The sequence below is a fragment of the Jeotgalibacillus proteolyticus genome, from assembly GCF_050107735.1.
GTDB lineage: Bacteria > Bacillota > Bacilli > Bacillales > Jeotgalibacillaceae > Jeotgalibacillus > Jeotgalibacillus proteolyticus_A.
Genome location: NZ_JBNILO010000007.1, coordinates 1 through 57,289, shown reverse-complemented (window position 1 = coordinate 57,289; position 57,289 = coordinate 1). Strand labels below are relative to the sequence as shown.

General features: G+C 41.0%; 50 protein-coding genes, 15 tRNA genes, 1 rRNA gene and 1 pseudogene. 23 read left to right on the top strand and 44 right to left on the bottom strand.

Going from position 1 to position 57,289, the window contains the following annotated elements; genetic code table 11:
- Window positions 1–174 precede the first annotated feature (174 nt).
- Together ACQCT8_RS11825 and ACQCT8_RS11820 are read right to left on the bottom strand one after the other, a co-directional pair.
- On the bottom strand, window positions 175–1,440 hold the full coding sequence (locus ACQCT8_RS11825; RefSeq protein ID WP_426871341.1) for an ABC transporter permease: 1,266 nt from the start codon (window positions 1,438–1,440) through the stop codon (window positions 175–177).
- A complete protein-coding gene (locus tag ACQCT8_RS11820) occupies window positions 1,433–2,332 on the bottom strand; it encodes an ABC transporter ATP-binding protein (protein ID WP_426871339.1) in 900 nt (299 codons plus the stop codon). Before ACQCT8_RS11820 ends, ACQCT8_RS11825 begins: the two co-directional genes overlap by 8 nt.
- 140 nt (window positions 2,333–2,472) lie before the next feature.
- On the opposite strand from ACQCT8_RS11820, the gene ACQCT8_RS11815 reads away from it, so the two are divergent.
- Window positions 2,473–2,658, top strand: coding sequence for a YhzD family protein (locus ACQCT8_RS11815; protein WP_426871337.1), 186 nt, complete (start codon window positions 2,473–2,475; stop codon window positions 2,656–2,658).
- Window positions 2,659–2,891: 233 nt separating this feature from the next.
- Here ACQCT8_RS11815 and ACQCT8_RS11810 read toward each other — a convergent pair whose 3' ends face one another.
- From ACQCT8_RS11810 to ACQCT8_RS11795, 4 genes are all read right to left on the bottom strand, one after another.
- A complete protein-coding gene (locus ACQCT8_RS11810) occupies window positions 2,892–3,686 on the bottom strand; it encodes an enoyl-CoA hydratase (RefSeq protein WP_426871335.1) in 795 nt (264 codons plus the stop codon).
- A 103-nt stretch (window positions 3,687–3,789) separates the two neighbouring features.
- Window positions 3,790–5,307, bottom strand: a complete 1,518-nt coding sequence (locus ACQCT8_RS11805; RefSeq protein ID WP_426871333.1) for a coproporphyrinogen III oxidase — start codon at window positions 5,305–5,307, stop codon at window positions 3,790–3,792.
- 417 nt (window positions 5,308–5,724) lie between these two features.
- Window positions 5,725–6,093: a YlbF family regulator gene (locus tag ACQCT8_RS11800; RefSeq protein WP_426871331.1), complete on the bottom strand. Its 369-nt coding sequence runs from the start codon at window positions 6,091–6,093 to the stop codon at window positions 5,725–5,727.
- Window positions 6,094–6,172: 79 nt separating this feature from the next.
- Entirely contained in the window at window positions 6,173–7,396 is a 1,224-nt protein-coding gene (locus ACQCT8_RS11795; protein WP_426871329.1) for a DUF445 domain-containing protein, read from the bottom strand.
- Between the two features lie 101 nt (window positions 7,397–7,497).
- Here ACQCT8_RS11795 and ACQCT8_RS11790 point away from each other — a divergent pair, with 101 nt between their 5' ends.
- The 4 genes from ACQCT8_RS11790 (at window position 7,498) to ACQCT8_RS11775 (ending at window position 10,236) form a co-directional block, all read left to right on the top strand.
- The gene (locus tag ACQCT8_RS11790) at window positions 7,498–7,713 is read left to right on the top strand and encodes a YheE family protein (protein ID WP_426871327.1); all 216 of its coding nucleotides are present in this window, start codon (window positions 7,498–7,500) and stop codon (window positions 7,711–7,713) included.
- Between the two features lie 98 nt (window positions 7,714–7,811).
- Window positions 7,812–7,991: a hypothetical protein gene (locus tag ACQCT8_RS11785; RefSeq protein WP_426871325.1), complete on the top strand. Its 180-nt coding sequence runs from the start codon at window positions 7,812–7,814 to the stop codon at window positions 7,989–7,991.
- A gap of 106 nt (window positions 7,992–8,097) precedes the next feature.
- Window positions 8,098–9,009: a helix-turn-helix domain-containing protein gene (locus tag ACQCT8_RS11780; RefSeq protein WP_426871323.1), complete on the top strand. Its 912-nt coding sequence runs from the start codon at window positions 8,098–8,100 to the stop codon at window positions 9,007–9,009.
- Between the two features lie 129 nt (window positions 9,010–9,138).
- Window positions 9,139–10,236: an ABC transporter ATP-binding protein gene (locus ACQCT8_RS11775; RefSeq protein WP_426871321.1), complete on the top strand. Its 1,098-nt coding sequence runs from the start codon at window positions 9,139–9,141 to the stop codon at window positions 10,234–10,236.
- Window positions 10,237–10,551: 315 nt separating this feature from the next.
- On the opposite strand, the gene fumC is transcribed toward ACQCT8_RS11775, so the two are convergent.
- Window positions 10,552–11,943 (bottom strand): class II fumarate hydratase, encoded by a 1,392-nt coding sequence (gene fumC, locus ACQCT8_RS11770; RefSeq protein ID WP_426871319.1) that lies wholly within the window; start codon window positions 11,941–11,943, stop codon window positions 10,552–10,554.
- A 153-nt stretch (window positions 11,944–12,096) separates the two neighbouring features.
- On the opposite strand from fumC, the gene ACQCT8_RS11765 reads away from it, so the two are divergent.
- Window positions 12,097–12,717, top strand: a complete 621-nt coding sequence (locus ACQCT8_RS11765) for an NAD(P)-dependent oxidoreductase (protein ID WP_426871317.1) — start codon at window positions 12,097–12,099, stop codon at window positions 12,715–12,717.
- A 161-nt stretch (window positions 12,718–12,878) separates the two neighbouring features.
- On the opposite strand, the gene ACQCT8_RS11760 is transcribed toward ACQCT8_RS11765, so the two are convergent.
- Both ACQCT8_RS11760 and ACQCT8_RS11755 read right to left on the bottom strand, forming a co-directional pair.
- Entirely contained in the window at window positions 12,879–14,891 is a 2,013-nt protein-coding gene (locus ACQCT8_RS11760; RefSeq protein ID WP_426871315.1) for an ABC transporter ATP-binding protein, read from the bottom strand.
- The gene (locus tag ACQCT8_RS11755; RefSeq protein ID WP_426871313.1) at window positions 14,888–16,645 is read right to left on the bottom strand and encodes an ABC transporter ATP-binding protein; all 1,758 of its coding nucleotides are present in this window, start codon (window positions 16,643–16,645) and stop codon (window positions 14,888–14,890) included. Before ACQCT8_RS11755 ends, ACQCT8_RS11760 begins: the two co-directional genes overlap by 4 nt.
- A 1,015-nt stretch (window positions 16,646–17,660) precedes the next feature.
- Here ACQCT8_RS11755 and ACQCT8_RS11750 point away from each other — a divergent pair.
- Together ACQCT8_RS11750 and ACQCT8_RS11745 are read left to right on the top strand one after the other, a co-directional pair.
- Window positions 17,661–18,170 (top strand): universal stress protein, encoded by a 510-nt coding sequence (locus ACQCT8_RS11750; protein WP_426871311.1) that lies wholly within the window; start codon window positions 17,661–17,663, stop codon window positions 18,168–18,170.
- A gap of 214 nt (window positions 18,171–18,384) precedes the next feature.
- Window positions 18,385–18,957 carry a TetR/AcrR family transcriptional regulator gene (locus ACQCT8_RS11745; protein ID WP_426871309.1) on the top strand — a complete coding sequence of 191 codons (573 nt, stop codon included), beginning with the start codon at window positions 18,385–18,387 and terminating at the stop codon, window positions 18,955–18,957.
- 20 nt (window positions 18,958–18,977) lie between these two features.
- On the opposite strand, the gene ACQCT8_RS11740 is transcribed toward ACQCT8_RS11745, so the two are convergent.
- From ACQCT8_RS11740 to ACQCT8_RS11730, 3 genes are all read right to left on the bottom strand, one after another.
- Entirely contained in the window at window positions 18,978–19,451 is a 474-nt protein-coding gene (locus ACQCT8_RS11740; RefSeq protein WP_426871307.1) for a helix-turn-helix transcriptional regulator, read from the bottom strand.
- 324 nt (window positions 19,452–19,775) lie between these two features.
- Window positions 19,776–19,946, bottom strand: a complete 171-nt coding sequence (locus tag ACQCT8_RS11735) for a twin-arginine translocase TatA/TatE family subunit (RefSeq protein ID WP_426871305.1) — start codon at window positions 19,944–19,946, stop codon at window positions 19,776–19,778.
- An 88-nt stretch (window positions 19,947–20,034) separates the two neighbouring features.
- Window positions 20,035–21,285: a dicarboxylate/amino acid:cation symporter gene (locus tag ACQCT8_RS11730; RefSeq protein ID WP_426871303.1), complete on the bottom strand. Its 1,251-nt coding sequence runs from the start codon at window positions 21,283–21,285 to the stop codon at window positions 20,035–20,037.
- 176 nt (window positions 21,286–21,461) lie between these two features.
- Between ACQCT8_RS11730 and ACQCT8_RS11725 the strand changes: the two genes are divergently transcribed.
- Entirely contained in the window at window positions 21,462–21,893 is a 432-nt protein-coding gene (locus tag ACQCT8_RS11725) for a low molecular weight phosphatase family protein (RefSeq protein WP_426871301.1), read from the top strand.
- 37 nt (window positions 21,894–21,930) lie between these two features.
- Here the strand turns inward: ACQCT8_RS11725 and kynB are convergent, their stop codons facing one another.
- Window positions 21,931–22,557 carry an arylformamidase gene (kynB, locus tag ACQCT8_RS11720; RefSeq protein ID WP_426871299.1) on the bottom strand — a complete coding sequence of 209 codons (627 nt, stop codon included), beginning with the start codon at window positions 22,555–22,557 and terminating at the stop codon, window positions 21,931–21,933.
- 11 nt (window positions 22,558–22,568) lie between these two features.
- On the bottom strand, window positions 22,569–23,843 hold the full coding sequence (gene kynU, locus ACQCT8_RS11715; protein ID WP_426871297.1) for a kynureninase: 1,275 nt from the start codon (window positions 23,841–23,843) through the stop codon (window positions 22,569–22,571).
- A 124-nt stretch (window positions 23,844–23,967) separates the two neighbouring features.
- Between kynU and ACQCT8_RS11710 the strand changes: the two genes are divergently transcribed.
- The 5 genes from ACQCT8_RS11710 to ACQCT8_RS11690 all read left to right on the top strand — a co-directional run bounded on the left by ACQCT8_RS11710 (window position 23,968) and on the right by ACQCT8_RS11690 (window position 30,076).
- The gene (locus ACQCT8_RS11710; protein ID WP_426871295.1) at window positions 23,968–24,261 is read left to right on the top strand and encodes a hypothetical protein; all 294 of its coding nucleotides are present in this window, start codon (window positions 23,968–23,970) and stop codon (window positions 24,259–24,261) included.
- Between the two features lie 14 nt (window positions 24,262–24,275).
- Window positions 24,276–25,178 carry an aldo/keto reductase gene (locus ACQCT8_RS11705; RefSeq protein WP_426871293.1) on the top strand — a complete coding sequence of 301 codons (903 nt, stop codon included), beginning with the start codon at window positions 24,276–24,278 and terminating at the stop codon, window positions 25,176–25,178.
- A 370-nt stretch (window positions 25,179–25,548) separates the two neighbouring features.
- Window positions 25,549–26,913, top strand: a complete 1,365-nt coding sequence (locus ACQCT8_RS11700) for a hemolysin family protein (RefSeq protein ID WP_426871291.1) — start codon at window positions 25,549–25,551, stop codon at window positions 26,911–26,913.
- Between the two features lie 200 nt (window positions 26,914–27,113).
- On the top strand, window positions 27,114–28,802 hold the full coding sequence (locus ACQCT8_RS11695; RefSeq protein WP_426871289.1) for a glycoside hydrolase family 13 protein: 1,689 nt from the start codon (window positions 27,114–27,116) through the stop codon (window positions 28,800–28,802).
- Between the two features lie 404 nt (window positions 28,803–29,206).
- Complete coding sequence (locus ACQCT8_RS11690; protein WP_426871287.1) at window positions 29,207–30,076, top strand: cation diffusion facilitator family transporter; 870 nt, start codon at window positions 29,207–29,209, stop codon at window positions 30,074–30,076.
- Between the two features lie 24 nt (window positions 30,077–30,100).
- Here the strand turns inward: ACQCT8_RS11690 and ACQCT8_RS11685 are convergent, their stop codons facing one another.
- Window positions 30,101–30,589 carry an NUDIX hydrolase gene (locus tag ACQCT8_RS11685; RefSeq protein ID WP_426871285.1) on the bottom strand — a complete coding sequence of 163 codons (489 nt, stop codon included), beginning with the start codon at window positions 30,587–30,589 and terminating at the stop codon, window positions 30,101–30,103.
- 159 nt (window positions 30,590–30,748) lie between these two features.
- Between ACQCT8_RS11685 and ACQCT8_RS11680 the strand changes: the two genes are divergently transcribed.
- Complete coding sequence (locus ACQCT8_RS11680; RefSeq protein ID WP_426871283.1) at window positions 30,749–31,363, top strand: DedA family protein; 615 nt, start codon at window positions 30,749–30,751, stop codon at window positions 31,361–31,363.
- A gap of 260 nt (window positions 31,364–31,623) precedes the next feature.
- On the opposite strand, the gene ACQCT8_RS11675 is transcribed toward ACQCT8_RS11680, so the two are convergent.
- Entirely contained in the window at window positions 31,624–32,451 is an 828-nt protein-coding gene (locus ACQCT8_RS11675) for an undecaprenyl-diphosphate phosphatase (RefSeq protein WP_426871281.1), read from the bottom strand.
- 188 nt (window positions 32,452–32,639) lie between these two features.
- A complete protein-coding gene (locus ACQCT8_RS11670; protein WP_426871279.1) occupies window positions 32,640–34,055 on the bottom strand; it encodes a SpoVR family protein in 1,416 nt (471 codons plus the stop codon).
- A 257-nt stretch (window positions 34,056–34,312) separates the two neighbouring features.
- Between ACQCT8_RS11670 and ACQCT8_RS11665 the strand changes: the two genes are divergently transcribed.
- On the top strand, window positions 34,313–34,549 hold the full coding sequence (locus tag ACQCT8_RS11665) for a YhdB family protein (RefSeq protein WP_278242062.1): 237 nt from the start codon (window positions 34,313–34,315) through the stop codon (window positions 34,547–34,549).
- Between the two features lie 212 nt (window positions 34,550–34,761).
- Here the strand turns inward: ACQCT8_RS11665 and ACQCT8_RS11660 are convergent, their stop codons facing one another.
- Complete coding sequence (locus ACQCT8_RS11660) at window positions 34,762–36,492, bottom strand: phospho-sugar mutase (RefSeq protein ID WP_426871276.1); 1,731 nt, start codon at window positions 36,490–36,492, stop codon at window positions 34,762–34,764.
- Window positions 36,493–36,824: 332 nt separating this feature from the next.
- Entirely contained in the window at window positions 36,825–38,366 is a 1,542-nt protein-coding gene (locus tag ACQCT8_RS11655; RefSeq protein ID WP_426871274.1) for a GNAT family N-acetyltransferase, read from the bottom strand.
- 322 nt (window positions 38,367–38,688) lie between these two features.
- Here ACQCT8_RS11655 and ACQCT8_RS11650 point away from each other — a divergent pair, with 322 nt between their 5' ends.
- The 3 genes from ACQCT8_RS11650 to ACQCT8_RS11640 all read left to right on the top strand — a co-directional run bounded on the left by ACQCT8_RS11650 (window position 38,689) and on the right by ACQCT8_RS11640 (window position 40,581).
- A complete protein-coding gene (locus tag ACQCT8_RS11650) occupies window positions 38,689–39,117 on the top strand; it encodes a disulfide oxidoreductase (protein WP_426871272.1) in 429 nt (142 codons plus the stop codon).
- Window positions 39,117–39,590 carry a thioredoxin family protein gene (locus ACQCT8_RS11645; RefSeq protein ID WP_426871270.1) on the top strand — a complete coding sequence of 158 codons (474 nt, stop codon included), beginning with the start codon at window positions 39,117–39,119 and terminating at the stop codon, window positions 39,588–39,590. Before ACQCT8_RS11650 ends, ACQCT8_RS11645 begins: the two co-directional genes overlap by 1 nt.
- 103 nt (window positions 39,591–39,693) lie before the next feature.
- Entirely contained in the window at window positions 39,694–40,581 is an 888-nt protein-coding gene (locus ACQCT8_RS11640) for an RluA family pseudouridine synthase (RefSeq protein ID WP_426871268.1), read from the top strand.
- 124 nt (window positions 40,582–40,705) lie between these two features.
- Here the strand turns inward: ACQCT8_RS11640 and wrbA are convergent, their stop codons facing one another.
- Window positions 40,706–41,314 carry an NAD(P)H:quinone oxidoreductase gene (gene wrbA / locus ACQCT8_RS11635; RefSeq protein WP_426871266.1) on the bottom strand — a complete coding sequence of 203 codons (609 nt, stop codon included), beginning with the start codon at window positions 41,312–41,314 and terminating at the stop codon, window positions 40,706–40,708.
- A gap of 221 nt (window positions 41,315–41,535) precedes the next feature.
- Here wrbA and ACQCT8_RS11630 point away from each other — a divergent pair, with 221 nt between their 5' ends.
- Window positions 41,536–42,069: a flavodoxin family protein gene (locus ACQCT8_RS11630; RefSeq protein ID WP_426871264.1), complete on the top strand. Its 534-nt coding sequence runs from the start codon at window positions 41,536–41,538 to the stop codon at window positions 42,067–42,069.
- A gap of 184 nt (window positions 42,070–42,253) precedes the next feature.
- Window positions 42,254–42,880: a nitroreductase family protein gene (locus tag ACQCT8_RS11625; RefSeq protein ID WP_426871263.1), complete on the top strand. Its 627-nt coding sequence runs from the start codon at window positions 42,254–42,256 to the stop codon at window positions 42,878–42,880.
- A 221-nt stretch (window positions 42,881–43,101) separates the two neighbouring features.
- Here ACQCT8_RS11625 and ACQCT8_RS11620 read toward each other — a convergent pair whose 3' ends face one another.
- Window positions 43,102–44,781, bottom strand: coding sequence for a M20/M25/M40 family metallo-hydrolase (locus tag ACQCT8_RS11620; protein ID WP_426871261.1), 1,680 nt, complete (start codon window positions 44,779–44,781; stop codon window positions 43,102–43,104).
- Window positions 44,782–44,984: 203 nt separating this feature from the next.
- On the opposite strand from ACQCT8_RS11620, the gene ACQCT8_RS11615 reads away from it, so the two are divergent.
- A complete protein-coding gene (locus ACQCT8_RS11615; RefSeq protein WP_426871259.1) occupies window positions 44,985–46,289 on the top strand; it encodes an NCS2 family permease in 1,305 nt (434 codons plus the stop codon).
- A 57-nt stretch (window positions 46,290–46,346) separates the two neighbouring features.
- On the opposite strand, the gene yhbH is transcribed toward ACQCT8_RS11615, so the two are convergent.
- From yhbH to queG, 7 genes and pseudogenes are all read right to left on the bottom strand, one after another.
- Window positions 46,347–47,495, bottom strand: a complete 1,149-nt coding sequence (yhbH, locus tag ACQCT8_RS11610; RefSeq protein ID WP_278242051.1) for a sporulation protein YhbH — start codon at window positions 47,493–47,495, stop codon at window positions 46,347–46,349.
- A gap of 426 nt (window positions 47,496–47,921) precedes the next feature.
- Window positions 47,922–48,230 carry a hypothetical protein gene (locus ACQCT8_RS11605; RefSeq protein WP_426871256.1) on the bottom strand — a complete coding sequence of 103 codons (309 nt, stop codon included), beginning with the start codon at window positions 48,228–48,230 and terminating at the stop codon, window positions 47,922–47,924.
- A gap of 300 nt (window positions 48,231–48,530) precedes the next feature.
- Complete coding sequence (locus ACQCT8_RS11600) at window positions 48,531–50,408, bottom strand: PrkA family serine protein kinase (protein WP_426871629.1); 1,878 nt, start codon at window positions 50,406–50,408, stop codon at window positions 48,531–48,533.
- 510 nt (window positions 50,409–50,918) lie between these two features.
- Window positions 50,919–51,668 carry an oxygen-insensitive NADPH nitroreductase gene (gene nfsA / locus ACQCT8_RS11595; RefSeq protein ID WP_426871254.1) on the bottom strand — a complete coding sequence of 250 codons (750 nt, stop codon included), beginning with the start codon at window positions 51,666–51,668 and terminating at the stop codon, window positions 50,919–50,921.
- 114 nt (window positions 51,669–51,782) lie between these two features.
- Window positions 51,783–52,256 carry a tRNA (uridine(34)/cytosine(34)/5-carboxymethylaminomethyluridine(34)-2'-O)-methyltransferase TrmL gene (gene trmL / locus ACQCT8_RS11590; RefSeq protein ID WP_426871252.1) on the bottom strand — a complete coding sequence of 158 codons (474 nt, stop codon included), beginning with the start codon at window positions 52,254–52,256 and terminating at the stop codon, window positions 51,783–51,785.
- 51 nt (window positions 52,257–52,307) lie between these two features.
- Window positions 52,308–52,769, bottom strand: a pseudogene (locus tag ACQCT8_RS11585) (amidase domain-containing protein); the annotation flags it as partial.
- A gap of 56 nt (window positions 52,770–52,825) precedes the next feature.
- The gene (gene queG / locus ACQCT8_RS11580; protein WP_426871250.1) at window positions 52,826–53,959 is read right to left on the bottom strand and encodes a tRNA epoxyqueuosine(34) reductase QueG; all 1,134 of its coding nucleotides are present in this window, start codon (window positions 53,957–53,959) and stop codon (window positions 52,826–52,828) included.
- Window positions 53,960–54,052: 93 nt separating this feature from the next.
- Here queG and ACQCT8_RS11575 point away from each other — a divergent pair, with 93 nt between their 5' ends.
- A complete protein-coding gene (locus ACQCT8_RS11575) occupies window positions 54,053–54,727 on the top strand; it encodes a B3/B4 domain-containing protein (RefSeq protein WP_426871248.1) in 675 nt (224 codons plus the stop codon).
- A 343-nt stretch (window positions 54,728–55,070) separates the two neighbouring features.
- On the opposite strand, the gene ACQCT8_RS11570 is transcribed toward ACQCT8_RS11575, so the two are convergent.
- From ACQCT8_RS11570 to rrf, 16 genes are all read right to left on the bottom strand, one after another.
- Window positions 55,071–55,144: transfer RNA gene (locus tag ACQCT8_RS11570), tRNA-Gly, on the bottom strand.
- Between the two features lie 374 nt (window positions 55,145–55,518).
- Window positions 55,519–55,599, bottom strand: a tRNA-Leu gene (locus ACQCT8_RS11565).
- A 7-nt stretch (window positions 55,600–55,606) separates the two neighbouring features.
- Window positions 55,607–55,680: transfer RNA gene (locus tag ACQCT8_RS11560), tRNA-Cys, on the bottom strand.
- 9 nt (window positions 55,681–55,689) lie between these two features.
- A tRNA-Gly gene (locus tag ACQCT8_RS11555) sits at window positions 55,690–55,764 on the bottom strand.
- A 5-nt stretch (window positions 55,765–55,769) separates the two neighbouring features.
- A tRNA-Gln gene (locus tag ACQCT8_RS11550) sits at window positions 55,770–55,841 on the bottom strand.
- An 18-nt stretch (window positions 55,842–55,859) separates the two neighbouring features.
- Window positions 55,860–55,935, bottom strand: a tRNA-His gene (locus ACQCT8_RS11545).
- 21 nt (window positions 55,936–55,956) lie between these two features.
- A tRNA-Trp gene (locus tag ACQCT8_RS11540) sits at window positions 55,957–56,030 on the bottom strand.
- A gap of 3 nt (window positions 56,031–56,033) precedes the next feature.
- A tRNA-Tyr gene (locus ACQCT8_RS11535) sits at window positions 56,034–56,117 on the bottom strand.
- A gap of 26 nt (window positions 56,118–56,143) precedes the next feature.
- Window positions 56,144–56,219 (bottom strand) — tRNA-Phe (locus ACQCT8_RS11530).
- 53 nt (window positions 56,220–56,272) lie between these two features.
- A tRNA-Asp gene (locus ACQCT8_RS11525) sits at window positions 56,273–56,348 on the bottom strand.
- A gap of 7 nt (window positions 56,349–56,355) precedes the next feature.
- Window positions 56,356–56,429: transfer RNA gene (locus tag ACQCT8_RS11520), tRNA-Met, on the bottom strand.
- An 81-nt stretch (window positions 56,430–56,510) separates the two neighbouring features.
- A tRNA-Val gene (locus ACQCT8_RS11515) sits at window positions 56,511–56,583 on the bottom strand.
- Between the two features lie 8 nt (window positions 56,584–56,591).
- Window positions 56,592–56,666, bottom strand: a tRNA-Glu gene (locus ACQCT8_RS11510).
- A gap of 19 nt (window positions 56,667–56,685) precedes the next feature.
- A tRNA-Ser gene (locus ACQCT8_RS11505) sits at window positions 56,686–56,777 on the bottom strand.
- A gap of 3 nt (window positions 56,778–56,780) precedes the next feature.
- Window positions 56,781–56,855: transfer RNA gene (locus ACQCT8_RS11500), tRNA-Asn, on the bottom strand.
- 6 nt (window positions 56,856–56,861) lie between these two features.
- Window positions 56,862–56,977 (bottom strand): 5S ribosomal RNA (gene rrf, locus ACQCT8_RS11495).
- Between the last annotated feature and the right edge of the window lie 312 nt (window positions 56,978–57,289).

Here is a 57,289-nt window from a genome sequence, read left to right as displayed (position 1 = left end):
AGCAGAACGATGTTTAATGTTCTGCTATTTTCATAGATGCGTATTCAGCATCCTGCCCTTTTATATGTAGACTATTAGACTACTCTCATTGTAAAGGAATATTCCCCTCGCATCAAAGTAAAAGACCATCCGCATTAGGTGCTTCCCGGCACTTACATTTTGCTTGCGCTGATTTTACTTTTCTTTTTTAGAGAGGATCAGCGCTTTTTTCATATCTTTGAATGATGAACTATTGCCGTACATGAGAACGCCGCCACGGTAAACCTTTGCTCCAAACCATCCGATAATAAAAATTGTCAGGAGTGTCAGACCGATTGCAAGCAACGGCTCCCACATCGGCAGGTTAAGCATTCCAACACGCGTGAACATAACGAGCGGACTGAAAAATGGGATGTACGATGTAATCGTAATAAGTGTGCCTTCAGGATTCGCCAAGCCGAAAAATGCCAGCATGGCCCCTGCTACAATTAAAAGATTCACCGGCATGAGCATCTGCTGAAGATCTTCCGTTCGGCTCACAAGAGACCCGAGGAATGCAGCAAGTGCCGCAAATAAAAAATACCCCAGCAGGAAAAAAATAATGCCATACACAAGCGTTCCAACACTATTACCTGAAAAGTCAAATAGGGAATAAATCCCGCCTTCAAATGAATCACTGCTTAACTGAATAGAAATAAATCCTACTGCCGCCCACAACGCAAGCTGTGTGAGTCCAAGCAAACCCACACCCAGTATTTTCGCAAAAATCTGCTGAATAGGCGGGACACTTGAAACGAGTATTTCCATGACGCGTGATGATTTTTCCGTCGCTACTTCTGTCGCAATCATCATGGAGTATATAAGAACAGACATATAGATGACAAAAATAAGTATATACACAAGCCCTCTTGCTTCATCCAATTCTTCTGCAGATTTAGCTCCATCTGTAAAAGACTCGTGATTAAATGCAACAGGCATATTTAATGTCGCTAGTTCATCTGCGCTCAAGTTAAGCTCAGATGCAGCCAGATTGGACTGAATTGTTTGCATTGCAATTTGCAGATCAGAAGAATATTGGTCAGAAGTCAGAGAATCTGAAAAGTATGTTGCTTCGAGTTTACCGCTCTCCTGAAGCATGACCGTCAATAAAGCGTCATATTCCCCTTCTTCCACCTGCTCTTCAAGGTCAGATGGTGCATCTTCACTTGGTATAATGGAAATTTGCTCATTCACAAAAACGATTTGCTGTTCAAGTGCAGATGCGACAGCTCCGTTTTCATCGTGAACTACAACCTCCCACTTCTCTTCATCCCCTTCATCTGAATTAAACAAACCCGTAATACTCTGGAAATTCGTTCCCACTACGATTGCTAAAGCAAATAGGATCGTTGTAATCAGAAAAGATTTTGACTTTAATTTCTGCATATACGTTTTGGATAATATAAGTCCAAATCTATTCAAATGAAGCACCTGCCTTCTCTATAAATATATCGTTTAAAGAAGGCTCTTCGAGGGAAAATCGCCTGATAAATCCTTTGCCCTGAATATCGGCAAGAATCGCCTGCGATATTTCCTCGTTTTCAATTTGAAGAGTCACTCCCTCTACTCTCTCCTTTATCTTTACAACACCTTTAAATGAAGATAAATAGCGAAGGTCCATCTCGGAATCAATCAACAGATTTTTTTTACCGAAGGATCGCTTTATTTCTTTTAATTTTCCATGTAACACAGGAGATCCTTTATGTATAATACAAAGACTCTCGCAAAGCTCCTCTACATGCTCCATCCGGTGACTTGAGAAAATAATCGTCGCTCCCTGTTTTTGAATATCCCGCACCGCATCTTTCAAAAGTTCCACGTTAACAGGATCAAGTCCGCTGAATGGCTCATCTAAAATGATTAACGCAGGCTTATGCAGAATGGCAGCAATAAATTGAATCTTTTGCTGATTTCCTTTTGATAATTCCTCCACGCGCTTGTTTTCATACTCAGGAACATTGAAGCGTTTTAGCCAATACGCAAGCTCAGTTTCCGCTTTTTTTCTTTCCATTCCTCTTAGCCGGGCCAGGTACACGACTTGCTCCTTTACTTTCATTTTAGGATAAAGTCCTCTTTCCTCTGGAAGATAGCCTACCTGCGAGCTGTTGTGATAGCCGATCTTCTCACCATTCCACGTGATCGATCCAGCAGAAGCATCAATCAGCCCCAGCATCATTCTGAATGTCGTCGTCTTTCCCGCTCCGTTTGCTCCTAAAAAACCGAACATCGTCTTTTCAGGAATGGTAAGGGATAATTCATTCACTGCGGTGTGTTCACCAAATTTTTTTGTTACTTGATCAATAGTCAAGGTCATTTTACAGCCTCCTGTTCTCTCTTCTAGTTTATACGATTGATTCAGAAAAAAGGTTCACTTATTTCTTTTTGTCTTCAACTTTACGAAGATATCTTACTTATGCAAAAATAAAAGAGAACAAAGAGATGGGAGTGGGAAAAATGGATGTATATAAACTGACAGCTTTTGATGAAAAGGGGACCCTGCTGTTCGAAGATTCGTTCCAGGCAGAAAAAGATGAAGATGCAAAAGAAATTGGCAAGCAGAAGTTTGAAGAAAAAGGCTTATCTGACCGCACACACCGATTAGTATCACCAAGAGGAAAACTTTTGCTGTTTCACACATGATCTGGATGGCCTTTTAAACAAAAAGAGAAGTGGGACACAACTCGATAAAAAGTTTAAAAAGCGGTAAAGATGAATGGTAAGAGGTGAGCGGAGCCGTAAGTGGCTACCCCTGCAGAAGATGACGGTTGCTTGAACTTTTACAGAGCAAGCGCCCAAGCCCCGCCCCTGCGGAAAGTTCTCCTGGAGCGCAATGAACCGGTTAAAAAGCCTGAGACACTTGTCCCAGGCTCATTTTATTCACCTTTAAATTGAGGCGGTCTTTTTTCCGTAAATGCTTTTATTCCTTCTTTATGATCTTCTGTTTGACGCATTCTCCATTGAGAATCACGTTCTAGGTCCAAAATTGTCTTAAATTCTTTTACCTGAGCAGAGCGCAAAATAAATTTAGTCTCTTTCATGGCTTTTATAGGACTGGAAATTAATTGGGCAACGAGTTTCTCTACTTCCTGCAGACCTTTATTTTGGGCTGTGACTTTGTCAATTAAACCAAGTGAATACGCCTCCTGGCCGTTCATCACTTCGCCTTTCCAGATTACCTGCATGGCTTTTTGAGAACCAAGGCGTTCTTTTAACAGATAATGGCCTCCCCCGTCCGGAACTAAGCCAATACCGATAAAATTCATCGCAATTTTACTTCCCTCTTCAGCAATTACATAATCGCATGCTAAAGCCAGGCTGAGACCTAGACCTGCAGCAGCACCATGTATGGCACAAATTGTAATTTTATCCATTGCATATAAAGTAAGAGAGAGCTCTGAAATCATGTCCATGAATCGTTGAAACTCTTCTTCTCCCTCCATAGACAACATGGCTTTTATGTCCCCGCCGGAAGAAAAGCCGCGCCCTTCCCCCTTCAGAACGACAACATGAATGCCTGCGTCACGGTTTAGTTCCTTAAATGTCTGAAGCAGCTCTGTCATCATTTCTTCCTGAAGCGCATTGAGGCTCTGTGGACGATTAAGAGAAATCCAGGCAACTGAACCCTCAATTGCAACGTTGATTGATTGATAATCTGTTTTTACAGTCATGCTTCCATCCCCTTTTCAAAATGAATGTTCATTCATAATTTCTAGGTGACCTGCTTATTATCCTGCATATCTATAAAACATTTTATTTCTTCCATAGCACAAGTTACATGTGAGTTGATTCAGGCTTTTTCTGCGGAAAGATTGTTTCAAGATGTTCGATTTTTTTCCTCGTATAATCGATAAAGCCCTCATTGTAGGATTTAGGGTCTTTAGGATTGGCGAAATGCGTAATTTTTCCTGTTTCAGGATCAATAAATTTGCTTGCTGCACCACAGCCGAGACCAATAATCGTTTGAACTTCTTCCATGATCAGAATATTATACAGACTCTCTTCCCCTGGTTTTGCATAGCCCACATTCTCCAGGTTCCCCAATATATTTTTCTGACGGTATAGATAATACGGTACATAGCCATGGTCTTTATTCCATTTTTGCGCCAAATCCATCATTTTTTCTACTTCATCCCGTTCCGCTACTTTATATTTCTCCCGGTTTAATGTCATTTGTGACGCCCGTTTAAAAGATAAAGTATGAACGGTAACGGATTCCGGCATTAATTTTTCAGTTTCATTTAACGAGTGCTGCAGTTCAGCTAATCCTTCGTTGGGCAGTCCGATGATTAAATCCATATTGATATTGTTCATACCGTGTTTTCTTGAAAGATGAAATTTATCAATCGTTTCCTGCACAGTATGATGACGGCCGATTGCTTTTAATGTTTCGTCCGTATAGGATTGCGGATTGATCGAAATACGGTCAATATTCCATTTCTTCAGCACTTCGAGCTTGTCAGGAAAAATCGTGTCAGGGCGGCCAGCTTCAACAGTTACTTCCCGAACTTGTTCCACATCCGGGAACGATCGGTACATTTCCTCATAAAGAGCATCCATTTCTTCAGCTGTTATAGCCGTCGGGGTTCCGCCTCCGAAATAAATCGTAGTTATCTTGACTCCCCGTTCCTTCAGCCATCTCCCAGTTTCCTGAATCTCGTAATGCAGCCCCGCAAGAAATGAGGATACCTTTCCAAGCTTTCCTTGAATCGCAAAGGCAGGGAATGTGCAATACGCACATTTAGTCGGGCAAAACGGAATGCCGATATAGATGCTGACCTCGTCTTGAATCTTATATAAATCCGGAATCATGGTGAGCTGGCGATCCACAATTTCTTCCATTAAATTAATTTTTTCATCTGTAATTAAATACTGTTCTTTTAAGTGAGTGCGTGTCTCTTGAGCAGGAGCCCCATTCATTCTTTGCTTGTGCATAAGCTTGGTTGGTCTGATTCCGGTCAATACGCCCCATTTTTGAATCATCCCTGTATACTGCTGAAGGATTGAAAGAAAAACATGGGAAACTACATTCTTATTTTGTCTAAAGCTTTCTTTTTCGGTGCTTTTACTTATATAATTCGCTGTTCTGCTTGCTGAAAGCTTAGGCTCCTCAGTGGAAGCATTCGCATAGATCGTTCCCTGCCCGATTTCGACCTTAATTATTATATTGAATGCATCAGTGTCTTTTTCTTCGGTAACAGCAAGTGTTGAGTCCTCAAAAAACAAATCTGCGATAAGCTGTAAATTCCGTTCATAACGCTTATCCTGTATACCTCTAACAATAATATTCATTTCTCTCACCTTTCTGATGTCATTCACTTGCTTAAGTGTACAAACCTTTTATCTTCAGGTCAACAAAGGCAGAAATAATCTGAAGGTCAAAAGAAAGAATCCTGTCTGCTTCTCCTTTTTTGCAGGATCAGAAGAAGCTGACAGAATTCAAAAAGATTGGCTCTAAAAGTTTGAGATAAAAAAAAGAGCCTGGGACAAAATGTGTCTCAGACTCTCTGATCGGTTCACTTCGCTTCAGGCGGACGCTTTCCGCAGGGAGGGCGCTGAGCCTTTTCAGGGCTTTGCCCTGTAAAGTCTCACCTTGACGTCATATCCTGCTGTAGTCGCCGCCTTCAGCTCCGCTCACCTCATACTGTTAATATATACTACCCTGTTATTTAACTTTTTTGGTTGTGTTCCAACCTCTTGTAAAAGGAATTATTGAGTTGGTCCTTCTTTTTCCATAGAGCCGTATAATTCTTCAAGCGGCTTCATAATTACCTTATTCAGCTCCTGAATAAGCATGCTCATACGCTGTTCAGATTCCATAAGTTTTGAGATCACTTCATGCTGCTGAACAAGTTGAGCTGTTTTTTGAGCTTGTTCAATTTCAGCTTCAGTAATTTCTTCACCATTCATTTGCTTCTGTTGAAGACCTAATTGAATGTCTCTAAAATTTTCAAAGATACCTCTGGCTGATTCATCATTGTTTACTGCGTCATACATAGACTGCAGCTGAGTAAATTCTTCGCTTTGACGAATCGCACGTTCTAGTTCGTTTGCATGATCGTACAGATTAACTGACAATCGGAAAACCTCCTTTTTTATCACACTTACCCTCTTCCCCGCAGGCAGAATGGTCAAACATGATTTTAGTAATTGTTGCTCAGCCGATTAAAAGAACCAATACCCCTTGGAATAATCCTATAATTCCTCCAAGCAGCGCGCCAAGATACGTAATCATTTTAAATTCGCGCCGGGAAATCCCGAGCACTAAATCTTCCAGACGTGAAACTTCAAACGAGTCCACTTGCTCCCGTACAATTTCCTGAAGATTCATTTTGGACAACAGCTGCTCCAGCTTTTGTGAAAGGATGTCTCTGGCCATTTCCACCCCACGAGGAATAAGACGGTTGACTGCGCCTTCCTGCATCGGTGCAGCAGCCTCCGCCAGCGGACGTTTGAGCCACTCTGACATATTGATTCTTTCTTTCATCAACCCCTGCAGCCGAACGAGCAAATCCTGATCTGTAACGATGGAAAACGCCCGGTCCCACTGCCAGTCCTTAACGCTTTCCCACTCTTTTCGCAAAACCTGTTCGAGTATAGCATGAGTTCCTTTATGATTCAAAAACTTTATAATTTCAGGCTGAACTTTATCACCCAAAGAAGAATTCCCCATTACCATCTGAATCATGCTTCCTAAAGTCCCTCTTGTCTTAAAGAAATCCTCAATCATGATATTAATCCGTTCCTTGCCTTCTTCTGAAGCAAAGTAATCTGTACCTTTAGCCAAGATATAATCAGACACCGTTTCCACTTTTCCATCTAAACGTACAAGCCATCTTTCAGGCAGTGTTTCACGAAGTGTCCGGGTTTTGTACTTTTCTTTTACTTCTTCATACTGTGATTCTATCCAGCTATTCATGGACCGCTCAATGTAGGGAGCAGGAGACTGAATTTTAAATTTTGCAAGCCAGTCCTCTACAGATTCTTCTGACTTGAAAATACGATCACTTTCTTTTTGAAGCCATCCTGTCAGCGCTTTTTCCTGCTTTTCATTTAAAAAGCGATCTTTTAAACTCTGGGCAGTTAATAAATGATTCACAACCATTAACCCAAGCTGCCTGGCAAGTTCTTCCCGTCTTTTTGGAATTAAGCCTGGTGTAAAGGGAATACGCCACTTCCCAATATATAGAGCTTTATAAGGCCTGAAGAGCATCTTAATTGCAAGGGAATTCGTAAATCCACCAATTGCAGCCCCCACGACCATCATGATTATTAATAAAACGAATGTATCCATCAAACCTTCACCCTTCATTGACATCATCATTTCAAATTTCAGTATAGCAGAAAGGACAGCAAATGCATGCACAAAACCTTTTTTCATTCCGTATTTTACCTTCATTGACAGGTATGATAATGTACGCGCCATAGGGCTGTTCCATGCTATAATAATCATGAAAAGAATCGAAAATGGGAGGTTTTTAAATGATCCAGCACTTTCGTTACAAGCCTATGTTTAAAAACACACAGCTTCCTGGTTGGACATTTACTTTTTTATACCAGGGTCAGCCCATTAATGGCGTATATCACAAAACAGGAGACATCGAATGGACAAACCCGATTGTCTTTCATAATACAGAGGAAGAAGAAAAAATTAAGAAACAGCTTCATGAATTGATGTTGTATCATGTCTACGACTAAATAACCGGCACGCCATCCTAAAGAAACAAATGAGTTATGTACAGCCTCAAGTATAGCTTATCCTCAGCTTACATATAGTAAGGGCAGGGGGTGTGATGATGAAAAATTTATCATTTTTGCCTGACTCATCGTATGAGGGCAGGGATAAAGTCTGTATGGATATTGACCGTTTTATTAATGAGGGAATGAGCGGAGGCACCGTCCACCGCTACCATCATCTTCCTAACATTGAAGAAGCGCGAGATCTGGAACAGGAAACACCGCCAAACGGGTCATAACCCGATGCAAAGCGGCTGCTTAGGCAGCCGCTTTGCTGTTTCTGCCCCCTTTTCAACCTTTTCAATCTTCTATACAATAAAGGCATTACCAATAAGGATGATGCAAATGTCTAGTATTCAAAAGCTTCTAAAAACATTTCCTTCCTCCCGTCAGATTGACGACGTGACAGAAGATAAATACGGCTATTACAAATGGTATCAGGACCGATTAACCAATGAAATGATTGCATTTCCGATGCAGACCCTTTCCCAGAATGAAACTGAACTGATTCAACTTATTCTTGACCCTGTTGAACCGCCTCATAGTCAATATACAAATGTATGGAACCAGTATTTATTTGGAAACCTTTCTGCATGTCCTCTTCCTGCAGGGTCCATTTTTCGAATCATCCTATTTTCTTTTGATGGAATACCAGATTTCAATCAAGAAGAGCATCCATTGGAGTTTGTTTTCTCAGATGATGCGGCCATTGTAAAAAGGGACGAATCAAATGGGTATGTCGTTGAGCTTCAATCTTCCAATACCCTCTCTCTTGAAGAAATCGACTCAGCTGCCCAAGCTCTTGAAACGGACCTTGGCATAACCGTCCGATTTTTTGCAGGCTCTTTCCATCTTGTCCAGGACGATCCTAAAGAAGCCATCTTAATGGAATTTGACTGGCATACACAAGCAAAACCGTTCATTAAACGTAAAAAAGTCGCCTCTGTTCAATCCATATTGCCTGTAATTGTCCTTAACCGGTTCACAGAATTTGAATGGAGGTCTCAATTTGATCTCATTTACACACTTTTTGATGCAGACCCCGAGCTTGCTTCTGTTATACGGACGCTGGCGGAGAATCTTTCGAACGTAAGCAGTACGGCTAAACGCTTATATTTACACCGAAACAGTCTACAATACCGTCTCTACAAGTTTTCTGAAGGGTCGGGCCTGGATTTAAAATCCTTTCACGGCATTTTTACCGCGTATCTTGCTTCAGTAAAATGGGAATCGATGAGAACCATTAATACAATTTAGAAGCAGCATGCATTCCGTCAACATGACGAAATGCATGCTGTTTTTTTGTGCAAGTTTACCATTGGAAAGGCTTACATGATCTTATACAATGAGTATAGAATTTACCACTACATATTGGAGGAATTACTCATGGCAGAACTAAAGCTCGACAATATTTACAAAGTATATGATAAAGATGTAACAGCGGTATCAGATTTTAACCTTCATATTAAAGATAAAGAATTTATCGTTTTTGTTGGACCATCAGGCTGTGGGAAGTCAACGACTCTTCGCATGATCGCAGGACTTGAAGAAATCTCTAAAGGTGACTTCTACATTGGTGAAGAACGCGTAAATGATAAAGCACCTAAAGACCGTGACATTGCAATGGTTTTCCAGAACTACGCTTTATATCCGCATATGAGCGTATATGACAATATGGCGTTTGGTCTTAAACTTCGTAAGTTTGATAAAGCAGAAATCGAAAAACGTGTGAAAAATGCAGCAAAGATCCTTGGTCTTGAAGCACTTTTAGATCGTAAACCAAAAGCACTTTCCGGTGGTCAGCGTCAGCGTGTGGCACTTGGACGCGCAATAGTCCGGGATGCAAAAGTATTCCTTATGGATGAGCCGTTATCGAATTTGGATGCAAAGCTTCGTGTGCAAATGCGTGCTGAAATCGCCAAGCTTCACCAGCGTCTTCAAACGACAACGATCTACGTTACACATGATCAGACAGAAGCTATGACAATGGCAACACGTATTGTTGTTATGAAAGATGGTGTAATTCAGCAGGTTGGATCACCAAAAGAAGTATATGACAATCCGGAAAATGTGTTCGTTGGCGGATTTATCGGTTCTCCTGCGATGAACTTTTTCAGCGGTAAACTAACGGATAAAGGCTTTGAAGTAAAAGGCCAGGTACTTTCCGTTCCTGAAGGAAAAATGAAGAAGCTGCGCTCACAAAACTATGTGGGTAAAGACATCATTCTAGGTGTGCGCCCGGAAGATATTCACGATGAGCCAGTATTCATTGAAACTGCTGCAGGTGCAAACTTTATGGCTGACATTGAGGTTTCTGAGCTGACTGGTGCTGAGCTGATGCTTTATTCTAAAGTGGCTGATCAGGATTTCGTCGCTCGTGTAGATGCAAGATCAGATATAAAAGCAGGTCAAAAAATTGAGCTTGCTTTTGATATGAACAAATGTCATTTCTTCGATGCGGAGTCAGAAAGCCGCATCCGATAATCTGGTGGTTACCCCCTTTAACCATAAAAACAAGACTAACTCTCATGAGTTAGTCTTGTTTCATTTTAAAAAGAGCTTGGGACAAAAGTGTCTCAAGCTCTTTGACCGGTTCACTGCACTTTTAGGCGGACGCTTTCCGCAGGGACGGCGCTGAGCCCTACTCAGACTTTGCTTGCGGGGTCTCAATCAACCGTCATATCCTGCAGGGAGCCGCCCCATTCAACTCCGCTCTCCTCATACTATTAATAACTATATCCTCATTTTTTTAGTCTTGTCCCAGCCTCTTGTTTCATTAAAAAATATGCTGAGAGTCGTTTAGACTCGGTCAAGATTCACCATTTCAATTGGCTGAATCCATTCTTCATATTGCTCTTCTGTTACATATCCTGTTTCTACAGCTGCTTCTTTTAACGTTAATTCTTTTTCAAATGCAAGCTTTGCGATCTTCGCGGCTTTTTCATAGCCAATATGAGGGTTAAGAGCCGTCACAAGCATTAAGGAACGATTTACATGTCCTTCAATCACATCATAGTTCGGTTCAATGCCGACTGCACATTTCTCATTAAATGTCTTCATTCCATCCCCGAGGAGACGGACAGATTGGAGAAAATTATAAATAATAACAGGTTTATATACATTTAACTCAAAGTTGCCCTGACTCGCCGCAAAGCCTATTGTCGCATCATTGCCCATAACTTGAGCCGTGACCATCGTTAAAGCTTCACTTTGTGTAGGATTCACTTTTCCCGGCATGATGGAGCTGCCCGGTTCATTAGCTGGAATTGTAATCTCACCGATTCCGCTTCTCGGTCCGCTTGACAGCCATCTGATATCGTTGGCAATTTTCATCAGATCAGCCGCTAATGCCTTTAATGCACCATGTACATGGACCATGTCATCATGGCTGGTCAGTGCATGAAATTTATTGTCCGACGAATAAAATGGAAAACCGGTTTGAAGAACCAGCTGCTTGGCAACACGTTCGCCAAATTCAGGATGTGCATTGATTCCCGTCCCAACCGCAGTGCCTCCAATTGCCAGACTTAATATATGCTTGCTGGCTTCCTGAATCATATACCGGGATTTTTGCAGCATAGCACGCCAGCCGCTGATTTCCTGGCCCAATGTCAGAGGCGTTGCATCCTGCAAGTGGGTGCGTCCAATTTTAATAATTTCTTTAAATGATTCTTCTTTATCCAGAAATGTTTCCGTTAATTCCTTTAAGCTTGGCATTAAATTTTTGCAAAGTGCCTTGTACGCTGCGATATGCATAGCTGTCGGAAAGGTATCATTTGAGCTTTGAGACATATTAACGTCATCATTAGGATGTACAGTCTCTTCTACAGATTGTTCCTTCAAAAAAACATTTGCACGGTAGGCCACCACTTCATTTACATTCATGTTTGACTGGGTTCCACTTCCGGTCTGCCACACAACCAGCGGAAAATGTTCATCCAGGTTTCCATCAATAATCTCATTGCAGGCACGGCAGATGGCATCTCTTTTATCAAGAGAAAGCTTGCCTAGATCATAATTAACCATGGCTGCAGCTTTTTTAAGCTCTGCAAATGCATATGTAATTTCCAGAGGCATTTGTTCGACTCCAATTGGAAAATTCTCTTTGCTTCGCTGTGTCTGCGCTCCCCAGTACTTGCTTGCAGGAACTTGAATTTCACCTAAAGTATCTTTTTCTGTACGAAAACTCATGATTGCTTCTCCTCCTTACAAACGTTTTCATTTATTATTGTACCACTACTTTCTTCCAAGCTCACGTCTGGGATGTATGGATCCTGTTTCTTTTCTATCCCTTTAAAATAGGCTACACTTACATTATAAAATTTACTAACAGGAGGAATTCGAATGATGAAAATTGCGTTATTTGGTGCAACCGGCCGTGTGGGCAGAGTAATTATGCAAAATGCTCTGAAAGACGGCCACGAGATCCAGGCACTCATTCGGGATCCTGATGGGATAGACGCACACCCTAAAATAACGATTATAAAAGGAGATGCCTCCAATAAAAAAGATGTCTTTGATACCATAACAGGCTGTGATGCCGTCATCAGTGCTCTGGGCACCGATAAAAATGATGCACTTACGAAATCAATGATTCATATCCTTCCTGCGATGCGGGCGAACTCAATTTCTAAAATCATAACCATCGGAACTGCCGGCATCCTGGATTCCAAAAAAGAACCTGGCAAGTTCCGGTTTCATTCCAAAGAGTCAAACCGACGCTTGAGCACAGCTGCTGAAGATCATTGCCGAGCCTTTTTGATGCTTGACCAATCAAGCATGAACTGGACGATCGTATGTCCGACCTACCTGCCTGATGGAGAGAGAATCGGAAAATACCGAATAGAAATGAATACACTGCCCGATAGTCCTTCAAGCATCTCCATGTACGATACAGGCGATTTTGCTTATTCACTTCTCCAGAAAGATGAATATTCAAAAACACGTGTTGGATTGACTTATTGATAGTGAATGTATAAACATTCTAATGATTCGTTCTATCATGGCTTACATTTTTAAACTTCTATTTTGACCCTGAAAAAAAGCTGTAAAAAGTCAGGTTTTCTTGACTTTTTACAGCTCTTCTTTTTTAAATATATCAATTAACTTTTAATCAATTTTAGTGATTATCCTGCCTGCTTATTTCCTTGCTGCAATTTATACATTTGATAATATTTTCCTCTAAGAGCCATTAATTCATCGTGAGAGCCTTTTTCAGCAATCTCCCCTTTATCCAGCACAAGAATTTGATCTGCATTTTTAATCGTTGACAATCTGTGTGCAATGATAAAAGTGGTGCGGCCTGACTTTAACGTTTCCATCGCTTCTTGAATAATGGATTCCGTTTCTGTATCCACACTCGATGTTGCTTCATCTAAAATTAAAATGGAAGGGTCATAGGCAAGTGCCCGGGCAAAAGAAATTAATTGGCGCTGACCTGACGACAAGGTGCTTCCTTTTTCAATTACCGGCTCATCAATTCCTTGCTCAAGATGCTTTAGTACACGATCAGCACCTACTGCTTTCAATGCTTGTTCTATTCTCTCCCGTGAAATTCGAGGATCATTGAGAGAGACATTAGATGCAATTGTGCCTGTAAATAGATATGGATCCTGGAGCACTATTCCCATGTGATCGCGAATGGTCTGTCTTGGCAGTTCCTTGATGTTTTTTCCATCAATTCGAATCTCCCCTTTTTGACAGTCATAGAAGCGGAATAACAGATTCATGATGGAACTTTTCCCTGAACCTGTATGGCCTACCAAACCAATTGTTTCCCCCGGCTTCGCTTCAAATGAAAGGTTTTTTAACACATAGTCTTCTTCCTTGTAGGCAAACGAAACGTTTTTGAATTCTACATGCCCTTTGTATCTTTTAATTCTGCTGTCCTTTACCTCTTCCCCATTTTCGTCAAGCAGTTCAAATACTCTTTCACCTGCCACCAGCGCAATTTCGAGATTGGCAAGCTGGTTAACAATTCCGGTTACCGGCTGGAACAATCGGGTAATGTAATCAACGAACGCATACAGCACACCGACTGAAACGACCGACTCTGCTCCTATGGCATCACTCCCAAAATACCATATAAAGGCAACAAAAGTCAGATTTCGAAGAATTGTAACGAGATTATGAGACATGAGTGAATTTAGGCTTAACAGCTTATTTTGATAATTAAAATGAGTTTGATTCATTTCTTCAAATTCTTCTTTTGTTCGTTTTTCTCTTCTGAATGCCTGAATGATGGTCATGCCCTGAATCGATTCATTAATAGAAGCATTGATTTCACTTACTTTCGAACGTACAACATGATTGTACGTGGAGGCATACTTCCGATACACAGACATCCAAATCCACAGAATCGGCAGCAAAATCAGGCAGATTGCTGCAAGCTGAGGATCAAGGATAAAAAGTGCAACAAAAATTCCAGCAATATAAATGCCGCTATAGAAAAACTGTGAGAGCACCTGGACATACAGCTCCCGGATGGCTTCTGTATCATTGGTAATTCTCGCGACCACTTTTCCTGCCGGCAGATTATCAAAATATTGAATAGGCAGTCTTTGAATATGTCCAAAAATATCCGTACGCATTTTCTGAATAATTCTGTTTGCTGACCTCTGAAGCTGATAATCCTGTCCAAAATGAAATAGAGCCGCCACCACTGTCAGAGCAAAATAGAGCAGCACCAACTGAATGATACGGGGAATTTCCGGCTGGTAAAACGCCATAATTTGAGACCTCGACAATTCTTCTGCAGGATAAGAGAATTGAGTTTCTTCATTCATGAAAATCAAATTTCCGTCTTCAAAGGAGCGTTCGCCTTCAGCTGTGACCGGTTCATCCACAAAGAAAAACCGAAGGCCAATTTGATAAATATGCGCCTCTTCCCCTTTTGTCTCACTTTCGGTAAAGTAATCTCCCCGCTTATAAAATGTGTTGTTATACGCTACTGCATCTTTTGTATCTCCGGATTCATACCATGGCTGCTCGATGCCAAGAATATGGTCATCAATCATTTTTTTGGCAATAAAGGGACCGACAAGCTCTGCTGAAACAGACACAGTCAGCATGAGCAGGGCGATTATAATAGTTTTTTTTAATAAGAGTGCATACTTGTAAAGTCTTTTTCCTACACTCATGAGCGCACCTCCTCAAGAAGGGATTCTTCTACCTGCTGACGCTCATACTGTTCTAAATACCAGCCTTTAGCTGAAAGCAGATCTTCATGTCTGCCTTCTTCGATCACACGTCCGTTTTCAAGCACAATAATCCAATCGGCATGTTCTACAGCTGACAATCGATGCGTCGTGATAATCGTCGTCTTTCCCTGTCTTTCATTTCGGATATTAGTTAAAATACTCGATTCTGTTTTCGCATCAACTGCAGACAATGAGTCGTCTAATATAAGGACATCAGGGTTTTTAATTAATGCACGTGCGATAGAAATCCGCTGTTTCTGCCCTCCTGACAGAGCCACTCCTTTTTCTCCTACCAGCGTTTCAAGGCCAGCAGGCAGCATTTCCAGGTCCCTCTCAAAATGAGCCATTTTTATTGCATGAAAAACAGCTTTTTCATCCGAATCTTCTGCTCCAAATAAAATGTTTTCACGAATGCTTCTTGAAAATAAAACATGATCCTGTGGAACATAGCCTAACCAGGATCTTACGTGATCCTTAGTCTGCTGATCTATCGGGACTTCTCCGATTTTTACAGCTCCATCTCCCATTGGGTATTCTCTGAGAAGCTGCTTTACAAAAGTCGTTTTTCCGCTTCCGGTTTTCCCAACAACCCCCAGTGTCTGACCCTGACTAATTGTCACATTTAAATTGGTCAGGTTTTTTACAGATGAAGAAGGATATTGAAAGCCGGTATTAGAAAAGGTTATAGAGCTTGCTGCTGCGGCATTTACAGGGTGCTCCATGTCCGGTACGTCTTCAGCATAGCTCAGTGTTTCATTCACCCGGTCCATTGAAGCATTTCCCCGCTGCATAATATTAATGAGTTCACCTATAGCAAACATTGGCCAGATCAGCATGCCGAGATATACATTAAAAGCGACCAGTTCGCCTAACGTAATGGTCTGATTAAATACAAGAAATGCGCCATATCCCAATCCAATCATGTAGCTTATGCCTGTCAGGATTTTAGTAAGGGGGTTAAACAGCGTGTCAATAAAAGCGACCTTCATATTCTTTTTGTAGACATCCTCTGTTTCCTGCTGAAATTGAGCTTCATCAGCTCTTTCCTGAACGTATGCACGAATCACTCTTACACCTGCCACTGACTCAAGCACTCTGTCATTCAGATCGCCAAAAGCATCCTGCGCACGGGTGTATCGTTCGTGAATTCTTTTACCTAAAAGCTGCATGACGATGGCCAGCACCGGCAGCGGAAGAACGGCAGCAAGGGTTAACTCCCATGAGACCACTACACCCATTGTAAGCAGAATGGTCAGCATATAAGCAGTAGAATCAATCAATGTCAATACACCAAAGCCTGCTGTTACTGACAATGCTTTTAAATCATTTGTTGATCTTGCCATAAGATCTCCAGTCCGGTTCCGTTCATAAAATGTTGGTGTCATTTTTAACAAATGCCCCATAAACATGGAACGTAGTCTTCGTTCGATTTCATTTGCACCGCCAAACAATAAATATTGCCATACATAATTAAATAAATATGAAATGACTGCTATACCGAGCAGGATCAGCAAGTAGCGGGTTAAAACTGCCTGCGTCAATTCCCCTCTAAAAATATCATCGATCGCCAACCCTACAAGCAAAGGGGGAATGACTTCAAATACATTGGCAATTAAAAGCAGAACAATTGCTAAGGTGTACCGCTTCCAGTGTTCTTTAAAAAACCAGCTTAACTTATAAAAAATACTAAACATTAAATCCCGCCTCCTTCTCCTTCAATCCGACCAGGCTACCCACTTTCCAGCTCCACTGTTTTCATGTACATGTTTGTTCCTTTGTTCATTTTTTTTCCTCCTCTTTTTTAATGGATAGATCATACACTTTCTTTTATGAAAACAGATCCCTCTGTTGACAACACCATACAATTTTTGGAAACAAAAAAAGCACACCGCCCATTAAAGCACGGTATGCTTTCATTTAAACAGGCACAGACTACGATACGCAGACTGCACCACTATCATGACAGAATTAATTGTTCTTAAAAAGATCATCTGTTACAAAAGAGTTTGTCGCTGCGTGTTATTCAATTGAAAGAAAATGTTAAAAGCATCGATACGATTTTTCATGACACGCAACTCCCTTCTTAAGTAATTTTGTCCATTCAGGACACCCTTAGATTAGCCCAATGCACAATGAGATGTCAATTGTTTTTTCATTTTTTTGAAAAATGAAAAGATGTGACAAACCAGCTTTGACATCTAATTTCTATTAATACGGTTTAAAGTTACCATTCAAGGGTACTATACAATTAACCAAAACGGGATTTTTATGGCCGATTTTGGAACCTTACAAAGGGGTGACCTTCATGCTAAGAACGATATTAATGATCATTGGTGCAATCGTTGTAATTTTTTTCCTTATTAATTTAATCGGATAATTAAAACAAGAAAATCCACATGGGAATAAACCGCAGTAGATCGCACTGTACTTATACTATATGCACTATATTTTATCTTATTCTGTCTTCTTATTCTATCTGCGGTGTTTATCGTTTCCCTTGTAAGCAGGCAGGGACAAATCTCAATAAAGTTTAATTAATGATTAAGTATTTATTAATAGAAAGCCGAGTCCGCCTGAAGCGCAGCAAACCGGTTAAAGAGCTTGAGACACTTTTGTCCCAAGCTCTTTATTTATTTTTTATTTATTCAGACTATTCGATAATATAAAGGGTAAAGGCATAGTAATCAATCTTTTAAGGAGCTGAATGCTATGTATACTCATATTCTTTTAGCGTTTGACCAGTCTGGCAGCAGTCAAAAAGCGCTGGATTCTGCTGTTAGTCTTCTCCATTTAAACAATAAAGCTGACCTGACTATTACACATGTTTCCACTGAAAAACATTCACTTGACACAACAATTTACGACAAACCAAGAGATGCAGCAGCGATTATGTCTCCTGGAGTGGATAAACAAAATCCACCATACATGCCTCCCCTGCCACAGCAGGACAGCGGAAAGTCTGTTCATCAGCTGACAGATGAGCTTGATGACGCTTTGCAATCAGCAAAGCATCATTTGGATAACAAAAACATTGAGGCGCAGTTTTATCCGTTAACAGGTTCACCTGCTGAAGCCATTGTGGATTACGCTGAAAACAATGAAGTAGATTTAATTATTGTAGGACGTACAGAAAAAAGCACCTTTCAGAAATGGTTTTTAGGCAGCGTCAGTGAAAAAATTATGCAATCCTCTCCATGCAGTGTACTGGTAATTAAATAAACTTACCCGTTGGTGCTTGCTAAAAAATGCCCGTAGTTTTCTTAATTACCATTAAGAAAACCGGGCAGCCTATTCAACTGTTTCATCTTTCTTGACAGCCCCTCCTGCTAAAGAATTTATTACGACGGGTACATATTCAATTGAAAAGTATACGGTCAGCTTCAATTTCCGTTATACTGTATATAAGTATGGCTGAATAAAGGATGATGGGTGTATGGCTAGGCAAAGAAAGATGGTAATAGAAGACCTTTTAAAGGCAACGGAAGAACTTCTGCTTGAAAAGGGTTATGAAGGATTTCACTTTAAGGCATTGGCAGACAAATTAGATGTAGCGAGAAGTACAATATATGAATATTACAGTAACAAAGATGAGCTGATAACTGATTATATGCGCCTCCTTATGATTGAGGTTATGGAACGGATTGACGCAATTTCTCCGCAGACCTCCTCTTTTAATATGCTGAAAGAACTGCTAACGCTTTTTATGGAGTATTCTCAAGTGTATGACATGATAAAAATGCGTTCTTCACTAAATCAAAGTACCTCTCCCACTGTCGCTGGTCATTTAGATGAACTTGACAAATATTCACGTGAATTGTTTCAATTGCTGACTATTCATATTGAAAAATCCAAAGAGGAAGGGTCGATTCGAAAAGATGTGCCATCTTCTTTAGTAGCCGGCATTTTCTTTAACACCGTTTTGATTCCCAATTATGAAAAAATCCCTTCTGAACAGTGGTCTGAAGCGATTTTCAGCATTCTTGAAAATGGAATTGCCGTAAAATGATGAAAAGATTCTCACCCAGATTACATGGTGTGAGATCTTTTTTTTTGTTTTACCAGTTCCATAAACCTCTCCTTTGCCTCCTGTTCATTGAATGAACTAAACAATCTGAAATGATCCTCGTCTACAATCCTAAAATGCTTGCTGACAATATTTTTTTGTAAGATCAAGTTTTCATTTTTCCTGACTATTTTCCACAATATTTTTACACCCAGCGTTTTTTCCTTGCTGGCACTCAGCTCTTCTCTGGCAAGATGGTCTGCCAGTTCAAGTGCATCTCCCCCGATTGCGTTTATTAAGCTGTCCTGTTCCCTGAACAGTGCACAAATTATGATGACAGTAGACCAACTAGGAAGCAGACGCCCCTGCTCAATCTGAACAAGTGTTTTTTTGGAAACACCGATGACCTGAGCCATTCGATCGTGAGTAAAATCAGCTTCAATACGTATCAGTTTTAGTTTGGAGGCGATTAATTCAATTAATTCCTGTTTCGTCAAACCTCTCACCTCTTTCTCTCACCTAAAAAGCTAACTAAAAGCAGTCATAATTGATTCTATTAGCAAAGCATGTTATTCATGTGAACGGTATGCATGTTTAAACCTTAATTTTTTTGTGGGTATTTATATTTAGCAGGATGAGGGATCGGGGTTTGCCGACTACTGCAGGATGTGATGGATGTGATGGGTGCTTGAGACTTTACAGGTCAACATTGTGAGATTCTCAGCAGCGTACCTGCGAAAAGCTGTTAACCCATCAAAGAGCCTGAGACACGCTTTGTCTCAGGCTCATTTAAGTTAGCAGCTGAATTTTCAGCGCGGCTTTTATTTAAAATCGCTGTCTTGTTTCTTTTCGGAACCGGTTGAATGGAGTGCTTTTTTAAATTCGTGCATCGTAACTCCTGCCGCTTTTCCGAGTTCCGGCAGCTTTGAGGGGCCAAACACGATTAATGCAACAAATAGAATAATGATGATTTCACCTATTCCAAGATTCATATCCGCTGCTCCTTTTTGATTTTATATACTAAGTATACCTGTTCGAAGCAGAATTCTTTTAAAGCAGTCGTGTTATTTTTATGAACACTTACTCCCCTCTTTGCTCTTTAATTTTCTTTTTCTTTTCAGATTCAGAAACGTATAGAGCGACAGCAGCATCTCCAGAAATATTTATTGCTGTTCTGCACATGTCAAGCAGGCGGTCTATTCCAAGTATCAGTCCTATACCTGCTACAGGGAGATTTACTGAATTCAACACCATAGCGAGTAAGATTAGACCCACACCCGGCACTCCAGCAGTTCCAATACTCGCAAGAACAGCCGTCATTACAACCGTTAAAAGTTGAACAAATGTCAGATCAACCGCATAAATCTGAGCAATAAATATTGTTGCGACACCCTGCATAATCGCTGTTCCATCCATATTAATGGTGGCACCAAGCGGCTGGACAAATGAACTGGAGGATTTGGATATGTTCAGATCTCTTTGCGCTACTTCCATTGAGATAGGCAGCGTTGCATTACTGCTTGAAGTACTGAATCCTACTGTCATTGCCGGGAAAAAGTTTTTGTAAAACCAGATTGGGCTTTTCTTTGCCATGAAGAAAATAATACTGCCATAGGTCACAATGGCATGAACAACTAATGCCAGCAGCACAACGAGTACATACATCAATATACTTTGAAGTGAATCAAACCCAGCTTCTCCAAGTGCCGAAGCAATTAATCCAAACGTTCCATACGGAGCAAATTTCATAACAATGCCAACCAGAAACATCATAATCTCATTGCCTTGTTCGAATAAATTCAGAACCCCTTTTGTTTTTTCTTTTAACACCGTTAATGCAAAACCAATGAAGATCGAAAAAGCAATAATTTGCAGCATATTGCCTTCTGCTAAAGCAGATACAGGATTCTCAGGAATAATCGTTAATAAGGTTTCTGCCACTGAAGGCGTATCCTCTTCTTCAAATGAAGCTGCGTCACGATCTTCTGCTGTCAGAGGCGAATTTTCCCCAGGCTGAATGATCGCACCAAGGCTCAATCCAATCGTAATTGCAATCGCAGTTGTAACCATAAAAGTTACAACCGTTTTAAAACCCATCCTGCCAAGTTTCTTTGTATCTCCCAGACCGGCTATTCCTAGTACGAGAGAAAAGAATACAATCGGCACGACCAGCATATTAATTAAACTTAAGAAGATTTGACCCAGGGGTGAAAATAAATATGTATCCAGTGTAGAAAACAAATCCGGCGCAAAAGCATTTAATGCCAGACCCGTTATGATGCCCAAAATGAGAGCAATTAAAATCTTTGCAGTTAAATTAAGTTTCTTCACACATTTTCCTCCGATCTAACAAAAATCATTCATTTAGAAAACCTTACCCTATCAATCAATTTAATAGACATTCAAAAAAAGATCAATGCAAGAACCCGTAAAATCATTATACATGCATACATTCAGGATAAAATGGGTATAGTGAACTATAACATCTTCAGAAAGGAACTGCGATTATGACAAATCAAACAATCTACTTTATTTCGTCAAACCACGAACGCAGTTTAATCGCTGAAGGCTGGGCTTCAAGATTAAATACACAAAACATTACCTTTCGAAGCGCAGGCTGGTTCAGCGCTAAAACAAGTCCATTTTCAATTAAGGCAATGAAAGAGATTTGTATTGACTTATCTGCTATCAAACCATACCACTTAAAAAAAGAAGAACTCGATGAAGCAGATATAATCGTTTTAATACAGGATTTTGATAAAGATGAAAAAATTTCTTTGTCTCCAACTACTGCAAAAAAAATTCTGACATGGAATATCATGAACCCTGATAAGCACTCGGCTGATCCAAATGAAAAATGGGTTCTCTTTCAGGAAATTTGTGACGACATTGCTCTTCGAATAAAAGACCTGGGAAAAACTCTTTCTTCAACCGTGTAGCTTATTCTGGCAGAAGATTGCCGATTAAGCTATTTTTTTATACTTCACGTAAAACAGCTCTGACAGGACTACCATCCGCTCCCGCAATTTTCAATGGCAGGGCAATCAATTCATAGACCCCCTCTGATACCTCTTTCAGGTCGATTCCTTCAAGTATCCAAATATCATGTCGATGCAGTTCAAGATGATTTTTCAGCTCTTTGCTGTCAATAGTATCAACAGACGGCAGGTCCACTCCTATTAGATTGATATTTTTTTCTGCAAGTTTCCCTGGAACGTCTTCTTGCATAACAGGTATCGTTTCCGGGAAGTGATTTCGGTCTTTCCAATAGTTTGTTTTGATCAGTACACTTCTGATCGAAGAGTCCGTGATAAACGGCAGAATATCATCAGCTGAAATTCTTTCTTTCCCCCGGCAGTCTACTACTAAAGCTTTGGAAATGTAACGCTCCAGTGAGAGCTCATCTACTTTTTTACCGTTTTGATCGTAGTGAAACGGCGCATCAATATGCGTTCCCATATGCGTGCTGCTCTCGATTTTTCCGACATTCACAGAACCGCTTTCTTCGATATCCCACACTACTTCATACTGAAACAACGTGTCACCCGGCCATACTGCACTTTCTTGGGATAATTCCATAGAAATATCAATGATTTTTTTCATTTTAACGCCTCCTATGCAATGATGTTGCGGGTATTGCCATGCTGTTCATATTCTCTACTTTCCATAATATCTCTAAGCAGTAAAACTGATTCGTATAGTTCTCTGTAAGTCGTATACAATGGAGCTGGGGCAAGCCTGATTAAATTGGGCGATCTAAAATCAGGAATCACATTTCTGCTTTTTAAAGCCTTGCAAATACTTGCTGCAGCGCTATGTTCCACTGCAATATGGCCTCCTCTTTCTGAATGATTCAGCGGCGTAACCACTTTTAAATCATAATTACCCAGGAGAGAATCAATTAACTCAAGAAGAAAATCGGTCTGCTGCAGAGACTTCTCACGAATGCGGTGAATCCCAGCTTCTTCAAATATACTTAAACTTCCGGCTAATGGCGCACTTGATAAAACATGAGGCGTTCCGATTTGATAGGCTCCGGCATCACCCGCTGGAGAAAATGTGTGCTCCATGTCAAATTGTTTTTCTTTAGCAGAGCCAAACCATCCCTTTAAACCAGGCATTTTCCCATGATGCTTTTGGTGAACATATAATCCACCGGTTCCGCCTGGACCGCTATTAACATATTTATAATTACACCATACTGCAAAATCGACATTCCACTCATGCAGCTTGTGAGGAACTGCCCCAATTGAATGTGCCAGGTCAAATCCAACGATCGCTGAAAACCTGTGAGCGTATTCGACAATCTCTTTTATTGGCAGCAATTGCCCGCTTCGATAAAGTACAGACGGCAGCAGGACTAAGGCGGTTTTTTCAGTAATGGATGATTTAATGCTGTCCAACAGAATGGTCTGCCCGTCTTTTGATGGTGCTTTTTTTAAATAGATCCCTGGATCAAACCCTTTTAGTTCCAGCTGACTTTGAATGGCATACAAATCTGAAGGAAAATTAAGTTCATCACTAAGGATTTCATTTTTTTCTTCCTGCGGGTGATAAAAACTCGCGATCATTTGATGAAGGTTTGCAGTGATAGACCCAGTAACAACGACTTCATTCTTCTCAGCTCCTATTAAAGGCGCAGACATCCCCCCAAGCGTTTCAGAAAGTGTAAACCATGGATGAGGTCCTTCTGTCCATCCGTCAATCCCGTATTCCTTCCAGCTGTCTAGCGCTTTTAGAGTTTCATTTTCTGCTCTTTTAGATAAAAGTCCGAGAGAATTCCCATCTAGATAAATCTGCCCTTCTTTTATGTAAAATTCATCCCTGAATGCTTTTAAATCATCCTGCCTGTCCAACTCTTTTGCTTTTTCTAAAAGCTCTTTAACCATCGCTGCTCCATCCTCCTTATGAATCTGCTGAAATCTCAATTCATCACTATTGTTTTATATATGGTATCATCTAATCGTAAATGTTTACAGATTGAGATACAGATCATAAAGAGGTGTTCAGGACATGCAGACGATTAGAAGCAGTTTTATTCGCAGAATATTCGGGTTCTTTCTTCTGCCTTTATTGATTATTGAGCCTTTTTTCTCGAAAATCATCCTGTACTCACTGCCTCTTTTCATTCTGCTGGCATTTATATCTCAAGTAGAAAGCAAGTCAGAGTTCGCAAAATACAATGCTTATATTTTAATTACATCGCTGTACTTAATTGGCGTCTGGTGTGATGAAAGCCTTGTCCGATCCATTTTGGTCACCGGTTTGATTTTTTCACTCTACATCCTGTCACTTGATACTACATAATAGGAGGAATACATATGGAAAGAGTTATATTAGCAGAGGATCTTCAATTATCAAGAATTATTCATGGAATGATGCGTTTGAATGAATGGAACCTATCTAAAGAAGAACGGCTTTCGTTTATTAAAGAAGTGATGGAAAAAGAAATCACCACGTTTGACCATGCAGATATTTACGGAGGCTATCAATGTGAAGAGCTTTTTGGAGAAGCTCTGGGGCTGGATCCCTCACTTCGAAAGAACATGGAGATTATTACAAAATGCGGCATCGTTCTTCCGTCATCTAACCGCCCTGAGCACAAAAGTCATCACTATAATACGAGTAAAAAGCATATTATACAGTCAGTAGAACAATCTTTAACCAATCTTAAAACAGACTATATTGATTTACTTTTGATTCATCGTCCTGATCCATTTATGAACCCGGAGGATACGGCAGAGGCGTTTGACCAGCTTCACAATGAGGGGAAGGTTCTTCATTTTGGAGTATCAAACTTTAAAAGAAGCCAAATGAAAATGCTTGAATCCTACACAGCTCAGCCTCTTGTGACGAATCAGATTGAGCTGAATCCATACAATCTGGAAAATTTCGAAGATGGTACACTCGACCTATCACTTGAAATGCAAGCTCCTCCAATGGCATGGTCTCCTCTTGCAGGCGGTCAGCTTTTTGAAAAAGAAGAATCTAAAGCCGAGCGGCTAAGAAAAGCACTAAAGCAAATTGGCAGTGAAATTGGCACGGATAAAATGGATGAAGTTATTTATTCATGGCTTCTTTCTCATCCGGCTTCTATCATGCCAATCGTCGGTTCAGGAAAAATAGAACGAGTTGATGCTGCGGTCGCTGCTTTGAAAATGAAATTAACACCACACCAATGGTACGTAATCTATGAGGCTTCACTTGGGCATGAAGTTCCTTGATTTACTGAATAAAAACAGCCAGTGACTGGAAATAATGATGGTCAAAGATTTTTCATTTGTGGTAGAATAGAAGCATTATTATTTGATTGGAGGAATGTTCGATGGGGTTATGACGCTCAATTCTAAAAGAGACAATCGTTGTGTTTATCACGAGGTAATCAAAAATGGCTTTAGATGTCAGGCTGTGCGGTCATCCTTTCCATTTACATTCCTTCAATAAACGACTTATAGGAAAATTGGTTTGATGCCGTCCGTTGAATCTTGCCGTTGTTGATTCAGGCAATACATTTCAACAAAACAGGAGGTGTGAGAGACATCCCCACGCCGAAAACCAGCTGTGGCTGTTTTTTAATGGGATTGTCTCAAATCATTGGAAATAGTTCAATTAATTATGGTCGCTGTTCTAATTGCACTAACAGCATTTTTTGTTGCTTCTGAGTTCGCCATTGTAAAAATCAGAAGTTCACGATTGGATCAGCTTGCTGCTGAGGGAAATTCCAAAGCGCTGGCTGCCAAAAAAATAACATTAAATCGAGATGAATACTTGTCAGCATGTCAGCTTGGCATTACAGTATCAGCTCTAGGTTTAGGGTGGCTCGGTGCATCTGCAGTAGAAAATCTCTTTGGCCCTCTTTTAGCCGGCCTTGAAATCTCTGCATCTCTTACTCATCTGATTTCATTTGCCATCGCTTTTTCCATCATCACCTTTTTACATGTGGTGATTGGTGAGTCGGCGCCTAAAATCTTAGCTGTACAAAAAGCTGAAGCTGTTATTCTGCTTCTTGCAAAACCGCTTATCCTGTTTTACAGCTTAATGTATCCGTTTATCTGGGTTTTAAATGGTTCAGCACGAATTTTCGCTTCAATGCTGGGCCTAAAGCCTTCTTCTGAAAATGACCTTGCTCATTCGGAAGAAGACCTGAGGATTCTATTATCTGAAAGCTTAAAAAGCGGTGAGATTAATCAATCAGAATACAGCTATGTGAACAAGATATTTGAATTTGATGAGCGTGTTGCAAAAGAAATAATGGTACCACGCACCGAAATTATTAGTGTGAACAGCGGCCTTACCCTGAGAGAAGTGTTCAGCGTTATGAAAGAGGAGCAATACACCCGTTATCCCGTTGTTGAGGATGGAGATAAAGACAATGTGATCGGGATGATCAATATGAAAGAACTGATGACAGCATTCATTGAGGATCAGGCCAACGGTGACCGCCTTGTCTCGGAGTATACCCATTCCATTATCCAGGTCATTGACAGCATTCCTATCAATGAACTGCTGCTGAAGTTTCAAAAAGAACGGATGCACATGGGAATTCTTCTAGATGAATATGGAGGGACCTCCGGACTCGTTACAATGGAGGACATTATTGAAGAAATCGTTGGAGAAATTCAGGATGAATTTGATGTAGATGAAATACCAGACGTTCAAAAGATCAATGAACATCATTATATTCTCGACTCAAAAGTACTGGTGCAAAATGTCAATGATCTTCTTGGCATCAATATTGATGAAGAAGATGTGGATACAATTGGCGGATTTTTCATGACAAGAAATTTTGATGTTGAAATCGGTGATGAGATTTATGAACAGGGATTTGTCTTTAAAGTGAACGATGTAGACGGGTACCATATCCTCTATCTTGAAGTTTGGAAAATGTCAGAAGAAGAGCAAACCACTGAAGAAAGAACATCTGTAATGAAAACTTCTGTTCAAACGACAGAAGCCTGATGATAAGAAGCTGAATCGAGAAAACATCGGTTCAGCTTTTTTCTCTGCAGAGATTTCCCATCAAAAAGACATTGCGCTCACAGACATTAAAGGGTAAAATAAATACGTGAAAAATAGGAATAGATATACACACGGATGTAAGATCCGTTTTTTTAGTTAAAGAAGTGCAAACGATTGCATAATTATGGGGGTGCATCAATATGAAAAAAATCTGGTGGAAAGAAGCCGTTGGCTATCAAATTTATCCAAGAAGTTTTCAGGATTCAAACGGTGACGGTATAGGTGATTTACAGGGAATTATCCAGCGCCTTGATTATGTGAAAGATCTTGGTATAGACGTAATCTGGATTTGTCCAATGTATAAATCACCTAATGATGATAATGGATATGATATTTCTGATTATAAAGCTATTATGGACGACTTTGGCACTATGGCTGACTTCGATCAGCTTCTTGAAGAAGTTCACAAACGCGGCATGAAATTAATTATTGATTTTGTTCCTAATCACACAAGTGACGAGCATCAATGGTTTATTGAATCCCGTTCAAGTGTGGACGATCCGAAAAGGGACTGGTACATCTGGCGTGAAGGTAAACGCAATAACCAGGGAAAAACCGTTGCAGAGCCAAACAACTGGGAAAGTATTTTCGGCGGCTCAGCATGGCAGTATGATGAAAAAACGGACCAATATTATCTTCATGTATTTTCTACAAAGCAGCCAGATATAAATTGGGAAAATCCAGAGGCAAGACAAGCCGTCTATGATGCGGTTAACTGGTGGCTTGATAAAGGTATTGACGGCTTCAGAATTGACGCGGTTAGTCATATCAAAAAGCGTCCCGGCTTCCCGGATATGCCTAATCCGCTAAAGAAAAAGTATGTGTCTTCATTTGATATGCATATGAATCAGGAGGGCATCCAGCCATTTCTTGAAGAGTTTAAAAATGAAACTTACGGCTCCGGGTCCCGTGACGTCATGACGGTTGGAGAAGCCAACGGTGTTTCAATTGACGAAGCAGATTTATGGGTTGGTGAGGAAAACGGCAAGATGGACATGATCTTTCAATTCGAGCATCTTGGTCTTTGGGATGCAGAAACCAATTTAGAGCTGGATATTGTGGAACTGAAAAAAGTTCTTTCGCGCTGGCAGGAAGGATTGGAGAACAATGGCTGGAATGCCTTGTTTATTGAAAACCATGATAAACCGCGTGTTGTTTCCACATGGGGTGATGACCATGATTACTGGTATGAAAGTGCAACTTCCATGGCTGCTATGTATTTTTTAATGCAGGGTACACCATTTATCTATCAGGGACAGGAAATCGGCATGACGAATGTTCAGTTTGAATCCATTGAGGATTATGATGATGTTTCAGCAAAGAATCTGTATCGGATTCGCTCTGAGGAAGGACTTCCGCACGGCGATATTATGAGAATTCTCTGGGCGTCCTCCCGTGACAACAGCCGGACACCTATGCAGTGGTCGCAGGAAGCGAATGCCGGATTCACTACTGCTTCACCCTGGATGAAGATCAACCCAAACTTTAAAGAAATTAATGTTGAAGATCAATTGCAGGACGAGAATTCTGTTCTTTCTTTCTACAAACGAATGATCAAATTAAAGAAAGATCATGAAATCTTTACTTATGGAACATATGAATTAATCCTTCCTGACCACCATCAAATTTTCGGTTATACCCGTACTCTTAATAAAGAACAAGTCGTTGTTTTAACGAACTTGTCAAAAAAAGATGCGATCATGGATCACAGCGATCTCAGCTTATCAAGCGAAAATATTATCCTTAACAATCTGCCTATTGAAGAGCATCACGAAATCTCAACGGTCGTTTTAAAACCCTATGAAGCCAGAGTCTATAAAATTAAGTGATAAAAGTCAACTCTGCACACGGAAATAGAGCCTGGGACAAAAATGTTCCAGGCTTTTTACCGGTTTACTGCGATTTTAAGTGGACGCTTTCCGCAGGGGCCACGCTGAGCCTTGCCAGAATGATGCCCTGTAAAGTCTCAAGCAACCGGCACCTCCTGCTTGGAATCGCCCCCTTCTTCACTGCTTAGGCTGGCTGAAACAGGCGTCAGGTGATTTCTCAATCTATCCTGGAACCTTTTACTGATTATTCTGATTTTCTTTGCCTTTCTCCAACTTATTTCCCTCCTCACAATAAGCATGGGGACTACCTACAACGTTGCTCTAGACCCAAATTGGTCACGTCTGATAATCTATTCTAAGGGAAATAATATAAGCATGTGAGAAAAGTACGTGGAGGCACACATATGGATTTATACGAAAATTTAAAACGCGGTGAGCGAGGCGCAATGATCAGCATTGCTGCTTACCTTATTCTTGCAGTCATAAAATTAGTTATTGGTATTCAAACAGGCTCAGAAGCGTTAAAAGCAGATGGGCTGAATAACACCACTGATGTCATTGCATCAGTAGCTGTATTGGTTGGCCTCCGTGTCTCAAGAAAACCGCCTGATCAGGACCACCATTATGGACATATGCGTGCTGAGTCCATCGCTTCATTTGCTGCAGCATTTATTATGACAGCCGTTGCATTTCAAGTCCTTACTCAGGCAGGCTCGATCATCCTTAAGGGAGGGCAGGATCATCCTCCAAGTCTGCTTGCAGCATGGGTGGCGATTGGCAGTGCTGTATTTATGTACGGTATCTACCGCTATAACCTCAAATTATCAAAAAGCATCAAAAGCTCATCCCTTTTTGCTGCAGCCCAGGATAACCGGTCGGATGCACTTGTCAGTCTGGGAGCAGCCATTGGGATTATCGGCAGCTTTGCAGGACTGACCTGGCTTGATCCATTAGCCGCTTTTCTGGTGGGCATCATCATCCTTAAAACCGCATTGGGCATTTTCAAAGATGCTATTCACACCCTTACAGACGGGTTTGATACGGATGAAGTGAAAGAAATCAAATCCAGTGTCAGAGAGATCCCAGGGGTGCGGAAAATTGAGGATTTTAAAGCACGCTCACACGGCAATGTGACGTTTATTGACCTGACAATTAAAGTAGACCCTGAATTAAACGTCGTCGAAAGTCACGATATTTCAGAAGAGATTGAACATGCTCTTCAAAATAACCGTCCGCACACTCAGGTTCACGTCCATATTGAACCGGACGTCTAATGCACATAAAAGGAAGAAGAATGATCATTCTTTTTCCTTTTTTTCATGTTCAGACTGCATGGCTTTTAATTCTTCAGCAGAAGATTGCAGCATGGCTTTTACACGGGGGCTTATGCCTTCAGGTAATTCATTTGGCGGAAAGAATTCCACCTCTTCGCCTTCCACTCCATCTGCTTTCAGCTCTCCGCTAAGAATCTCTCTTGAATAGTACACAACGGTGACCGCGTAAAACTCATCCTCATTTGGTAATTTCACATAATACTCTTTACCCGATAAAACTCCAATTAAATGAACCCTGCCGATTGCAATGCCGGTTTCTTCTTTTACTTCTCTTCTTGCTGCATCCTCTGTTGATTCACCAAGTTCAATAAATCCTCCCGGGAGCCCCCATATCCCGCCTGTTCTTTTCTGTAATAAGATATTCCCTGTATCATTAAAAACAAGAACGGCCACTCCCACTAAATTTACCGCGTCATGTCCTATTTTTTTTCTTAAATGCTGTATGTAAGACATACAACCCCGCCTCTCTTACGTATTTGTCTTTGTTCTAACCAATTACATTCTATAATAAATATAAACGGTGAAACCATAAAATTAAAATGATACAATATTTAAGATTACACAAATTGGGTACAAACGGTCGTTAACAAGTGAGAGTTGGAGAGTGAATATATGCAGGAATGGATTATGTCGTTTATGGAGCAGTACGGATATTTTGGTATTTTTCTCATGATTGCACTTGAAAATCTTTTTCCTCCAATTCCTTCAGAAGTGATCCTCCCTTTTGGCGGATTTATGACTACCACTACTGATCTAACCGTTACGGGGGTTATCATAGCCTCCACAGCAGGATCGGTCGCGGGAGCTGTCATACTTTATGGGATAGGACTTCTGGTTGATGTGGAACGGCTGGAAAAAATCATTGAACGCTATGGAAACATCTTAAGAGTAAAAAAAGAAGATTTGCACAGAGCAGATGCATGGTTTGACCGTTATGGCGTATGGACTGTTTTCTTTTGCAGAATGGTTCCTCTTATCAGGAGTCTGATTTCAATTCCAGCAGGTATGTCCAATATGCCGTTTGTTTTATTTTTAATCTTCACAACACTCGGCACCATCATTTGGAATACCATTTTAGTCGTGGTCGGAGCTCAATTGGGCGACTCGTGGGAAGAAATTTTGGGTTTCATGGACGTCTACTCAACGATTGCGTACACAGTCCTAGGGGTGTCAGCAGTTCTTTTCATCTTGTGGTACAGTAAAAAAAGAAAAAAGCATAAACTATAACGACTGGTGTTTTGGAGTTTATAATGAACAAGGGGCTTGGACTAAATTGTCCAAGCCCCTTTGAACGGTTCTCTGAGCTTCAGACGGATCCTTTCCGCAGTCGCGGGCGTTAAGCCTTTAAGGACAAGTCCCAGGAAAGGCTCAATCCCCTTTATCTACTGCTCGATTCGCCGCTTTACGCTCCGCTCACTTCAAATTTTCAATGTTTTAACACCCATAATTATTACAGTCATGGATCACAATACATACTTAAAGACACCTTAAAAATACACAATATAAATTAATATCCCACTTAACACCAGCCTGTAAATCGCAAAGGGGATTAGTTTAATCCGGCTGATCATCGCAAGGAAAAAGCGTATAGATAAAAGAGCAAATAAAAAGGCGCTTATAAAGCCTGCTATAAAAAATGGCAGCGCATCGACTGAAAGATACGACCAGTTTTTAACTAAAGACAAGCCGCTTGCTCCGAGCATAATAGGAACAGCCATAATAAAAGTAAAATCTGCCGAAGCGCGGTGACTGAGGCCGAGAATGACCCCGCCTGAAATAGTGGAACCTGACCTTGAAAAACCGGGCCACAGCGCAATACATTGAAACAGACCCATTAATAATGCCTGTCTGTACGTGATCTGATCAACTGTATGAGTCACTCGGCTTCCCTTTTTATGAAGAATGTCCGCAGCAATCATTAAAAATGAACCGCCAATTAATCCGATCAAGACCGTTTCAATTGAAAATAGATGCTCATCAATAAAATCTTCAAATAAAAAGCCCAGTATCACTGCAGGAATCAATCCTGCTGCTACCAACTGCCATTTCAGCACAGGGGCACCAGCTTTTGGCTGTTTATTGACGTTTACAAGATTAATCAGTCTTTCTTTAAAAACCACTACCACAGCTAAGATGGAGCCTAGCTGAACAACAATTTTAAATGTATTTGCCACATCCGGATTAAATAATTCTTTTGATTTTAACCATAAATCATCCACAATAATCATGTGGCCTGTAGAAGAAACAGGTGCAAATTCTGTCAGTCCTTCTACAATTCCTAATATAACTGCGACGACAATCGCCCACCAGTCCATTAAATCACCCTGCCGTATTCAATTTTTTGCTTCACCTCAGCTATGTACTCCTTTCTTTATGCTTTGGCCAGTATCATTTATTAAGACGGCATTGAATCAGGAAAAGTTACATTTTATAAACAACAGAGAACCCAAAAGAAAGAATTTTTTCTTTCAGGTCCTTATCGGTTTTCAAGCTTAGACTCGAGTTAGGACAAATGTTTGCGCTGCATCGTTCTTCCGTTGTGCACAAAACAAATGCTTTTGCCGTCTACCAGCGTTTCCAAATGCACGGTTTTTCCCCACAAGCGATGAATATGCGGCATCACTCTCTCAAGATAATCAATATCAAGCTCTGTTCCCTCGTACATATGCATTAAGTACAGTTCTCCATTTTTAAGGTAATCACCATCTTCTACTACAATGTATGGAAATCCACCGTTTACCCTTGAAGAAATCAGCTCGTCCCGGACTCCTTCCCATTCTTTCCCAACTATTCTGTAATCTCTGCCGGCCCGCTGGAACAGAAACATATCCTCCTGCTCAACAAATTCCTTTGTTAAATAATTGCGGATAAAAGATTGATCGGATTCGATTTCTCTAACTTCAAAAATCTTTTCTCTGCCGCTATTCGGTTTGACGCCATTACGGATGGCTTCTTCATCCGGGTTATTCCACCGGTCCTCTATATGCTCAAATAATTTTAACCCGAGATAGTAGGGATTAATCTGCGTTTTTGACGGCTGCACTACATTTGCATTCAGCTTTGCAAATTCAATGGATTCCCCGCTTGTTAAATCGAGCTCTCTCATAATTTTCTGATGCCAGTAGGATGCCCAGCCTTCATTCATGATTTTAGTTTCAAGCTGCGGCCAGAAATAAAGCATTTCTTCACGGATCATCGTCATAATATCGCGCTGCCATTCTTCCAGCTCTCGACTGTATTGCTGAATAAAAAGCATCAGATCCTTTTCAGGTGAAGGGGGGAACCTTTTTCTCCTTACTCTGGATCGGTTAATTGGTTTAGGCGGTGACTCCATATTCCACAGATCATCATACGGAGATTTTTTTGAATCCCTTTCTTCAACCTCCCACTCATCAACCTTCCAGTCAAAAGAAGCCTTAGAAAAAGAAGGATCTACATGTTCTTCAATGGCCAGCACAGCGTCAAGAAATTCTTCCACCTCATGCTTGCCTACTTCCATTTCATATGCTCTAATTCTTTCGGCAGTGGCGGTCATACTGTTCACCATATCCCGTTTCGTTTGACTGAACCGCACATTATTTTTAAAAAAGTCACAGTGCGCTAAAACATGGGCTACTATCAGTTTGTTTTGGATTAACGAATTGGTATCCAACAAAAATGCATAGCAGGGATTAGAATTTATCACTAATTCGTAAATTTTACTCAGTCCAAGATCATATTGCAGCTTCATCTTATGATATTGCTTTCCAAAGCTCCAATGGGAAAAACGGATAGGCATTCCGTAAGCACCAAACGTATACAAAATAGATGCAGGGCAAATTTCATATCTCATTGGAAAAAAATCAAGTCCAAATCCTTTTGCGACTTCAGTTATTTCATCGATTGCTCTTATGAGGTCTTTGTCACTCACAGTCATCACGTCCCTTCCCTCCTTAAAATATATGTTGGAAGTAAAAGTTCATGATTGTTGGTTTTTTGATTCTCTTTTCATTGAATAATTATGTGGTAAAAGAAACTTTATAAGCTGCAATAGCTTGAAAATCTGGCTTGTTTATATTTCAAACAAGTAAACACCGTCCAGTCACTCCATATATTCACTTGTTTTTTTCAGAACAAATTACTCCTTTTCAGCACATACTAATGGTAACTTCTCTGAAAGGAGGATGGACAGTAGACATGAACAATGACTATGACCGTACCTTGCTTTATTTGTACCGCCACTCTTGGGATGACATGCTGATCTTAATGGTACGCACAAAGGATGATCTGCTATCCAGAAAAATTAAACTGTTGTTAAAAGGGATCCACTATCCTCAACCACAGGAAACCACTGCCTATCATTACACAGAGTTATTTCGCTACGCTGAATTTTGTGCTTCAAAATTCAGGTCACCTGTTGTCAGCGTTTTATAAAAAAAGCCGCCACCCATTGAAAAAGTTCGTTTTAGTACAGGTAAACACTAAAATTCACTTGTAAATGAGTGGAGGGCTGTCTTTAATTTTAGCTTCTATTCCTTCATTTATGTAACTAATGGTAATTGCTTTATACAGCATCCTCCCTTTTATAAAAAACGAAAGACAGCCCCTATTAACAAAGGCTGCCTAAAATTATACTTTAAGATGTTTTATACCATCGAGTGAACTTTATCCATAAATGCTTCTTTTATTTGGGACAACTTATTTTCACTGTCTTCAAGACTTGATCCGATTACACTGAAATAAAATTTTACTTTCGGCTCCGTGCCACTCGGCCGGATGCAAACCCACGAGCCATCCTCTAAAAAGTACTTTAATACATTTGAAGCTGGCAGTGAAATGTCCTCTTCTTTGCCTTTAGCAGTAATCAGTCGTTTTTGAGTGCCGTAATCTTCCTGGGAATGAACAGCAAGTCCGGCAATTTCCCTGATCGGATGCTCACGGAAACCGGTCAGGATCGACTGAATTTTATCTGCTCCTTCTTTTCCTTTAAGAGTCAGCGATTCAAGACCTTCTTTGTAATAGCCGTGCGTTTCAAATAACGATAACAAAACCTCATACAGAGTATGTCCCTGCTGTTTATGAAAGGCTGCAGCTTCTACTGCTAAAAGAGCTGCCTGGACTGCATCCTTATCGCGGGCAAAGTCTTTGACCAGATAGCCATAGCTTTCTTCATATCCGAATAAGAAAGTATGCTCCCCGGTTTTTTCATACATTTTTATTTTTTCTCCAATGAACTTAAAGCCTGTCAGAACATCTTCTGTGGTTGCACCGTAATGTTCTGCAATTTTTCGTCCAATTTCAGAGGTAACAATTGTCTTAAATACTCTTCCATTATGAGGAAGATTTCCTTTTTCACTTTTTCGGCCAAGCAGGTAATTAAGCAAAAGTGCGCCAGTTTGATTTCCTGTCAATAGTATATATTCATCATCCGGCCCTTTTACGGCTAAACCTAAGCGGTCTCCATCAGGATCTGCAGTAATTAAAAGGTCTGCACCTATTTCTTTTCCATCTCTGATTGCATATTCAAAGGCCCCAGGCTCTTCCGGATTAGGAGAAGCGACAGTCGGAAACTCTGAATCCGGCTCTTCCTGCTCTTTAACAATATGAATATTTTTATAACCAAGCGCTTTTAAACCGCGCTGAACCATTTCATTTGATGCTCCATGCAGAGGAGAAAACACAACTTTTAAATCGGATTCCTTTGCTAATTGAGGTTTTTCAGAAACGGTAATAAGATGTTCCACATAAGAATCATCCACAGAAGATGAAATCATTTCGATTAAGCCTGATTCCTTCAATTCATCGATGGATTTTACTTGAATATCAAGCTCATTATCAATCGCATTAATTTCTTCAATAACAGCGTCTGCATCTGCTAAATTAAGCTGGGCGCCATCTTCACCGTAAACCTTAAATCCATTGTATTCAGGAGGATTGTGGCTCGCTGTGATCATGCCTCCCATGTATGTATGTAATGATCTCACAGCAAAGGACAGCTGTGGAGTTGAGCGCAGCGACTCAAACACATAGGTCTGAATACCATGTGAAGCAAGAGTGCGGGCAATTTCAAGAGAAAACTCCGGAGATTTTCTTCTGCAGTCATAAGCCAGGACAACCCCTCTTTTTACTGCTTCAGGCCCTTTCTTCTCGATATAGCGGGCCAAGCCTTCCGCTGCCTTTCGGACGGTATAAAGATTCATCCGGTTTGTTCCTGCACCAATCTCTCCGCGCATGCCTCCAGTACCGAATTCCAGGTTTTTATAAAATGCGTCTTCTTTTCCTTTTTCATTATCCTTCAGTTGCTCCAGTTCAGAAAAAACCTCTTCGTCCAGCTGATCAAATGAAAACCATTTTTCATATGATTGTTGATAGCTCATAGTATACCTCCTCCAGTTTTAACTAAGGACACGCCTCGATTTAATTGTATCATGAACCAGGTAAAGAATTGACGCAGAACCCCATGCCACAAGAAAAAATATAAAAAGCAGAAAGCTAAGAAGACTGCTGCGATATAAGTGGATGCTGTTTTGCAGACTGTACAAACCAATACCCAGTATTTACATGAAATATACCTTGTCGCGCTAAACTTTCTTTATCTATTTGAACCTGCTATAAGAAAACAAAAGCCTGCTCCAGCTTCTGAACAAGAAAGAAGCGGGGCAGGCACATAATGAGTGATGCATATTGTTAATTCTATAGCGTCCAGTGACTATTTTTTGTATTCTATATTGTAAATATCATGCCTTCTGTCCTTTAACTGGCGAACCGTTCCGCTTTGCCGCTGACGGCGGAGAATTTCAAGGTCCACATCCCCAATCATCACCATTTCGAGGTTTGGATCTGTCTCACCTACAATTCCGTCACGTGCAAATTCAAAATCAGATGGCGCAAAAATACCGGATTGTGCGTATTGAATATCCATATTTTCTGTTTCAGGAAGATTGCCGACTGTCCCTGAAATAACGGTATAGATTTGATTTTCAACCGCTCTAGCCTGCGAGCAGTAGCGCACACGCAGATAGCCTTGACGGTCTTCTGTACAGAACGGGGTAAAGATAATTTTCGCCCCTTTATCTGTGGCGATGCGGGCGAGCTCCGGAAATTCAATATCATAACAGATCTGTATCGCGATTTTTCCGCAATCTGTATCAAACACACGTACCTGATCTCCGGCACTGATTCCCCACCATTTTCGTTCATTCGGTGTAATATGAAGCTTGTACTGCTTTTCAATCGTACCGTCTCTGCGGAATAAATACGCAATATTGTAGATTTCATCGTCATCCTCTTTTACAAAGTGAGAACCTCCGATTATATTTACATTGTAGCGAACAGCGAGGTCGGTAAAGAGTTCAATATAATCCTCCGTATAATCGGTCAGTTTTCTAACCGCCATACTTGGAGATTTCTCATTTAAAAAGGACATGAGCTGTGTAGTAAAAATTTCCGGAAAGACAACAAAATCAGAATGAGCATCTGAAGCTACATCCGTAAAATATTCAACTTGGTTTGCAAAGTCCGTAAATGAATCAATTTGACGCATCATGTACTGAACGACACAAATCCGGACAGGATGGCTCGTTTTAAAGTGACGCTTGGAATTCGGACGGTAATCCACATTGTTCCATTCCATCAACGTAGCGTATTTGTTTGATTGCTTATCATCCGGCAGATAATTCGGGTTGATCCTCATCAAGGTAAATCCATTTAAAAGCTGAAAGGACAGGACTGGATCATATACCTTGTGCATCTGTACAGAATCAACATATTCCCTTGGAGACATTTCATCCGCATATTTATGAAAATTCGGGATGCGTCCTCCAATGATGATACTTTTCAGGTTGTACTCTCGAGCCAGCTCGCGTCTTGCTTCGTACAATCTGTGTCCTACTTTCATGCGCCGGTATTCAGGGTGCACCATCACCTCTATTCCATACAGATTATATCCATCAGGATTATGATTGGTGATATAGCCTTCATCTGTAACATCATCCCATGTATGGCGGTCATCGTACTCGTCAAAGTTGATAATCAGACTCGAGCACGAACCGATAATTTCTCCGTCCAGTTCGGCAACAAGCTGCCCATCAGGAAATGTATCGAGATGGCTCTCAAGCTGTTCGATTTTCCACGGCTCCATACCCGGAAAACAAAGGCGCTGCATTTCAATTATTTTTTCTATATCAGGATGAATCATTGTTCGAATAATCATCTTTTTTTCAAACTGTGTTAAATCTAATTTTTCAGACATACTTCCCACTCCTTCACAACGTTTCATATCCCCTTTTTGCCTGGAACATAAACGCTTTATTACCCTTACATATTATAGCTTGTGCAATTGCACTTTGGAATCGTTTTGCATTTAATCTTTATTTGTAAGAATACCTGGTTGAAACACTTCCGCACTTTGAGTATGATGACAATTGGTTACTTTAAATAACTGCCAAAGAATAGACAAATTTTTAAAATAGTTGCGTCATTTTAGTAAGATCAGCTTGTCATATTCATCATTACCTTTTACAATCTTCATGAATCAACATTTAAATACGATTGAGAAGAAAAGAGGCATCAAAATGGAGAAAAAAACAGAGAATTTCCTTTTTACAGCCTGGGCTGCTTCTCTGGTAGCTGCAATGGGGTCTCTTTATTTTTCCGAAATAAGAGGGTACGAGCCGTGTGAACTATGCTGGTATCAAAGGATTTTTATGTACCCGATTGTCATTCTGCTTGCTGCGGCAATATACAGGAAGGATCCTAAAGCAGCCTTTTACTCTGCCTGCTTATCAGGAATCGGCGGACTTGTTTCGATCTATCATTATGGCATACAAAAGCTTGATTTTCTGTCAGACAGCGCTCCTGCCTGCGGAATGGTGCCATGTACGGGAGAATATATTAACTGGCTCGGATTTATTACGATTCCATTTCTTGCGTTAACCGCCTTTGCCATCATTTTTATTTTTAGCTTACTTATTTTAAAGCAGTTGAAAGGGGAAAAAGCCTGATGAAAAAAGTACTCATCTTCGGAGCAATCATTATAGTAATTTTTGCTTCAATTTTTATTATTACCAACATACAAAATGCCTCTAAAACCGAGGATAATCCATATGGAAAAGAGGACCTGGAACAGTCTACAATTGATTTGCTGGGTAATCCTGATTACGAAAATCAAATTCTGCCTGACGAGCTTGATGAAAGAATTTCAAGCGGGGAGCCAACGACTGTTTACTTTTTCAGCCCGGAATGCCAGTATTGTCTGGAAACCACACCGATGCTAGCTCCTCTAGCTGAGGAAATGGACGTGGATATGGTACAAATGAATTTAATAGAATTTAAAGACCAATTTAACAAATATTCCATCCAGTCCACCCCTACACTCGTTCATTTTGAAGACGGCCAGGCCGTTGACGGAATTGTCGGTGCCGCAAGTGAAAGTGAGTACGAGGATTTCTTTGAACGAAATGTTGTAAACGAATAAAACCTATTTATATCAATCTGGTCATCACCGCCTCTTCTCTTCCGACGAAGAGGCTTTTTTACTAACAGGAGAGGAACTTATCTTACATTAAGGAGCCAAATACATGAATCATTCCTCATTCTCGATATCCGTGCCCGCTCAAATAGCAGGAAAAACCATTGAAGAAGCACTTCGAAGCGAATGGAATTTCGGAAAAAAACAAATACACGCATGGCGCATGAATAAAGCGATTGATTTAAATGGACAATTAACCGAATGGAAAATGGTTTTATCCCAAGGAGATCTCTTGACCATCCGATTGGAGGAAGAGGAGAAACCCAGCTATCTGCCGGATCCCATCGATTTTTCTGTACTATATGAAGACGAGCATCTTTTAATTGCCAACAAACCGCCCCACCTGGATACTCACCCCAATCAGCCGGACGCTTCAGGCACCCTTGCAAACGGTGTGGTCCATTACCTTCAGCAAAAAGGAAGAATCGGGTATGCTCAGCCCATCCATCGGCTTGATCGGGACACAACAGGCACCATCGTTTTTGCTAAGCATGCTGCTGTCAAGCCCTTGCTCGACCGTGCATTAGAGCAGCGATCCATTAAACGCATCTACTGGGCGCATGTGCACGGAGATGTGTCGCAACCCAGCGGTACGATTGATCGCCCAATCGGAAATGACCGTCATCACAATTCCAGAAAAAGAATATCGCCAAGCGGGCAAAAAGCGGTGACTCATTTTAAAAAAATTCAATTCAATAAAAATCAGCAAACCTCCTGGCTACAGCTTGAGCTGGATACTGGCAGAACCCACCAGATACGAGTTCACTTATCTTCCATCGGTCATCCACTGGCAGGAGATACGCTGTATGGAGGAAGAAAAACAACACGGTACCCTTTTCAAGCACTTCACGCGGTAAAAATCAGCTTCATCCATCCTTTTACCGATGAAGCTATATATATTGAAGCACCTGATCCTGTAAACCCGGTTCGATTTTAAAAGGAGACAAGGAAAAGACCCTGAGGCAAATATGTCTCAGGGTCTTTGACCTTCAGGCGGACCTTTACCGAATCAACCGGAGCTTAAACGCTCTAATTAGCCTTTTTTCTTGAGATATCATTTTTTATGAACCGTTTACCACCATTTGCGCTATTTCAATTGTTCGGCGGGCCTGGTGCTTTACTGCTTCTTCTACGTCCTCAAGCATATTGCCATCCTGGTCCACAGTTACACTCGTTCCATACGGGTTTCCGCCTGAACTGAAGGTAACGGGATCCGAATAGCCAGGAGCCGCAATAATGGCGCCCCAGTGCATCATGGACGTGTAAAGCGACAGAATCGTAGCTTCCTGGCCTCCATGAGGATTTTGAGCGGAACTCATCGCACTCACAACTTTATTAACCAGCTTCCCATTAAACCAAAGTCCTCCAGTCGTATCTAAAAATGCCCGTATTTGAGATGGGGCACTGCCGTATCTTGTCGGGGTGCTGAAAATAAATGCGTCAGCCCATTCAAGATCATTTAATGTAACTTTTGGTACATCTTTTGTTTCTTCATAATGCTCTTTCCATGCCGGGTTTGCTGCGATTGCCTGCTGGGGAGCTGTTTCCTCCGCTTTTAATACTTTTACTTCTGCACCTGCTTCACGCGCTGCTTCCTCGGCCCATTTCGCCAATTTGTAATTCGTTCCAGTAGAGCTGTAGTAAATAATAGCCAATTTTACATTCGACATGTTTGCCATCTCTCCCTCAAATTGAATTACTCAGAAAATATCGTTCTTTTTATAATCCCCTTTAGGAAAGGTTTTAAACGGATAAATATGCTTAAATTCCCTGCTTGAGAAGTTCAATTACTGCATACTTCTTTAGCTGGAACATAAAATAAATGAATTTGAATTTTGCAGCAGGTATAATGACCTTATTGGAAATTCATCATGAAAGGCTGGAGATTCCTATGAGTTTACTAATAATAAGCGGGAGTTCGAGGGACAATGGAAATACAGAAATTTTAGCAGAAGAGGCAGCAAAAAATTATCCCGGTGACGTGGAGTGGATTCATCTCCGCCGCCATACGATCCATCAGATTACCGACCAGCGGCACTCTGAAAACGGGTTTGCTCACGTGGAGGATGATCATGCGGAGTTAATTAAAAAAATGGTTCAGGCAGAAACCATTCTGTTCGCTACGCCTGTTTATTGGTACGGAATGAGCGGATATATGAAAACCTTTGTGGATCGGTGGTCACAGGCGCTCAGAAATCCTGACATTGAGTTTAAACAAAAGATGAAAAATAAGCCAGTCTACGTTCTGATATGCGGAGGAGATCGTGTAAACGTTAAAGGAATTCCACTCATCCTTCAATTTCAGCTGATCTGCGAATTTATGGATATGGAGCTTAAAAACTATTTTATAGGCGAAGCAAAAAAACCGGGAGACATGCTGAAGGAGCAAAATCAGCTTTCTCAAATGAAGCAATTTTTCAAGTAAAATTATAAATATAAAGCTGTCCCGAATGTCAGTGAAAACCTGAGATTTTGGAACAGCTTTTTTAATTGTTACGAACTGTCCTATTCAGACCAGTCCAATTTCTTGACTCGACATTTTATCTATACTATAGTAGACACGATTTACTACTAACTAAAAGTAACTAGATTTATCGGGAGGAATTCATATGTCGACTACAACAATGGAACAAAATGTGATTAGTGTGATGCAGGAACGCCGGTCCACTAAGGTATATGATAAAAATGCAGAGATTTCGAGAGAAGAATTAATGGAACTTCTTGAAATTACAGGTCAGGCTCCATCTGCCTGGAACCTTCAACATTGGAATTTCCTTGCCTTTCATAATAAAGAATCTCAGGAACGCCTTTTGCCAATTGCTTATAATCAACAGCAGATCGCCGATGCTTCTGCAGTAATCGCTGTATTGGGAGATCTTCAGGCTAATGAAAATGTAGATCCTGTTTTTGATCCCGCTGTTCAAGAAGGAATGCTGTCTGAAGACATCAAACAAGCGTTAAATGGACAAATACAAGCCGCTTATGAAAGTGAACAATTTGGCCGTGACGCTGCTTTTACAAATGCATCACTGGCAGCTATGCAATTTATGCTTGCGGCAAAAGCAAAGGGCTGGGATACCTGTCCAATAGGCGGATTTAGTGCTTCTACACTCATGGAAGAATTTGAAATATCAGACCGTTATGTTCCTGTTATGCTAATTACTGTAGGTAAAGGCACGAAAGAAGCACGGCCATCCGGCAGACTTGATATTAACGATTTAGTTTCATTCGTTTAAAGTCGGATGTTTTCATCATGCCATATAAAAAGAGGCTGGGACAATACGCAAAAAAGTTTTAAAATTGAGGATATATTTATGAATAGTAGTAGGTGAGCGGAGAGGAAGGTGGCGACTCCTGCAGGATATGACGGCAAGCTGAGACCCCGCAAGGCAAAGCCTTGCGGAGGGCTCAGCGCCGTCCCTGCGGAAAGCGTCCGCCTGAAGCGCAGCCGAACCGGTCAAAGAGCTTGAGACACTTTTGTCCCAGGCTCTTTTTTTGCAACCAAATCCAAAGCAAAGTCTTTAATAAGACCGGGGAGAACATGAAACGTATAGGGTTTATAAACCCGCTCAGTCCATTTATGTCCATCTCTTCCGTATACACCTATATTAATGGACGGGATGTTCACGCTTCTGATTAAATCAATCGGCAAAGGATAAATATCTGACATCCTTGGCATATTTTTCTTTAAAACATTAACCTCTTCTTCACTTTCATGCAGAGAAAGATAGCTGCCGTCTGCCAAATACGGGAAAAAACGCTTTGTCGCGAATGTTTCCTTGCTTTCAGCCGCTACGACCTCAAGTCGGCGTACAAGCTTTTCACGAATTTCTGCACCGTACTCATACTGCTCATTTAAATAATTGTGAGGCAGAAATGGGGGTGCAAAAAATAAAATGACACGCGGTTTTTTATCAGGATCCAGTTGCTGGAGTGCCTCAACAAGGGCAAAAGATGCTTCTCTTCGGTCCTTGCCTTTCCATTCGCTTGCAACACGGTCCAAAACCTCATCGACCGGCAGCCCCTTTTCATTGAGCTCATTCTGCAGATCCTCATACGTGCATACACCGACTTCCCATTTCCACTTACTTGGAGGAAATCCATGATGAATTCGAAATTCATCGTATCTTCTTTCACTTTGAATTCTAAGTTCTTCTACTGTTTCCCGTGTTACAGAAAGCAATTTATCCATTACGTCTTTTGCGGTTTGTTCAAAAACAAAATAATTAAAGTACATTCTTGCACTTACAGCAGTTTGAACATTGTAGCTGTGCTTATCTTCTTTAAAATAAAGGCAGGCAGGCGGCAGAACGTATTCTCCCTCAAGTTCTTCAACTAAATCAAGGTTTTGGTTGATTTTCCTATTAATCTCGGACCCCACAAGTGTCGGATCAATTGATGTGAGCACATCCCCCACATGCGCTTCACGTCCATAGATATAAAAAGAGGGCAAAACTTTACCCGCAGCCCCTGTATAAATATATTTTGTATCGTCCGTATCATGCATAGGGGCGATAAAATCATTGTTAATCGCCGCTACATACTTCAGCCCTTCCTCTTTCATCCGTTGAAGCTCCTGCAGTGCTGCTAGCATACCGGCATGCTCGCTTTCTTCATCGGGATTAAACAAAAACAGCATCGTCCCGTCAAGCGGCTCTTTTTGTTCAGACAGTTCTAACAGATTAGTTAAATGAATGGCCGCTCCGCTCTGCATATCAAGTGATCCTCTTCCAAACAGCCACTCTCCTGAAAGAGCCTGCTCTTTTACCCGTTGGTCTCCATCATATGTTGAAAAATATTCCTGCAAAGCATCAGGATCATGAGCAAGTGATTGAAGCGTTCCAAAATCATCTGTTTCCACCGTATCGATATGGCTGTGAAACAGAACGGTCTTCTTTTGTCTTCCCTTTAGTTTAGCCCAGACGTTTATACGATGATAAGGGTCACCGTCGATCGGCTGTATCCAGACGTCTTCCGGATGCTGCTGAAAATAAGGAAACGACTGAATGATGGAATAGATTTCTTTTACTTTTTCAGCCTCTCCTGAAGAGCCAGTATAGCTTTTAATCCCGACTAAACGGCGTGTCAGCATTTCTGCCCGGACCGCTGTCGATTTATTTTTCAATTCATTATACATACGTCACCCTGCTTCCGAAGCGTCTTATTTGTTTATGCTTCATCTCCATCTTATCGAATTGTTTGAAAATTGCAATGTGATGTCCTCAAAATTTTAATCAGATCGATTTTTCTTACCTCAGGGGTTGATTTTTACTCTATAAACGAATATTATAGTCTTTGTGATTTTTTAATGTTCGTATTTATAATAAGGAGTTGAAAGAAGTGTTTCGCTTTCATTTAAAAGAAAATAACACTACCGTCAAAACCGAAGTGCTTGCGGGTTTTACGACGTTCATGACGATGGTTTATATCGTGGTAGTTAATCCAATTATATTATCCACTACTGGCGTTCCGTTCGATCAGGTTTTTCTCGCCACAATCATTGCAACGGTAATCGGAACTTTATGGATGGCTTTACTGGCAAATTATCCAATAGCGATCGCACCAGGTATGGGGCTGAATGCGTACTTTGCTTTTTCCGTAGTTGGCACCAACACAAATATTACGTATGAAGTGGCATTTGCAGCCGTATTTGTATCGGGAATTATTTTCACCATTATTTCTCTTACTTCATTTAGAAAAAAATTGATTGAAGCGATTCCTGACAATTTAAAGCATGGAATTACTGCAGGAATTGGGTTATTTATCGCTTTTATCGGGATGCGTCTGACCGGTATTATAGTGGCTCACCCTGATAATCTGGTTGCTCTTGGCGACCTGCATTCTCCTCCGGTCATCTTAGCTTTCTCTGGACTGGCAATTACTCTGATTCTCATGGTTCTTAAGGTAAATGGAGCGTTATTTATCGGGATGCTGATTACCGGTGCAATCGCCTACTTTACCAATCAGCTTACGTTTGACGGGGTTATGGCGCTTCCTGGTCTTCCAGAAGGATTAATCGTTTCAAATCCCATAGAAGCCTTTGGGGACGTTATTCAATATGGGTTATTTGCAGTCGTTTTTTCTTTCCTTCTTGTAACAATTTTTGATACAACGGGTACAATGATTGGCGTTGCCCAGCAGGCCGGCCTAATGAAAGGAAATACACTGCCAAGAGCGCGGCAGGCACTTCTTGCGGATTCAGTTGCAGCCACAGCTGGTGCAATGGTCGGAACAAGTCCTACGTCAGCTTATATTGAATCTTCTTCAGGAGTGGCAGCAGGAGGCCGTACAGGCTTAACAACTGTGACAGTTGCAGTGCTTTTTATAGCCGCAGCCTTCTTCGGTCCGCTTGTGAGCGCTGTGTCAGGCGTTGCAGCCATCACCGCGCCTTCACTCATTATTGTGGGAAGTTTAATGATGGGAACGATCGCTAAAATTAACTGGGATGAAATTGACGAGGCTTTTCCTGCATTTTTAATCATCTTAAGCATGCCGTTAACCTCTAGCATAGCTACGGGTATTGCTTTAGGATTTATATCCTATCCCATTTTGAAAATTTTTCGTGGAAAGTGGAAGGAAGTTCACCCGCTTGTTTATCTATTCGCTGTTTTATTTTCCTATCAGCTTGTTTTTCTTCCTCATTAAATGCAAAGAAAGCCGCAGAGCAAAATGCTTCTTCGGCTTTCTTTTTATGTTTGAAAATTAAACTTCTTCTTTTAAAAAATGCTTTAAAGCAAAAAACACATCTGACTTTCTTCTGAGAATAAAATACCTAAGTTCATCTTCAGGAATCTTTTTATAAATAGACATAAGCGAAGACTGACGCTGGTATTGATTAACTTCTCCATAGCCAAATAGATTGCATACTTTCGAAAGCTCTTCAATCAAAGGCAGACATCGCTGGTTGTCTGACGTTAAATTATCTCCATCCGAAAAATGAAACGCGTAAATATTGTAGCGCTGAACCGGGTATTCATTATGAATCAGTTCAAGTGCTTTTCGATACGCGGAGGAGCAAATGGTGCCCCCGCTCTCTCCTTTGGAGAAAAAGGTTTCTTCTTCTACTTCTTTTGCTTCAGTATGATGGGCGATAAATCGGAGATCAACATGATCGTATTTATGCCGCAAAAATCTGGTCAGCCAGAAAAAGAAGCTTCTTGCTACATACTTTTCAAATGCCCCCATGGATCCGCTTGTATCCATCAAAGCTAGTACAACCGCTTTTGATTCTCTTTCAATCGATTCATTCCAGGTCCTGAATCGTAAATCTTCCGGAAGGATTGGATTAAACGAAGGAGTGCCTGACATGGCATTTCGTTTAAATGCACTCATCATTGTTTTCTTTTTATCAATATTTCCAGTCAGCCCTTTGTTGCGAATGTCGTTAAATTCGATATCTTTTGTAATTTCTTCTGATTCTTCTTTTTGCTTTAAGTTTGGAAGCGACAGTTCTTTAAATAAGGCTTCTTCAACCTCGAGCAGTGATACCTCCGCTTCAACATAGTCAACGCCTGCTTCTTCCCCAGCTCCCTGACCTGCACCCTGTCCCGGTTCCGGACTGCCCTTTGCAATCAAGTCTCCAACCTGGCTGTCACCATTGCCTTGGCCTACATGCTTTTTCTTATCGTAGTTGTAACGGATTTTGTATTCATCTAGTGAACGGATTGGAATTTTCACGACTTGCTTTCCATTTGACATGACAATGCTTTCTTCAGTAATTAGCTCTGGCAGCTGGTCTTTGATCGCTTCGTTTACTTTCTCCTGGTGCCTTTTTTGATCATCCTGTCCTTGTCGGTGAAGGGACCAATCTTCTTGTGATAGGATTGTGGACGACCGCTCATCCATTTTCATGGTCTGCTCTCCCTTCTTCCATTCGTATTTCATTGTATGCGGCAATGAAAAAATATTTACTAATTAAACCACATGCATTTTGTTCTATTCGCTCATTTTACTGCCTTTACAGCATTTAAATGCTTATTTAATTGAATTTTCCGAAAATATTTTCTTCGTTTTTATTATCTTATTTCTGGTTGACCAAAATAAAAAGAACCTGAGACAAAATATCTCAGGCTCTCTGACCGGTTCGCTTGGCTTCAATTCTCAGTTTTCGCAGGGGTCGGGGCTTGAGCCTTTTTCAGGGAGTTGCCCCTGTATAGTCCCAGCTTGCCCTCACATCCTGCTGGAGCGGCCGTCTAATTCTGCGCTCACCTCTTACTATTTATAAATATTGGCTCGCATTTTAAACTTTTTTTTAAAAAAAATTATAATGCTCCGTGATTATGTCAATTCCTTCTCCCGGGCAGACGTTTTAGCCGCGTCGATCAACAGAATAATGGAAGCGGCTACGTGCATGATAAATCCGGCAAAAGGGATAAATCCAATGACGCTTGCCACAATTCCAACAATGCTGCCGGTCCTTGCTTCAAACTCCCTTACGGAGAAAATAAGCGTAACGATATGGAGACCAAGCATAATCCAAAGCGGTGCCCAAGATAAAGAAATAATGACGGTGCCTCCTATGATTGGTATAGCAAAAAATGCCTCGAGTCCTCCTGTTACCCATTTAAGTGTGGTGGATGTTTTCATCTTTCACCCGTCCCTTCTATATAATCCTTCTTTTTCTTTTACACTGATCTTGCCGGGGTAAACATCTCCCTTTAACTGCTCTGAATTCCCCTCTGCCTTTTATACGTTTGAACCCGCTATAAGTTTCATTTTATACGGTGCCTGTGTTATACCCTATTTAAAGCTTTTACCTGAAATGAAGTGTTTATGTGAGACAGCCCCTAAAAATCTTATGCATCCTGTATTTATGAAAACAAAAAAAGAACCAGGAATCACTGGCTCTCAATAAAGCATGTTATTTTACACATCTGGCTGTCCTTACTATCTGTTTAACAAACTGCCTACATATTTAAGTAATTCATTGGCACTTGAGGTATTGTAGCCATGTTCATCAATTAAACGTGCAATAACCTCATTCATTTTCTTCAGCTGCTGCTCATCCGGCGTTTTTGATGACGTTGTAATTTTAACTACATCTTTTAAATCTGCAAATAATTTTTTCTGAATCGCCTCTCTTAAACGATCATGGGAATGATAATCAAATCGCTTCCCTTTTCTCGCATAAGTGGAAATTCGAATTAATATTTCTTCTCTGAATGCTTTTTTTGCATTTTCTGAAATGCCAATTTGCTCCTCGATGGAACGCATGAGCTTCTCATCTGGCGTCATTTCTTCGCCAGTCAGCGGATCACGCAGTTTGGATTTGTGGCAGTACGCTTCCACATTATCAAGATAATTATCCATAAGCGTTTTTGCAGACTCCTCATACGAGTAAACAAAGGCTTTTTGAACTTCTTTTTTCGCCATATCATCAAACTCGCGGCGCGCCAGAGAAATATAACCCAGGTAGGCTTCTTTTACATCCTTCGTAATGGAAGCATGCTGATCAAGTCCTTCTTTCAGCGATCGTAAAACATCAAGTGCATTGATAGAAGAAACTTCTTTTCGGATAATAGTAGAAGAAATACGGTTAATCACATAACGAGGATCAATTCCATTCATGCCCTCGTCATCATATTCTGTTTTTAATTCCTGCAAATCTGCTCCATTAAATCCTTCAACCGTTTCCCCGTCATAAAGTCGCATTTTCTTAATCAAGTCAATGTCTTTTCGTTTCGGTTCTTTCAGTCGGGTAAGAATGGTAAACATTGCTGCAATTTTAAGTGTATGAGGGGCGATATGCACACCCGCAACATCACTTTCTGAGATAAGTTTTTCATAAATTTTCTCTTCCTGCGTCACCTGGAGATTATATGGAATCGGCATGACAATAATACGCGAGTGCAGAGCTTCATTTTTCCTGTTGGAAATAAATGACCGGTACTCGGTTTCGTTTGTATGAGCCACAATCATTTCATCAGCGGAAATCAATGCAAATCTTCCTGCTTTAAAGTTTCCTTCCTGGGTAAGCGACAGCAAATGCCATAAAAATTTCTCATCACATTTTAACATTTCCTGAAACTCCATCATTCCCCGGTTTGCTTTATTGAGCTCACCGTCAAATCGGTATGCCCGAGGATCACTTTCTGATCCATATTCTGCAATCGTTGAAAAATCAAGGCTTCCTGTCAAATCGGCAATATCCTGAGATTTAGGATCAGAGGGGCTGAATGTTCCAATGCCGACCCGCTTGTCTTCTGAGAAAAAGATTCGTTCAACCGGCACATTTTCAATTTGTCCATCAAATTCTTTTTCTAGGCGCATCAGATTTAATGGCGACAAATTGCCTTCAATACGGATGCCATATTCCTTTTGAAAATCATCTCTTAATGCATGCGGGATCAGGTGAAGCGGATCTTCATGCATTGGACAGCCTTTTATCGCATACACAGCCCCTCTGTCTGTTCTTGAGTAGGCTTCCATCCCTCTTTTCATCATCGTAACAAGCGTAGATTTACCTCCGCTGACCGGACCCATGAGCAGCAAAATCCGTTTTTTTACATCCAGTCTTCTTGCAGCAGGATGAAAATATTCCTCTACTAATTTTTCTAACGGTTCTTCTAAACCAAAAAGCTGATTTTTAAAAAAGAGGTACTGTTTTTTTCCATTTTTCTCTTCCACTCCGGCATCTTTTATCATGTTGTACACACGTGAATGGGCTGATTGAGCCACCCATGGCCGTTCTTTTAACAACTCGACGTATTCAGAAAACGTACCTTCCCATTTTAAACTTTCTTCTTCGCTTCTATATTCAGCCATTCGTCTTAAAATATCCAACAACGTCGCCCCCCTTATTGGCCCTATGTAGAAAGGTATGCAGAAACTGCAGGTTGCATGAAAACGAAAAATAAATTCATTTTTAATCGTTCTTCACCATTTTAAGAAAAAAAGAAGAAAATATGACTTATGTTTTTTCTTTGAACTTTTTTTGGTAGGTATAGTGTATATAGTCAGCTAACTTTCTTCACGATCTACGGAAGGGCATAACGAGTGCTTTATTTCGAGATTAGTGCTGATTTTAAAGACGAATTCAACAATTCTTCACAATAAAGCGCTGCATTTGTTCACTATTCTTCATTTTTAGGGTATACTTTTAAACAGCAGATCTATTTTCCCGTAAAAAAGGAGGGCCTATCATATGAATACAGCACTTATTTTAGGTATCTGTGTGGCATTTCTTGCAGCTATTTTCGCAGCAGGCTATGATTCCAAGCCAGGTACACATAAAGATTAATGAAAGTAAAAAAGCTGCCCAAAGGCAGCTTTTTTTTAATGACGGTTTAAATTTTTTCCTTCAATAAAATCCTTCATATACATCCTGCTTTTTCGTTCAAGCATTTTGGCCATTTGATCAGACCATTGATCACTCCGGACGCCCTCTGTCCGTTCATGATAATAAGCAGAAATTCCTCTGTCATATTCCCCCACTTTATCTTTTAACAGATCAGGATCCGACTCGTAGCTGTTTTCATGGTAGATCATTTCAAATGGCATTCTGGGCTTTATGGCTGTCTCCTGATCCGGCACGCCGACGGTCAAACCAAACAAAGGAACGACATACTCAGGGGCATCTATTACCTGATTTACTTCAGGCAGATTATTTCGAATTCCCCCTATGTAACAGATGCCAAGACCCATTGATTCAGCTGCAATTGCGGCGTTTTGGGCGGCAAGAGAAGCATCAATCACTGCGACCATAAATTTCTCTGTACTCTCTATCGAAGGGAGAACATCAGCATCTTTCCATTTACCAATATTAGCATGGCGGTAAAGATCTGCACAAAATAAAAATAAATGTCCGCTCTCTGCTACATATTCCTGGCCTCCCGCAAGAGCGGCTAATTCTTTCTTTTTTTCTTTATCTGTTATCCCTATTATCGTATAGGCTTGAATAAAGCTTGAGGTAGACGCCATTTGAGCCGCCTCAACAATCGTCTTTATCTGGTTCTTTGTTAAAGGCACATCTTTAAATTTACGAACGGACCGGTGGTTTTTAAGCAATTCAATCGTTTTTTTCATACACGTACGCTCCTTCCCTCTGATCTTCTTTTAAAGTGTATCGAAATCTCCAGCAAAAACAAAGTTCGGATGTAAAAAACGCGATTCTTTGTTGTAAGAATCGCGCTCTGCCTGTTACTTTAATCCCGGAAAATTCTGCTGTCTCAGTGCCTCATACACCAGTATTGCAGCAGTGTTTGATAAATTAAGAGACCGCACATGATCGTTCATTGGAACCCGAAGAGCCCTGTCTTTATTTTTCTCAATCACCTCAGAAGGAAGGCCTGAAGTTTCTCTTCCAAAAATAAAGTAATAATCTTTTTGAGTATCCTCATAGCTGAATGTGGAATGAGGTTTTTCTCCGTACTTAGTTAAAAAGAAATATTCTCCGCCTGCGCTGCTTTCGAAAAACTCTTCTAACGAGTCGTAATAGTGAATCTGTACATGATTCCAATAATCCAGACCCGCGCGTTTCAGCATTTTATCATCCGTAGAAAAACCGAGCGGACGAATTAAATGAAGCGCAGTGTCAGTTGCAGCACAAGTACGTGCAATATTTCCTGTGTTAGCGGGTATTTCAGGCTGATACAAAACAATATGATTTCCCAAACTATTCACCTCAAACAATCTTTTCAAAAGCTAAATCATTTCTTCATTTTATCATGTAATTGCATAAAAGTAATATTTAATTGCAGAAGTATAAGCAGACGAGTCTGTATATTCCCAATTTCTCATGCGGCTGTCACTTGTATGAGCATTTACGAGGGGGACTCCTGAGCGCATAGCAGTGACAATGGTTGTATGATTAATTCTGCCGTCCCCTTCAAAGTCATAGCAAATAACGTCCCCCTGCTTTAGCGCGCTGGCTCTAGAGACCTGCTGCGCCCTTCCGCTGGATTCAAGATACCATTTTAGGGAGTGAGCAACGGACCAGCTGAAACTCCATGAATTGGTGCGCACCCACCAGCCTTTTGAGCGGTTTGGATATCCGGTCATCGACCAGCCGCCTGCATGCAGACATTGTGATATAAAGTTTGTACAATCTACTTCAAATGAAGGATAAGCAGGATTTCTGCCGTCCCACCATTTTTCTGCGTACAGCACTGCATTTCCACGGTTATATGCCAACTCACATCACCCCTTTTTGCCATCCTACGACAGCTCCAGGGATTACATGATTAATTGTTTACAAATGATAATCCTTTTTTAATTTCTTCCAGCACTTCTTTGTCCTTCTCTTTTTCTTCCTGAGCCAGCAGAGCCTCATGTGCTTCCACGCCGCCAATCTTTCCAACCGCCCAAGCTGCTGTCCCTCTAATGACTGGTCTTACGTCTTCCTGCATTACACTGATCAGAGAAGGAAGAGCACTGCTTTCCTTAAAATGAGCAAGTGCAAGGATCGCATTGCGCTGAATAGGCTTTTTCCCTCTCCATGAACCTGAAACATGTCCGTAGGTGTCTTTAAAATCCCGATTGCTTATTGTCAAAAGCGGCTCCAAAAGAGGCTTTGCAATCTCCGGATCAGGTTCAAGTTCATCATGAAAATGAAAATCCTTTCCCTTGTTTTTGGGACATACCGTCTGACACGTATCACAACCATAGATTCGATTCCCAATTTTGGATCGGTATTGCTCTGGCAAAAATCCTTTCGTTTGCGTCAAAAAGGCAATACACTTTTGAGAGTCAAGCTGTCCTCCCTGAACTAACGCGCCAGTTGGACATACATCTACACATTTATTGCAGGATCCGCACTGGTCATTCATTGGAACATCTGGTTCAAATGGCAGATTCGTTATCATTTCTCCCAAATAAACATACGAACCAAACTCAGGTGTAATCACTGAACAGTTTTTTGCGCTCCAGCCTATTCCAGCTCTTTCTGCTACAGCTCGGTCTACAAGCTCCCCAGTGTCTACCATTGAACGAAAGCGTGCTTCAGGCACTCTTTCCTTAATAAACGCCTCAAGCTTATTTAAACGATCTCTCAGAACTTCATGGTAATCTGCTCCCCAGGAAGCTCTGGCGAAAATCCCTCTTCTTTCTCCTTTTACGCTTCTTGGAGAATCCTTCATTTTAGATGGATACGCAAGTGCAATCGCAATAATGGAACGGGGCTCTGAAAAAATTAACGAAGGATCCACACGTTTATTGATGTCTTTTTCTTCAAATCCTGATTGATAGCCAAGCTGTTCCTGTCTAATCAGATGATTTTTCATCTCAGTAAAAACATCTGCAGTCGTAAAACCGATTTTATCAATTCCTAATGAATCTGCATGATCCTTGATTTCTTGTTTCAGCAAACGATAATTCATCCCGTCCCTCCTTTCAATAAGGGTCTCTTTATTTTAACATGCTCTGCTTTCTGCTATCATAAACGATATCACTGCTTACAAGGAGCTGCTATTATGAAAGTTTCTATTGATCCATCGCTGCATCAGCTAAAGGAATCTCTTTCCTTTGGCATCATACATTACCAGGACATCGAGGTCGGGGAATCTCCTCAAATGTTAAAAGGCCGGCTGCAGCTTTTTCAGGAATCCATTTTCTTTGAACTTCAGGAAACAAACGTTACTGACCTTGCAGGCATCAGAGAGTGGAGAGCCATCTTTAAAGTACTGGGCAAAGACCCCAATCGATACCGGCATAGTGCTGAATCTCTTTACCGCAGAATTAAGAAAAAGAATTATTTATCACCCGTTCATTCTGCAATTGATCTTAATAATTTCTTTTCCCTTGAATACCAGTCTCCAATCGGTTTATACGATACCTCTCAAATAGAAGGAGACGTCTCCATCAGATTGGGTAAACCAGGTGAAGAGTATCAGGGATTGAATGGACGGTCAAATTCACTTGAAAATCTCCTGGTTTCAGCTGACCAAAATGGAGCTTTTGGCAGTCCTTTTGTAGATTCTGAAAGGACTGCTGTTAATCAGAGCACCACTGAAGCTTTGCAAATCATCTACTTAAGACCAAGTCTGTCCCCAGAGGCTCACATACAATTAACGGATTCACTTAAAAATATGTTCATCCAGGTGCATGGCGGTTCTGGAAAAAGCTATATACTTTCAACAAGCCGCTAAAGATCGTCGAATTTAGGTATTAATACTATTGCAGCAAATTTATTTTAAGGGCCTCGGACCAAAGTGTCTGAGGCTCTTTGAACGTCTCACTGCACTTAAGGAGGCGCTGCTTTCCGCAGGGACGGGAGAGAGTCTTTTGGATGCCTTGCCCTGCAATGTGCAATCGTCATATTCTACTTTATTTCGCTCACCTTTACTTAGCGGTAAATACGGCATAAATATTTAAACTTATTAACTTATTAACTTATGTCGCAGCATCTTTTTATGCGGCACTCTATTTTTTGAAATAGAAAAAACGCAATGCTTCGTTGATACAACGAAACACTGCGTTGGCTATGTATTGTGGAGCGGGTGATGAGAATCGAACTCACGACATCAGCTTGGAAGGCTGAGGTTTTACCACTAAACTACACCCGCATCAGCAACATATATAAATTTAACATCAAATTTACAATACGTCAACATCTTTCGACAAAATTATCTTCTTTTTTGTTTTAAAAACCGCTTTTATAGATAGTGATGAACAAGAGCTTATTTAAATTGAACAGCAGCTATTTAGCATCTCGTTTCTTCACAATATTCTAAAATGCATTTATTATTCCAACGCTTTTGCAAAAAAAACTGTAATTTTATTTTTGAGATTTCTTAAGTAAAAGATCTTAAATCGATATCGTTTAACGAGCCTAAGATTAGCTTGATATGCTTTTTTCTGATGTTTCTTAGTTCAGTACATAAAAAGGATAAAACGGTACTCAAGAAATTGCTGAGCACCGTTTATCCTGATTAATAAATACCTGAGGCCGGACTTGAACCGGCACGCCTCGCGGCATCGCATTTTGAGTGCGACGTGTCTGCCATTCCACCACTCAGGCATATTATTGGAGGCGGCAACCGGACTCGAACCGGTGGTAAAGGTTTTGCAGACCTCTGCCTTACCACTTGGCTATGCCGCCAAAAAAAAATGGAGCGGAAGACGAGATTCGAACTCGCGACCCCCACCTTGGCAAGGTGGTGTTCTACCACTGAACTACTCCCGCTTAAGCTGGGCTAGCTGGATTCGAACCAACGCATGACGGAATCAAAATCCGTTGCCTTACCGCTTGGCTATAGCCCAATAATTATAAAATTAAAATGGGGCGACCGATGGGAATCGAACCCACGAATGCCTGAACCACAATCAGGTGCGTTAACCACTTCGCCACGACCGCCATAATATTGTATTTTAAAATTGGCAGGGGCAGTAGGAATCGAACCCACACCGGAGGTTTTGGAGACCTCTGTTCTACCTTTAAACTATGCCCCTAAATGGTGGAGGGGGGCAGATTCGAACTGCCGAACCCGAAGGAGCGGATTTACAGTCCGCCGCGTTTAGCCACTTCGCTACCCCTCCATAATACATCTGTTGAAAAAATAAAATGGTGGCTTTGGACGGAATCGAACCGCCGACACATGGATTTTCAGTCCATTGCTCTACCGACTGAGCTACAAAGCCATACTACAAATCTTACTATGTATTCTATAAGATATCAATAATATTTATAGAAATGGCGGTCCCGACCGGGATCGAACCGGCGATCTCCTGCGTGACAGGCAGGCATGTTAACCGCTACACCACGGGACCCTGGTAATTGCGGGGGCAGGATTTGAACCTGCGACCTTCGGGTTATGAGCCCGACGAGCTACCGAACTGCTCCACCCCGCGTTAATAAGTATATGTTCGTTTTTAAAAAAAGGTGAGAGAATGTAAACAGAAACTATTGACAATTCCCTCTGTAGTAACGAGTGGAGAATGACGGGCTCGAACCGCCGACCCTCTGCTTGTAAGGCAGATGCTCTCCCAGCTGAGCTAATTCTCCAAATTCTCTGGTGACCCGTACGGGATTCGAACCCGTGTTACCGCCGTGAAAGGGCGGTGTCTTAACCGCTTGACCAACGGGCCTTTTATACGAAAAAATTAATGGCGGAGAGCAAGGGATTCGAACCCTTGAGACAGCGGTAGCCGCCTACACGATTTCCAATCGTGCTCCTTCGACCTCTCGGACAGCTCTCCATATGGCTCCACAGGTAGGACTCGAACCTACGACCGATCGGTTAACAGCCGATAGCTCTACCACTGAGCTACTGTGGAAAATCAGCCTAGCAACGTCCTACTCTCACAGGGGGAGACCCCCAACTACCATCGGCGCTGAAGAGCTTAACTTCCGTGTTCGGCATGGGAACGGGTGTGACCTCTTCGCTATCATTACTAGACAATTTTGTTCTCTTTGCGACAAGTTATATTATAACATTATGTAAGAGACAATTCAATACAATAAAGAAATAATTAATAATCATTTCTTCAAAACTGGATAAGACATCAACACAAACATTGCGTTTTCGAGTAATCACCATGTTGAATCCAGTTTCGGCTCCTAGCTTTTCGGTCGTTTCACCTCGCCTGCTGTGACAAAATGCGTCACGTCAGTCGAGCTTCCAACGCCTCTCAAAGCTGGACAGTCGCCTACACCTTTTTCGATTTGGTTAAGTCCTCGATCGATTAGTATTCGTCAGCTGCACATATCG

What these genes read in the sequence shown, in the direction of transcription:
- ACQCT8_RS11820 (WP_426871339.1), bottom strand. Translation starts at nt 2,332, where the DNA reads ATGACCTTGACTATTGATCAAGTAACAAAAAAATTTGGTGAACACACC.
- ACQCT8_RS11815 (WP_426871337.1), top strand. Translation starts at nt 2,473, where the DNA reads ATGGATGTATATAAACTGACAGCTTTTGATGAAAAGGGGACCCTGCTG.
- ACQCT8_RS11810 (WP_426871335.1), bottom strand. Translation starts at nt 3,686, where the DNA reads ATGACTGTAAAAACAGATTATCAATCAATCAACGTTGCAATTGAGGGT.
- ACQCT8_RS11805 (WP_426871333.1), bottom strand. Translation starts at nt 5,307, where the DNA reads ATGAATATTATTGTTAGAGGTATACAGGATAAGCGTTATGAACGGAAT.
- ACQCT8_RS11795 (WP_426871329.1), bottom strand. Translation starts at nt 7,396, where the DNA reads ATGAAAAAAGGTTTTGTGCATGCATTTGCTGTCCTTTCTGCTATACTG.
- ACQCT8_RS11790 (WP_426871327.1), top strand. Translation starts at nt 7,498, where the DNA reads ATGATCCAGCACTTTCGTTACAAGCCTATGTTTAAAAACACACAGCTT.
- ACQCT8_RS11785 (WP_426871325.1), top strand. Translation starts at nt 7,812, where the DNA reads ATGAAAAATTTATCATTTTTGCCTGACTCATCGTATGAGGGCAGGGAT.
- ACQCT8_RS11780 (WP_426871323.1), top strand. Translation starts at nt 8,098, where the DNA reads ATGTCTAGTATTCAAAAGCTTCTAAAAACATTTCCTTCCTCCCGTCAG.
- ACQCT8_RS11775 (WP_426871321.1), top strand. Translation starts at nt 9,139, where the DNA reads ATGGCAGAACTAAAGCTCGACAATATTTACAAAGTATATGATAAAGAT.
- fumC (WP_426871319.1), bottom strand. Translation starts at nt 11,943, where the DNA reads ATGAGTTTTCGTACAGAAAAAGATACTTTAGGTGAAATTCAAGTTCCT.
- ACQCT8_RS11765 (WP_426871317.1), top strand. Translation starts at nt 12,097, where the DNA reads ATGATGAAAATTGCGTTATTTGGTGCAACCGGCCGTGTGGGCAGAGTA.
- ACQCT8_RS11760 (WP_426871315.1), bottom strand. Translation starts at nt 14,891, where the DNA reads ATGAGTGTAGGAAAAAGACTTTACAAGTATGCACTCTTATTAAAAAAA.
- ACQCT8_RS11755 (WP_426871313.1), bottom strand. Translation starts at nt 16,645, where the DNA reads ATGTTTAGTATTTTTTATAAGTTAAGCTGGTTTTTTAAAGAACACTGG.
- ACQCT8_RS11750 (WP_426871311.1), top strand. Translation starts at nt 17,661, where the DNA reads ATGTATACTCATATTCTTTTAGCGTTTGACCAGTCTGGCAGCAGTCAA.
- ACQCT8_RS11745 (WP_426871309.1), top strand. Translation starts at nt 18,385, where the DNA reads ATGGCTAGGCAAAGAAAGATGGTAATAGAAGACCTTTTAAAGGCAACG.
- ACQCT8_RS11735 (WP_426871305.1), bottom strand. Translation starts at nt 19,946, where the DNA reads ATGAATCTTGGAATAGGTGAAATCATCATTATTCTATTTGTTGCATTA.
- ACQCT8_RS11725 (WP_426871301.1), top strand. Translation starts at nt 21,462, where the DNA reads ATGACAAATCAAACAATCTACTTTATTTCGTCAAACCACGAACGCAGT.
- kynB (WP_426871299.1), bottom strand. Translation starts at nt 22,557, where the DNA reads ATGAAAAAAATCATTGATATTTCTATGGAATTATCCCAAGAAAGTGCA.
- kynU (WP_426871297.1), bottom strand. Translation starts at nt 23,843, where the DNA reads ATGGTTAAAGAGCTTTTAGAAAAAGCAAAAGAGTTGGACAGGCAGGAT.
- ACQCT8_RS11710 (WP_426871295.1), top strand. Translation starts at nt 23,968, where the DNA reads ATGCAGACGATTAGAAGCAGTTTTATTCGCAGAATATTCGGGTTCTTT.
- ACQCT8_RS11705 (WP_426871293.1), top strand. Translation starts at nt 24,276, where the DNA reads ATGGAAAGAGTTATATTAGCAGAGGATCTTCAATTATCAAGAATTATT.
- ACQCT8_RS11695 (WP_426871289.1), top strand. Translation starts at nt 27,114, where the DNA reads ATGAAAAAAATCTGGTGGAAAGAAGCCGTTGGCTATCAAATTTATCCA.
- ACQCT8_RS11690 (WP_426871287.1), top strand. Translation starts at nt 29,207, where the DNA reads ATGGATTTATACGAAAATTTAAAACGCGGTGAGCGAGGCGCAATGATC.
- ACQCT8_RS11685 (WP_426871285.1), bottom strand. Translation starts at nt 30,589, where the DNA reads ATGTCTTACATACAGCATTTAAGAAAAAAAATAGGACATGACGCGGTA.
- ACQCT8_RS11680 (WP_426871283.1), top strand. Translation starts at nt 30,749, where the DNA reads ATGCAGGAATGGATTATGTCGTTTATGGAGCAGTACGGATATTTTGGT.
- ACQCT8_RS11675 (WP_426871281.1), bottom strand. Translation starts at nt 32,451, where the DNA reads ATGGACTGGTGGGCGATTGTCGTCGCAGTTATATTAGGAATTGTAGAA.
- ACQCT8_RS11665 (WP_278242062.1), top strand. Translation starts at nt 34,313, where the DNA reads ATGAACAATGACTATGACCGTACCTTGCTTTATTTGTACCGCCACTCT.
- ACQCT8_RS11660 (WP_426871276.1), bottom strand. Translation starts at nt 36,492, where the DNA reads ATGAGCTATCAACAATCATATGAAAAATGGTTTTCATTTGATCAGCTG.
- ACQCT8_RS11655 (WP_426871274.1), bottom strand. Translation starts at nt 38,366, where the DNA reads ATGTCTGAAAAATTAGATTTAACACAGTTTGAAAAAAAGATGATTATT.
- ACQCT8_RS11650 (WP_426871272.1), top strand. Translation starts at nt 38,689, where the DNA reads ATGGAGAAAAAAACAGAGAATTTCCTTTTTACAGCCTGGGCTGCTTCT.
- ACQCT8_RS11645 (WP_426871270.1), top strand. Translation starts at nt 39,117, where the DNA reads ATGAAAAAAGTACTCATCTTCGGAGCAATCATTATAGTAATTTTTGCT.
- ACQCT8_RS11640 (WP_426871268.1), top strand. Translation starts at nt 39,694, where the DNA reads ATGAATCATTCCTCATTCTCGATATCCGTGCCCGCTCAAATAGCAGGA.
- wrbA (WP_426871266.1), bottom strand. Translation starts at nt 41,314, where the DNA reads ATGTCGAATGTAAAATTGGCTATTATTTACTACAGCTCTACTGGAACG.
- ACQCT8_RS11630 (WP_426871264.1), top strand. Translation starts at nt 41,536, where the DNA reads ATGAGTTTACTAATAATAAGCGGGAGTTCGAGGGACAATGGAAATACA.
- ACQCT8_RS11625 (WP_426871263.1), top strand. Translation starts at nt 42,254, where the DNA reads ATGTCGACTACAACAATGGAACAAAATGTGATTAGTGTGATGCAGGAA.
- ACQCT8_RS11620 (WP_426871261.1), bottom strand. Translation starts at nt 44,781, where the DNA reads ATGTATAATGAATTGAAAAATAAATCGACAGCGGTCCGGGCAGAAATG.
- yhbH (WP_278242051.1), bottom strand. Translation starts at nt 47,495, where the DNA reads ATGAAAATGGATGAGCGGTCGTCCACAATCCTATCACAAGAAGATTGG.
- ACQCT8_RS11605 (WP_426871256.1), bottom strand. Translation starts at nt 48,230, where the DNA reads ATGAAAACATCCACCACACTTAAATGGGTAACAGGAGGACTCGAGGCA.
- ACQCT8_RS11600 (WP_426871629.1), bottom strand. Translation starts at nt 50,408, where the DNA reads ATGGCTGAATATAGAAGCGAAGAAGAAAGTTTAAAATGGGAAGGTACG.
- nfsA (WP_426871254.1), bottom strand. Translation starts at nt 51,668, where the DNA reads ATGAAAAAAACGATTGAATTGCTTAAAAACCACCGGTCCGTTCGTAAA.
- queG (WP_426871250.1), bottom strand. Translation starts at nt 53,959, where the DNA reads ATGAATTATCGTTTGCTGAAACAAGAAATCAAGGATCATGCAGATTCA.
- ACQCT8_RS11575 (WP_426871248.1), top strand. Translation starts at nt 54,053, where the DNA reads ATGAAAGTTTCTATTGATCCATCGCTGCATCAGCTAAAGGAATCTCTT.